Below are 57,263 nucleotides of genomic sequence, written 5' to 3' on the forward strand. Positions count from 1 at the left end.
CCAGGCTCCAACCGGCTTTGTCCAGGCAGCGGCGGGTAGCCGAGACCGGGCCGATGCCCATGATCGCAGGGTCCACGCCGGCGTTAGCATAGCTGGCGATACGCGCCAGCACCGGCAGGCCGAGAGCCTTGGCTTTTTCGGCGCTCATCAACAAGACAACGGCGGCGCCGTCATTGAGGCTGGAGGCGTTGCCGGCGGTGACGCTACCCTCTTTCTTGAACGCGGGCTTGAGCTTGGCCAGCGACTCGGCTGTGGTGCCGGCGCGCGGTTGCTCATCCACGGCGAAGGACAACGGATCACCCTTGCGCTGTGGAATCAGGATCGGAGTGATCTCATCGACAAACCGGCCGGCTTCGATAGCGGCGGCGGCTTTCTGCTGGGAGGCGGCGGCGAAGGCGTCCTGGGCTTCACGGCTGATGCCGTACTTGTCCACCAGGTTCTCGGCGGTGATGCCCATGTGGTAGTCGTTGAACGCATCCCACAGGCCGTCAGTGATCATGCTGTCGAGCATCTTGGCGTGGCCCATGCGCAAACCGGTGCGCGCAGCGGGTAATACGTACGGCGCCAGGCTCATGTTCTCCATGCCGCCGGCGATGATCACCTCAGCGTCACCACAACGGATGGCTTGGGCACCCAGGTGCAGGGCTTTGAGGCCCGAGCCGCAGACCTTGTTCAGGGTCAAAGCCGGCACCGCATGGGGCAGACCCGCCAGAATAGAGGCCTGGCGCGCCGGGTTCTGGCCGCTGCCTGCGGTCAGTACCTGGCCGAGGATCACTTCATCGACCTGAGCCGGGTCCAGACCGGTCTGCTCCAGCAGGCGACGGATCACGGCCGCGCCCAACTCCGGTGCCGGAATGCTGGCCAGCGCTCCTTGAAAGCTGCCCACGGCGGTGCGGGTGGCAGCAACAATCACGACGTCTTGCATGGAATCTGTCCTCACTGGAAGTGCATTTCTGGAACGTGGTCCGGGACGATCAGTTTACCGGCGGTCTTGCTCACAATCTCTTCAACGCTGACGCCAGGTGCGCGTTCCTTGAGGACAAAAGCGCCATTTTCGATTTCCAGGTACGCAAGGTCTGTCAGCACGCGCTTGATGCACTTGGCGCCGGTCAGCGGCAGGCTGCATTGGCTGAGCAGTTTGGACTCCCCGTCCTTGGACGCGTGGGTCATGATCACGATGATGTTTTCTGCACCGGCCACCAGGTCCATGGCGCCGCCCATGCCCTTGACCAGCTTGCCGGGGATCATCCACGACGCGATGTTGCCTTGCACGTCCACTTCAAATGCGCCGAGCACGGTGAGGTCGACATGCCCGCCGCGAATCATTGCGAAGGACTCGGCAGAGGAGAAGATCGAGGCGCCGATGCGTGCGGTCACAGTTTGTTTGCCGGCGTTGATCATGTCGGCATCGATGGTTTCTTCGGTCGGAAACGGGCCCATGCCGAGCAGGCCGTTTTCCGATTGCAGCATCACTTCCATGCCTTCGGGGATGTAGTTGGCCACCAGGGTCGGGATGCCGATGCCGAGGTTGACGTAGAAACCGTCCTGCATTTCGCGGGCGACGCGTTGAGCCATTTGTTCGCGGGTAAGAGCCATGTGTTGTCTCCTTATTATTTGGGCTGGCGGATTATTTGCGGACGGTGCGCTGTTCGATGCGCTTCTCGAAGGTGCCGCAAATGACTCGGTCGACGTAAATCCCTGGGGTGTGGATATGCGCCGGGTCCAGCTCGCCCGGTTCGACGATTTCTTCAACTTCGACCACGGTGATCTTGCCCGCAGTAGCCGCCAGCGGGTTGAAGTTCTGCGCGGTATGGCGGTAGATGACGTTGCCGAAGTGGTCGGCTTTCCAGCCTTTGACAATGGCGAAGTCGCCGGTGATGGACTCTTCCATCAAGTACGGGCGACCGTTGAACTCGCGGGTCTCCTTGCCTTCGGCCACCGGAGTGCCGACGCCGGTGGCGGTGAAGAAGGCCGGGATGCCGGCGCCGCCTGCGCGCATTTTTTCGGCCAGGGTGCCTTGGGGCGTGAGCACCACTTCGATTTCGCCGCTGAGCAGTTGCTTCTCGAACAGCGCGTTTTCACCGACGTAGGAGGCGATTACCTTGCTGATCTGCTTTTCTTCCAGCAGTACGCCCAGGCCAAACCCGTCAACGCCGCAGTTGTTGGAAACCACGGTCAGGTCGCGGGTGCCTTTGCGCTTGATCTCGGCGATGAGGTTTTCTGGAATGCCGCACAGGCCAAAACCACCGGAGAGCACGGTCATGCCGTCTTCCAGGCCTGCCAGTGCTTCTTCATAGGACGCCACGCGTTTATCGAAACCTGCCATATGCACCTCTTTTATTGTTTGTGGGCCAGCCAATGAACTGAGTGTTGCGCCGACGGATTGATTTGTTAAGTTGTTTTTTAAGGTTGATTGATTTAGAAAACAGCATAGTCCAATCGCCGCCCGGAGCAGCCTCATGACCGTCAAACAGATGCGCGCCTTTCTCGCCGTGGCCCAAAGCCTGAGTTTTGCCGCCGCCTGCGAGCGCCTGCACCTTTCCCAGTCGGCGCTGAGCCTGACCATCAAGGGCTTGGAGGAGGGCCTGGGTGGCCGCCTGTTCAGCCGCAATACCCGCAACGTCGCACTGACACCCGAAGGTGAATCGCTGCTGCCGTTGGCGCGCCGGTTGATTGCCGACTGGGACAATGCCGAAGACGAACTGCGTCAACGTTTCACCCTGCAGCGTGGCCGCGTCACCGTGGCGGCGATGCCTTCGTTTGCGGGCAACCTGCTGCCACCGATTCTTAAGATATTCCGCGCACGTTACCCGCAGGTGAATGTGACGGTGCATGACCTGATCAATGAACAGGTGCTGGAAATGGTCCGCGATCGCCAAGTGGAGCTGGGCGTGGCGTTCGAGCCATCCGAAGGTTCGTCCCTGGCATTCACGCCTTTATACCTGGACCGGTTTATTGCGGTGGTGCCCGGTGATTCGCCCTTGGCGCAATGTACCGAAGTCGACTGGAAAACCCTGTTGGAACACCCGTTCATCACCCTGCAACGGCCCTCGACGGTGCGCGTGATGCTGGAGGAGCACCTTGGGGCCTTGCAGATGAAATTGCCGGTGGCGTTGGAAAGCCATCAATTGGCCACGGTCGGCAAGATGGTTGCCAGTGGCCTGGGTGTCAGCGCCGTGCCTGCGCTATGCGCGCGCCAGATGGAGGAGGCGGGCGCCCATTGCATCACCTTGAGCGATCCGGTGATCGAGCGGCCGATTGGCGTGCTCACCAAGCCCGGTCATGAACTGTCGGCGGCGGCGCAGGTGTTGTTTGATATTTTTCGCGACGAAGCGGCGAAGGGACGTTTCCCGAAGTTTTGAGCGTGCCACAAAACAAATGTGGGAGCTGGCTTGTCTGCGATAGCCAGTTAACATTCAACAAAAGTGTTGGCAGTTAAACCGTTATCGCCGGCAAGCCAGCTCCCACAGTGGGCAAGTTTTACTTAGTAGTAGCGGTCGATCACTTTAACTTGCGAGTTATCCTTGAAAGATGCCCAGGCATTGTTAAGTGTGTCGAATACTTGCTCAATGAAGTTTCGATCGGCCGCCGCTTTCTTGCCGACATAACCCTGGCCGCGGCGGTACATCTTCAGGCGCGCCGCGAGTTCACGGTGAGTGCGGTCAAACTCGGCTTCTTCGGTGTGGGGCGCCAGGCAGTCAATTTTGACTTCGCCCGACTTGCCAACCCACAGGATATGGTCGTCGAGTTTGTCTTTTTGCGCTGCGAACATCTCAGCCAATTCATCGATAGTTGGTTGGTTGTTCAGATTCATGTGTAAGCCCCTTGACCAGTTGGCGATCTATCAGTTGGTTCGTTAAAACTGCTTAGTTGTCTCCGGTTGCGAAAACCGGGCGTCAGTAACGGTCTGCCGAATACGGGCAGGGTCTTGAACCTGATGCATGTAGTCTTGCTGATGAGCGGCTACGTAATGGTTTCATCACGAAGACAAGCAGCGTTTGAGCTCCTTGTACCGATCCTTGCGGGCCGGTCAGCTTCATCAATCTGCCTTGTGGGCAGTGCACATCCGGAAAAAACAGCTCGGCGGTCAGACGAGCTTGTTCAAAACGCGTGTTACCAACGCTCCCGATCCGGGAGACGTCTCGATAATGCAAGGACAAAAAGGTTACGTCAACGATTATGTAGTGATTATTTTTAGTCACTACATAAATTGCTGTGGGGACGGGAGAATGCGGGAAAACGTGACTTGGCCGTCATTTTTTGTGCGGTGGGTCGTGGTGGGCAGGTAGCCAATCCAACGCGCAATCCCTGTGGGAGCTGGCTTGCCTGCGATCGCGGTGTGTCAGCCAAAGAGTTGTTAACTGATACACCGCTATCACAGGCAAGCCAGCTCCCACAGTTGGATTTTCGGTGGTTTTGCTAACTCAGTCGTTCGGCCAGCAGAGGCAACAACCGCTCGCATGACGCCTCGATTTTCACCTGCAACAGCTCATCCCCACGGGTCTTGCCCAGGTTGATGGCTATTACCGGCTTGCCTTGCTCCACCATCGCTTTGCACAGGCGAAACGCCGAATAGGCCATCAGTGAAGAACCCACCACCAGCAGCCCGTCTGCATGCCCCACGGCGGCCATGGCCCTGGCTGCCGTAGCCGGTGCCACGTTCTCGCCAAAAAACACAACGTCTGGCTTCAAGCGCTCGCCATTGCAATGGGGGCAGCGAGGAACCTGGAAGCGTTCTTCAAAGGTCGGATCGAGCAGGGTGTCACCGTCGGGCGCCTGCACTGCGTGGACCTGCACCAGGTAAGGATTGTCGATTTCCATCTGCCGCTGAATCACATCGCGGGTACTGCGCTGCTGGCAGTCCAGGCACAGCACACGATGCAGGCTGCCATGCAGTTCGATCACATCATGGCTGCCGGCCTGATCATGCAGGGTGTCGACGTTTTGCGTGATTAGCCCGCTGATACGGCCACGCTGCTGCAGCGTGGCCAGCGCCAGATGAGCCTGGTTCGGCTGCGCAATACGCACCCGTGGCCAACCCAGCATGGCGCGTGCCCAATAGCGGCGGCGCGCTTGAGCGGTGGCGAGGAATTCCTGGTACATCATCGGCGCCTTGCCACGGCGCACGCCTTCGCTGTCGCGATAATCCGGGATGCCCGATGACGTGCTGATACCTGCACCGGTCAAGACCAAAAAGCGTCGTTCAGCCATGGCCCGGTACAGGGTGTCGAGGTGATTTTCTTGATGGTCCAGCGTATCGAGCATGGGGTCCCCTATTCGCCGCGGATGTACTGCTCCAGCTGTTTGATCAAGTCGGTCTGTTCGGCAATGGCCTCTTTTACCAAGTCACCGATGGACAGCAGGCCCTTCAGTTCGCCGTCTTCGACCACTGGGAGGTGGCGCAAGTGACTGTCGGTCATGATGTTCATGCATTCTTCGACACTTTTATGGGTATCCACGGTGATGACCGGTGAACTCATCACCTCATGGACCTTTGTGGTAACCGAAGAGAGTCCCTTGAGGATGAGTTTGCGGGCGTAATCACGTTCGCTGATGATTCCGACAACCGCGCCGTCTTTGACCACCGGCAAGGCCCCGACGTTTTTCTCTGACATCCGCACCAGCGCCTCAAAGACCGTGTGGTCCCATTGAATGGTATGGACGTCCTGGTTCTTCTGGTCCTTGGCTTTGAGCAGTTGTGCAACGGTTTTCATGGCGGCCACTCCGGTGTTGTTATTAGGAAGTCAGCGAGTCCCTTACAGAATCCTAGACGGGCTACAGCGCCGCAAGGCCCAAAGCGGCGTTAAACCCGTCGAAAAACGTCATTCGCCGGATTATTTCGCTATTCAGCCGGCACTGTTCGGCTTTTTCGCCCGCTTTGGAGCGCCTGTCGTCTTGCGCGGTGCAGCCTTGCGCTTGTTTTTCCACGGCGTAGCACCTCGGCCTGCCGGGCTGGCTGGGCCGGTGATGGTCATGCGCATGCCATTGCAGCGTGCCACTTGTTTGCTCATCCAGGCCGCCTGCTTGGCGACGAATTCTTCCAGGCTCATTTCACCGCTTTGCACCATGTCCAGCGCCTGCTCCCAGATCGCGGTGGTGCCTGGGTCGGCAATCGCCCGAGGCACCGCGTCGATCAGGCTGAACGCCGCCGGAGTGGCTGACAGTGCCTTGCCGTTTTTGACCAGATAACCCCGGTCGAGCAAACCCTGGATAATCCCCGCGCGGGTGGCTTCGGTGCCGATGCCGGTGGTGTCCTTGAGCTTTTGCTTGAGCAGCGGGTCTTCCACCAGTTTGGCGACGTTTTTCATCGCCTTGATCAGGTCGCCCTCGGTGAAGGGCTTGGGCGGCTGGGTCCACAGGTCTTTGAGGTTGACCTTGGCCACCGCGTAATCCTGGCCTTGCACCAAGGTCGGCAAGGCCTGTGGTGCAGGAGCTTCACGGCCTTTGGCAGGCGCCAGCGCCTCGGGCAGGGCGCGTTTCCAGCCTGGCTCGATGATGACTTTGCCTACCGCGCGCAAGGCTTGGCCGGCGCAGTCGAAATCCGCCTGGGTGCGATCGTATTCATGGTTGGGCAGGAACTGCGCCAGGTAACGCGCGCGAATCAGCGTGTAGACCGCACGGTGTTTGCCGGCCAGTTGCGCGACGTCCTTACCGGCACCCGTAGGAATGATGCCGTGGTGCGCGCTGACCTTGGCGTCGTTCCAGGCCCGCGAGCGGCGTTGCGGGTCGATATGCGGCATCAACTCATTCACCGCCGCATCCGCGCGGGCCAGCGCGGCCAAGATCTTCGGCGCATCACTGTGTTGGCTGAGCGGCAGGTAGCCGCAATCACTGCGAGGGTAGGTGATGACTTTGTGGGTTTCGTAAAGGGACTGCGCGATGTCCAGGGTTTCCTGGGCGCCGAGGCCGAGCTTCTTGGAACAGATTTCCTGCAACGTGCCGAGGTCGAAGGGCAGGGGCGCCACCTCGCGCACGCGTTCGGTACGCAGTTTGACCAACCTGGCGCTGGCGGCGTTGGTCATCGCATCGGCAGCATCGCGAGCCAGTTGTGGGTTAAGACAGCGGCCTTGATCGTCGCAGGCATCCTCAGCGGCCCGCCATTGAGCCGTAAAGGTCATGCGCTCATGCCGCAAGTCGACATCAATGGCCCAGTAAGCCACCGGCACAAAGTCGGCGATGCTGCGGTCGCGGTCCACCACCAGGCGCAAGGTCGGGGTTTGCACGCGGCCCACCGGCAATACGCCTTGATACCCGGATTGACGCCCGAGCAAGGTAAACAAGCGACTCATGTTCATGCCGATCAACCAGTCGGCGCGTGAGCGGCCGAGGGCCGAGTGATACAGGCTGAAGGTTTCGGCGCCGGGTTTGAGGGCGGCGAGGGCTTTGCGAATGGAGGCGTCATCCAGCGCCGACAGCCACAAACGCTGGATCGGCCCGCGATAGCGGCAATGCTCCACCAACTCACGGGCGATCATTTCGCCTTCGCGGTCGGCGTCGGTGGCGATCACCAGTTCCTGGGCTTCCCCGAGCAAACGCTTGACGGCCTTGAACTGGCTGGCGGTCTTGGGCTTGACCAACATCTTCCATTTTTCCGGCACGATTGGCAGGTCGGCCAGCACCCAGCGCTTGTATTTGGCGTCGTAGGCGTCGGGTGGGGCGGTTTCCAACAGGTGACCGATGCACCAGGTGACTGTGACCCCGTTACCCAGCCAGCACCCGTCGCCACGCCGACTGGCGCCGAGCACGGCCGCGATATCCTTGGCCTGGGAGGGTTTTTCACAGAGGTACAGCCGCATGGTCATCACATCAGATCGGGTCGATGCCTTGCAGGATGCTCAGTCAAAGGCAATTGAGCAACTGTTATCTGTATGGATGTACAGCAATTTGTGTGGTCAGCACTCAGAAAAATGTGGGCACTAGCCTGCCTGCGATACGGACAACTCGGCACATCTGACACTCCGAGGTGATGCAATCGCAGGCAAGCCAGCTCCCACAGGGGGCTTCAGCGTTTTGAAGATCAGTTGTTATTGATATCCACGTTCTTGGTTTCTTTCAGGCAGAACAACCCCACAATCAAGCTCACGCCGGTTACCACCACCGGGTACCACAAGCCGTAGAAGATATCGCCGGTGTACACCACCAAGGCAAACGACACGGTCGGCAGGAACCCGCCAAACCAGCCGTTACCGATGTGGTAGGGCAGCGACATCGAGGTGTAGCGGATGCGCGTCGGGAACAGTTCCACCATCAGTGCTGCCAACGGGCCGTAGCACATGGCGGCGATCAGGATCAGCACCACGATCAGCACCACCACCATCACTTTGTTGACCTGGGCCACATCCGCCGAAGTCGGGTAGCCGGCCAGGGTTACCGCGCCGCGCAGGGCCGCTTCATCGTAACCGTCGATACGCACATCACCCACGCTCACCTGTACCGGGCTGCCGGCTGGCGCGGCGGCGCTGCTGTATGGCAGACCTTGCTTGACCAGGAAGGTCTTGACCTTGTCACACGGGCTGTCAAAACGCGCCTTGCCCACCGGGTCGAACTGGAAGGTGCAGGTGGCCGGGTCGGCCAATACGGTAATCGGCGCCTGGTGGCTGGCCTGGTCCATCGCCGGGTTGGTGTAATGCGCCAGCCCTTTGAAGATCGGAAAGTACAGTGCGGTGGCCAACAGCAAGCCGAGCATCAGCACCGGTTTGCGCCCAACCTTGTCCGACAGCCAGCCAAACAGGATGAAGAACGGCGCGCCGATCACTACGCTGATAATCAACAGCATATTGGCCAGGGCCGGGTCCATCTTCAGGAACTGCGTGAGGAAGAACAGCACATAGAACTGCGCCGCATAGAAGGTCACTGCCTGCCCGCCGTTGATACTGAACAGCGCAATCAGCACCACCTTGAGGTTTTCCCATTTACCGAAGGATTCGCGGATCGGCGACTTGCTGGCCTTGCCTTCCTCTTTCATCTTCAGGAATGCCGGCGACTCATGCAGGCTCATGCGGATCCAGGTGGAAATACCCAGCAGCACAATCGAAAACAGGAACGGAATGCGCCAGCCCCACACCTCGAACTGGTCACCGGTGAAGTAACGGCAAGCCAGCACCACCAGCAGCGACAGCAGCAAGCCAAGGGTGGCCGTGGATTGAATCCAGCTGGTGTGCAGGCCGCGTTTGCCGGCCGGTGCGTGCTCGGCCACATAGGTGGCTGCGCCGCCATATTCACCGCCCAACGCCAGGCCTTGCAGCATGCGCAGCACGATCAGAATGATCGGCGCCGCAATGCCGATGCTGGCATAGGTCGGCAATAGCCCGACACAGAAGGTCGCGACACCCATCAGGATGATGGTGACCAAAAACGTGTACTTGCGCCCGATCATGTCGCCCAGGCGGCCGAACACCAACGCGCCGAACGGCCGCACCACAAAGCCTGCGGCAAAGGCCATCAAGGCGAAGATGAACGCCGTGGTGTCGTTGACCCCGGCAAAAAATTGCTTGCTGATCACCGCCGCCAGGGCGCCGTAGAGGAAAAAGTCGTACCACTCGAACACCGTCCCTAAAGACGAGGCGAAGATGACTTTCCTTGATTCGCTGCCGGTGCTCGCCTTGACGGCCGAGCCCAGGGGTTGAGCATGTTCTGACATCGGGTATCCCTCACAGTGATTATTTATTGTTGTTCCACTGTCGGCGCCGGGTGCGGCGCCGCTATTCAGATTGCATGAACCGTTTCTCTCTGCGGGGCGAGACTCCTTGTGTTCGGCGAAAGCATCAGCTGCGCTGCCTTTTCCGCAATCATCAGTGTAGGTGAGCAGGTGTTGCCGGATGTAATGCGTGGCATCACCGAGGCATCGGCAATACGCAGGCCCGGCACGCCATGTACGCGCAGTTGCGCATCGACCACTGCATCTTGGTCATCGCCCATGCGGCAAGTGCCCACCGGGTGGAAAATCGTCGTGCCGATACGCGCGGCGGCTTCATGCAGTTGTTCTTCGGTTTGCAGCGCGTCGCCCGGCAGGTATTCCACCGGCTTGAACTGGCTCAAGGCCGGTGCGGCGACGATGCGGCGGGTCAGGCGGATCGCGTCGGCGGCCACGCGCAAATCTTCGGGATGGCTGAGGTAGTTGGGCCGTATCAGGGGTGCATCCGCCGGGTTGGCGGAGCGAATATCAATGCGGCCACGGCTTTGCGGGCGCAGGTCGCACACCGACGCGGTGAATGCCGGGAAGGCATGCAACGGCTCGCCAAAACGCTCCAGTGACAGCGGCTGCACATGGTATTCAAGATTGGCCGACGTCTGTTCCGGGCCGGAGCGGGCGAAGGCGCCGAGCTGGCTGGGCGCCATCGACAATGGGCCGCTGCGGTCATACAGGTAGCGCAGGCCCATGCCCATTTTGCCCAACAGGGTGCCGGCGATCTGGTTCAAGGTGCGTGCGTTTTCCAGCTTGTAGATCAGCCGCAGTTGCAGGTGATCCTGCAGGTTGCCACCGACACCCGGCAGTTCATGCAGTACGTTGATGCCCAATGGCTTGAGCACAGTGGACGGGCCAATCCCTGAGCGTTGCAGGATGCCCGGCGAGCCGACAGAACCGGCGCACAGGACGATTTCCTTGCGTGCCTTCCAGCTCAGTTGTTGCCCATGTTGACGCCCGACCACGGCCGAAGCACGACCGTTTTCCAGCACTACACGGTCGACTTCCACTTCGGTCAGCACGGTGAGGTTGGGGCGCTGGCGGATCGGCTTGAGAAACGCCTTTGCCGCGTTCCAGCGCACCCCGGCCTTTTGGTTGACCTGGAAGTAGCCGCAACCTTCATTGTCGCCCTGGTTGAAATCGCTGATCGGCGCGATACCACTCTGCGCCGCCGCATCGCGAAAGGCATCGAGGATCGGCCAGTGCAGTCGCTGTTGCTCCACGCGCCATTCACCGCCGTCGCTGTGAAATTCCGAGCCGCCGGCAAAATGGTTTTCGCTCTGTTTGAACAGTGGCAGCACGTCTTTCCAGGCCCAGCCGGGGTTGCCTGCGGCGGCCCAGCCGTCGTAATCCTGGGCTTGGCCGCGCATATAGATCATGCCGTTGATGGACGAGCAGCCGCCCAGCACTTTGCCGCGTGGGTAACTCAGTGCACGGCCTTGCAGGCCTTCCTGGGCTTCGGTCTTGAAGCACCAGTCGGTGCGCGGGTTGCCGATGCAGAACAAGTAACCGACGGGGATGTGGATCCAGGGGTAGTTGTCGCGGCCACCCGCTTCGAGCAGCAGCACGCGGTGGGCGGGGTTGGCGGACAATCGATTAGCCAGCAGGCAGCCTGCGGGGCCGGCGCCTACGACGATGTAATCGTATTCAGCAGTTGCAATGGGCATCTGAGGTCTCGCTTGTTTTTCTTATTGGCCCCATCCTAGTTGTTAGTTTTCGTCTTAAAAATGTTAGTTTTTACCCAGCTGCTGTGCGTTTTTAAACAGCGGCACTTAAACCTCGAAGCAACGTTATGCCTGTGGCGAGCGAGCTTGCCACAGTAAGCGCCAGCCACAGGTGCCGGGCCAGGCATTAGAAGGTACATTTGTCCAAGGGAGGCGACATGTTCGACTGGAATGACCTGCGGTTTTTTCTTGAGTTGCAACGCAGCGGCCGCCTGCTCACCGCTGCACAGCGGCTGAAAACCACGCACGCTACCGTGGCCCGGCATATCGAGGCCATCGAGAAAAGCCTCGGCACCGCGCTGTTCGTGCAGCATGCCCAGGGTTACGAACTGACGCCTTCCGGTGAAGCCCTGCTCAAGCACGCCGAGGCCATGGAAAACGTCGCGTTGCTGGCCGAAGACGAACTCACCCATTCCGCTGCGCCGCTGGGCAAGATCCGCCTTGGCGTGGCTGAGGGGTTGGGCGTGATGTTCCTCGCCAGCCGCATGGGCGGGCTGTTCGAGCGTTATCCAGGGCTGGAAGTGGAACTGGTGGCGGTGCCGCGCTTTGTGAGCATTCTCAACCGCGAAGCGGAAATCAGCATCCACCTCGAACGCCCCAGCGTTGACCAACTCGTCACGCGCAAACTCACCGACTACCGCCTGGCGCTCTACGCCAGCCGGGCTTATCTTGAGCGCAACCCGCCGATTGAAAAACGTGAAGACCTCGCCGCCCATGCATGGATCGATTACGTGGATGACCTGCTGTTCAGCCAGGAACTCAAGTTCCTCAGCAGCTTTTGCCGCAACCCGAAAGTGGTGTTCCACAGCACCAGCGTGATTGCTCAACACCAGGCGGCGCGTTCGGGATTGGGCATTGCGGTGCTGCCGTGCTTTATGGCTGCTGGCGACCCGGACCTGGTGCCTTTGCTGCCGGCAGAAAGCATCCAGCGCAGCTACTGGATCAGCTCGCGCCGGGAGCTGCACAAGTCAGTGCGGTTGCGGGTGTTGTGGGATTATGTGGTGGAGTTGTGTGCGCGGGAGCAAAGCTTGCTGTTAGGCGAAACCCACTGATGAAACCGGATAAAAAATGTGGGAGCTGGCTTGCCTGCGATGAGTCCCTGTCAGTCAACTTATTTGTTGAATGACACACTGCAATCGCAGGCAAGCCAGCTCCCACATTGGGTTTGTGTTGTGTCAGTGAGGGGTTAGAGCTTCACCACCTGATGCACCTGTTCAGCACACGCCCGCGCCTCGTCAATCATCTTGCCAAACGCTTCACTGGCGACTTCTGCATGGGGCAGCCAGCGTATCTTTTGGCTCAGGCGATAGTGATACTGCAGGCCGTTATCCGTGCGCTTGCCATCCAGATCCAGATCATACCAGGGCGAGCGCACCTGGCAGCCGGGGATGGCTTTTTCCATCTGCCCACCGGTCAGCGTGAAACGGTAGTCGTAGGTTTCGGGGTTGCCCAGGTAAAGGTCGGCTTGTTGATCATGGCGACGGTAGTTGATGAAACCATCCCAACGGCCTTTGAGTGACTCGTCGGTGTAGACGTAGTCGTTCGCGAGCTTTTCCAGCGCGCGCTGGTCGTTCATGCTGGCGTTGACGGTGTAGCCGTCGTGCACCACGAAGGCGGTGGGTTGGCGGGTGATTTTACAGTCGCTGATTTCGTTGCCAAAGTTGCCGCAGATGTTCTGGTCGGTGGCGGTGGTGCCTTGCTGGCGGTCGGCGACGCTCATTTGCATCAGCGGCAGGCGGCTGAAGGTGATGGTGGCCTGGGTGGCGCCATTGCCTTGCTTGTCGAAGTGCACTTTTTTGTCCAGGCGCAGGGTGGTTTCCGGGCGTTCCAGCGGGATCTGTTCTTCGCGTACCTGGCCCTGAGCATCATTGACCAGCACCCAGCGGTCTTGAATGTCGGGCATGGTCTGGCCGGGTGCGAACACCGGATTGGTCGGGTCGAGCCACCAGACCTGGCCATCGACTTCGGCACGCACGATGGCGTGGTTCGCTGCATTGGTGCCGGGGATCAACAATGAGAACGCCACGTCGCCACGGCTGACCCAGGCGGTTTCGGCCTTGATGCCGCTGGCCTTGAGCATTGCGGTCAGCAGGATCGCCAGGTCTTTGCAGTCGCCATAACCATGCTGCTCGATTTCCGCCAGGTTGAACGGCACATAGCCGCGCTCGGTGGCGCGCCAGTCGCCCAGGTAGCGGTAGTGATCGTTGATGTGCTGCATCAGCGCTTCGACCTGTTGTGCCGGCGCCAGGTTGCGTGCGGCAGCTACGGCCGCGGCCGCTTGCGCCGGCAGGTTGGCGCCGAGGATCTGGTTGTAACGCTGGGCGAAATCACCGAAATACGCCTGGCGCTCCAGGGCGCTGCCCACTTCCAGGCGCGGGATGCGTTGCAGCGCGGCGCTGGAGGATTCGTTGATGTAATTGAGATAGGTCGGTTTTTTTTGCACCACGTCCAGGGTTTTGCCGTTGGCAGATGCCGTTACTTTGAAACCGTCGAACAACTCACTGCGCCACTGGATCGGGCGCTCGGCGGTAAAGCGCGCCTTGACGTGGTCGCGCCGGAATGCGCTGGGGCCAAACATGATTGCGTAGTGAAACTGGGTCACCAACGGTTTGGCGGCGCGACGTTCGCGCACGGTGTAGCGAATTTGCGTGCCTACGCGCAGGTTCGGGAAGGCCAGCGAGGTTTGCTTGTAGCGGCTGAAGCCCTGGTCCGGGTTGGGCGCGGTGCGCGTGTCGATTTGCGCGGCGTCCAGCGCGACCGGCTTGGCGCCTGGTTGGGTGGATTGCGCGCTGATCACTTCAAAGGTGTCCCCTTCGGAGTAATCGAAGTCGATGCGCGAGAGCATTTCGCGGCCGTTGGGCTTGAGGATGGTGTAGTGCTGGGTGGTGGTGCAGTCGGTGCTGGCGTCGCGGTTGAAGTGGCAGTGCAGCTCGGTGTCGCTGGCCAGCGGGGCTTCGGCCATGGGTTGCAGGGCGGCACTGACACCGTGGGAAACCAGCCCCAGGCTCAGGGCAAGCAAGGGGCAGTGAAACGAAAAACGATACAAACGGTGCGAACGGTACATTGGCGCCTCGGGTGACACAGTGGAACAACTACCCGATGGGTAGTGAGAAGGCGCCGGATGATAATGGATCGCAACAACAAAAGCCAGGATTGTCTGACAATTAATGTGTCTGAAAGGCCCGTTCTAGAGCCTTTTGGTTGATTTTTGTCAGGGTTTTAGCAGTTCAAATTCGGCACTGGCGAGCTTTTCGCCGTTCACCAGCACATGCACCCAGTGCTTGCCTGCGTAATGCTTGCGCGTGGTCAACTCGCGAATATGTTGTTCGCGGCGGATGCTCTGATGTTCGCCCGCGCCCAGGGTAAATGCCTTGAGCTTGAACACTTTGGCCGCGCTATGGCCGGCACTTTTTACGTAGTCGATGGCGTAGTCGACCACCAGCTTCTGCGCGGCGGTGGCGGTGGATTCCAGACTGAACGACAGGTTGATCCGCTCGCCCAGGTTGATCACCGCCGGTGTGACTTTCAGGTGGTGAATGTTTACCTCGGCCTTGGCGCCGGCGCCCATGATCGTGAGTGCGCGGGTATTGCCTTGCTTGATCAGGCTGCGCAAGGCGTGCCGGGCGATCCAGGCCGTGTGCGGGTTGTCCAGGTTCCAGCCTTCGATCAGGCTGAGCACCCAGTCCGGGTGGTCCTTGGTGATGTCGTTGAGGTGGTTGGCCACCGACTTGCGCACATACAGGCTGCTGTCGGCCTTGAGGTTATCCAGGATCGAGGCGCACAGCTGCGGGTTGGCCTGCACCGCCGCCAAGCGAAAGGACCAGGGCAGGCGAGGGCGCGAGCCTTCACTGGCAAGGCGCCGCACATGTTCGTTGGCGTCCAGCGACCACTGCTGCATCGCGGCCAGGGTACGCTCGAAGTCGTTCAACAAGAACGGGCGAATGGCGAACTCGGCCGAGCCAAACACGGTGAAGTATTTGAGCGCGGCCATGGAGCGCTTGAAGTCACTTTGCCCGTAACTGGCCACGTAGTGCGGCAGAAACAGGCACACAAATGAACTGTTCAGTCGCGGAGCCAGCGCATGCAGCAGCTTGAGGGTTTGCGCGTAATCCAGTGGGATTACCGCATGCAGGCTCTCACTGACCCGCGCCATGCGCTGCATCACCGACAACTCGGCCAGCCCGGCTTTGGCGTGCTTTAGAAACCCTTTTGCATCAAAGGCCGGGTACACCGCTGTCATTTCACTGGCGATGTGTTGCAGGCGTTCAACGTTGAAGATTTCCTTGAGGGCCGGGGCGCTTTGGTCGGTCATCGGTGATTCCATGGCTAGAGAAACCAGCGGTATTCCCGCGCGTTGATCTCTTGTTGAAAGGCCAAGTGGTCCTGGCGTTTGTTTTCGCAGTACACGTCGATAAATTCGGCGCCCAGCTTATCGCGCAATACCGCTTGATGCTGCATGGCGCGCACGGCATCGAGCATTTCCAGGGGGAAGTCGGCGCCGCTGTTACGGTCCTCATTCAGCGGGGCGATGGGTTCTTGCCTGGCTTCAAGGCCATGCTCCAACCCTGCCAGGATCGCTGCCAGCACCAGGTAGGGGTTGGCATCGGCACTGGCCAGGCGGTGTTCGATGCGCAGGTTGCGCGGGTCGGAATCGGGAATACGCACGCACGCGTCGCGGTCTTCAAAGCCCCAGCTGGCACGCGTTGCCGCGTTCACGGTGCCACCCAAGCGGCGGAAGGCGTTGTGGTTGGGCGAGAAAATCGGCATGCAGTGCGGCAACAATTCCAGGCAACCGGCCACCGCGTGGCGCAGCGGTTGCTGCTGGTGCGCCGCGAGTAAATTATTGCCCGCGCCGTCATACAGGCTGACATGCACATGCATGCCGCTGCCGGGAAATTGCAGGTAAGGCTTGGCCATAAAGCTGGCGCGGTAGCCATGCTTGAGTGCCACGCCACGCGTGCTGCGGCAGAACAGCGCGGCCCAGTCGGCGGCGCGCAGGCCGTCGTCGCAGTGGCCGAAGTTGATCTCGAACTGGCCAGGGCCGAGTTCGGCGGTGATCACCGTGATGTCGATGCCTTGGGCCTGGGCGGTTTGCGCCATGTCGTCGAGCACTTCGCTGAAGCGCGACAACCGCTCGATGTGCAGGTTGGGCTGGTCGTCAGCGTCATCACTGAGCGGGTCGCGGGCAAATTGCGGCAGGCCGTCGTCAAGTTTTTTATCGAGCAGGTAAAACTCCAGCTCAAACGCCACCACCGGGTGAATGCCCTTGTGCTGCAGGCGCTCCAGCACCTTGGCCAGGACTTCACGTGGTTCAAACTCGATGGGCGCTTCAGTGCCATCCGAGGTGATCAGCATCTGCCCCAGCGGTTGCGCTTCCCAGCTCACCGGCTTGAGCGTGCCCGGCACCAGGCGGCGGTTGGCATCCGGGTCGCCGTCGTGGAAGCAATAGTCACCAATTTTGAACAGCCCGCCCTGGGCGCCCAGCAGCACGGCATTTTGCGGCAGCTTCAGCGGGCTGCCGGCGGCGACTTTTTCGAGCATCTCCACCGGGTAGCGCTTGCCGTAGAAATGGCCGGGAATGTCCAGGGCGATCAGGTCGACGTAACGCACCTCGGGGTGGTTCTGGCGAAAGGTCCGTACTTCGGCCAGCAACGTGGAGGATTGGCTTTTCACGGGTGTTGCTCCTAGTTGTAAACCCACAATACGCGGGCGGGCAGATCAGTCAGGTTGGCGTAGCGGCAATGGGCAAAACTGGCCAGGTGGAAGCTGTCGCCTTGGCCGAGGGTGACCGAATCGGCTTCACCTTCCACCCATAGCGTCAGCTCGCCCTCCAGTACAAAACCGGCCTGTTCGGCGCGATCGCTCATGGTGTGCTCGCCACTGTTGGCGCCGGGCGCCAACAGGCTGTCGAGCATCGAAAAGGCGCCGTGCATGCTTGGCGAAACCAGAATGTCGGTGATGCCATTGGCGTAATACACCGTGCGCCGCTCGTTGGGGCGTGTGACCCAGTCGACGGCCTTGGGTTTGGGCAGGCTGTAGAAGTAGGTGGTGGGCACATCCAGGGCGTGGCTGATGGCAGTCAGGTCGGCCACAGTAGGGCGTGACAGGCCGCGTTCGACTTGAGACAAAAAGCCCACCGAGCGCTCGATTTTTTGCGCGAGTTGGGCAAGGGTGAGTTTCTTGTGCTTGCGCAGATCGTGGATGAGCACAGCCAGGGCGTCGAGTTCTTGTTGTTGGTTCATGAAATTTATGTCGAGAAATTTCATGAAAAATTACACGGATTATTTCACGGTGGCAATGGGTGTGGCATAGCTTTTGTGGCGAGGGAGCTTGCTCCCGCTGGGCAGCGAAGCGGCCCCAATCGATCCACTGCGTTGGTTCAGGTGTTACTCGGCCAGCCTTTTTGGGGCTGCTGCGCAGCCCAGCGGGAGCAAGCTCCCTCGCCACAGTGGGGGGCGTGACATAGTGGGAAACTGAATGGTCCAGGCCAGTGGTGGAGGGTGTTTTATCAGCGCACACCTGCTGCCTAGGCTTTTGTGGCGAGGGAGCTTGCTCCCGCTGGGCAGCGAAGCGGCCCCAATCGACCCACAGCGTTGGTTCAGGCGTTACTCGGCCAGCCTTTTTGGGGCTGCTGCGCAGCCCAGCGGGAGCAAGCTCCCTCGCCACAGTGGAGGGGCGTGACATATTGGGAAACTGAATTGAACGGAGGTATTGCTGTGGCTTGCTAGGGTGAATGGATCATTCATTCAATCGGAGAGCAAAGGATTGCTTCAGAAACCCAATTCTCACCTATTGCGACGTGGCCGTTATTCAGAGGCGGGTCGGGCTTACTTGGTAACTGCTGTGGTCTATCAGCGCCGCCCGGTGTTTGCCAATTTTCGCTTGGGGCGGTTGTTGGTGGCAGAGTTCAAACAGGCTCATGACCTTGAGATGGTTAACTCTTTGGCTTGGGTCATCATGCCAGACCATTTCCATTGGCTATTTGAACTCAGAGCCGCATCGTTGCCGCAAGTGATGAAAAGGGTGAAGTCGCGCAGCACATTGACCATCAATCGAGCCTGTCATGCACGGGGCGCGTTCTGGCAGTGCGGGTACCATGATCGCGCAGCGCGCGCTGAGGAGGATCTTATAAAGATCGCACGCTACATAATTGGCAACCCATTGCGCGCTGGGTTGGCTGAACATATCGGCGATTATCCGCTCTGGGACGCAGCCTGGTTATAGACCCGGCGCCCTTGTGGCGAGGGAGCAAGCTCCCTTGCCACAGGAAGGGTGCAAACTTGAATGATTCCATGCGCCTGCGGTCGGAACCTGGGTACGCATCATTCATTGAAGGAGCACCCATGAAGTCCAAGACCCTAGCCGCTTGCCTGCTGCTCACCGCTGGCCTGTCCACCGTCAGCTTTGTCGTGCAGGCCGGTGATACACCCCAGGAAACCGTGCAGCCTTCCAGCATCAATACGCGGGATCTGAAAGAAGGTGATCGCGCCCCGGATATCCTGATGCGCAAGGAATCGGCGGTCAGCGACTGGAAAAAACGCGGCCTCAAGCAGCCTGAGGCAGACAGCCAATGGGCGCGGGTGGGTGACAAGTTTGTGCTGCTCAAAACCACCAACGGCACCATTCTTGAGATCACCCCCGTCAAGCGGTGATCGGTCTGTTTTCCTCGCTCTTGCGTTAAGGTAACCGGCCACACCGGTCGTGTTACCTCACCCATCACTTCGGCCTCGGCGTCACCCAGGTCGACCTGGAGATCAGCCTGCCTTCATTTTCATTGGGCCGTCGTTGAAGGCAGATCATCCAGTGTGAGCTTGCCGACGTTGTTGCTTTGCAGTTCGTAGCGCAACTCTTCAACCATCTTGGCCACTTCTTGCGCGGTTTGCAGCCGGTTGGTGCTGATGCCTGTCACCACCAGATCAACACGGCCGGTTTCGGCGTCGTAGACCTTGAGGGTCAGGGACGCGTCCCGGCACAGGGTGAACTCGCAGGTCAGCGGTGATAAACCTTCTTCGATGCAGTTGCGCAATTGAGAGAGGGTAAACATGGGCCTCTGCCTCCTCAACGACGACGCAGCAACAGGCCCACAAGCAGGCCGATACCGGCGACGACAGCCACGGTAGCCAGGGGTTTGTTTTTGGCGAAATCACTGACAGTGTCCAGCGCGTCGCCGTACGTTTGCTGCAGTTGACCTGCGGCCTGACGCGCCACACCTTCAGCGTGCAATTGTTCATCACCGGTGAGGTCGCCGATAAAGCCCTGGGCCTTGCCGGCAACCTTCTCTACGGCGCCTTTGACTTGTTCGCTTTTCATCGTGCTTTCCTTGGAAGAGATCAAACCATTACGGCACGGGACCAAAGGCCCTGTGCCCACCCTTCAAGGTTAAGCAGCGTACGCCAGCGCAATAAGGCGAATTTGCACTGGTCGCACTAGTGCATTTGCACTCTATGGTTTGCTTTTGACGCGCAGTTCGCCGGCAAACAAGCCGCGCTCCCTGGCCCATACAATGGCCGCGCTGCGGCTGTGCACACCGAGTTTGGAGTACACCGTGGCCACATGATTACGCACCGTGTTGGGCGCAAGCTTCAGGCGCGAGGCAATTTCCTTGTCGGCCAGGCCTTCGCAGATCAAACCCAGCACATCACGCTCACGGGCGGTAAGGTCGGTGAAGGCTACGTTCGGCAGGTTGGGGCTGTTGACGCTCTTGGCGTTGGCCAGTTTCTCGATCAGGGTCTGGCTGAACCAGGAGGCGTCTTGCATCACCTCCTCAATGGCCGCCACCAGCTCCAGCTCCGAACGTTTGCGTTCGGTGATGTTCATCAGCACCAACAGGTAGCAGGGCACGTCCTCGATAATCACGGTGTCGGCGGAGACCACGCAGTCGATCACCTCGTTGCCTTTCTTGCGCACCTTGAGGTCTTGGCCTTCGAGGTTGCCGGCTTTTTCCAGGGTGGCGAACAACTGCGCTCCAGCAGAGGCGCTGTCGATGAAGTTGATGTCCTCAACGTTCTTGCCGATCAGCTCTTCGCTGATGTAACCGGTGATGGTCATGAACGCTTCGTTGATGTCCACCACTTGCCGGTTGGCGGCGTTGCACACCAGGGTCGGCACCGGCGTCAGGCGAAAGGATTTGGCGAACCGTTCTTCGCTCTGGCGCAGGGCGATTTCTGCTTTGCGCCTTGGCTCCAGGTCGGTAAAGGAAAACAGCATGCAGTCTTCCTCGTTCATGTCCAACGGCTGGCCGGCGACAATCACCAGTTTGCTGCCGCCTTCGGGCAGGCGCAGTTCAGCCTGCATCTGCGGGATGGTCGCACCTTCGCTCAGGCGCTGAATGGCCAGGTCCTTGCGATCGGCGTGTTCCAGTACATCCAGTTCATAGACGGATTTGCCGATGACCTGATCGCGGTTGTAACCGGTCATCTCCAGGAAACCCTGGTTAACCTTGATGTAGCGCAGGTCGCTGAGGCGGCAGATCACCGCGGGTGCCGGGTTGGCGTTGAAGGTTTTTTCGAAGCGCTGCTCGGCGCTGGCCCATTCGGTGGCGTCGCTGAGGATCAGCACCAGCAGTTCCGGTTCACCGTGGGCGTCCGTCAGCACCAGGCTGCGCAAGCGATGCACCCAACTGCGGTCCTCGTCGTCAACGGGGGTGACTTCCACCACCACATCGCTGAATTCTTCACCGGCTGCGATTCGGCTGAGCGGGTAGCTGTCCAGCGGCAAGGGGTGGTTGTTGCGATAGCGCAAGGCAAAGCGCTTGGCGTATTGCTCGGTATTGGCGCCGAGCTGCTCGACCTCACTGACCCCGTGCATGGCCAGCGCGGCTTCGTTGGCCCACAGAATGGTCTGGTCGACTTCGGCCAGGATCACACCGTCCGATAACCCGGAGATGATCTGCTGCAATTGGCGGCGGTTGGTTTCTTTGGCAAGAACGTCCTGGGTCATGGTCTCTCCGGGGATGGGCGCATGAAGGGTACGACACCCAGGCATCAGGATAGTGCACACAGAGTGCCCGTTGCGGGGTGCGAATGCACCAGATGCTCTGGTGCATTTGAGCGGGGACGACCGGCAGCGGTCTCGCCAGACTGATACGGTCAACCACTCAAAGGATTAATCATGACAACTGTCTATGAAACCAACCGTTCACCGTTTCGCGTGTCCTGGAGCTCTGTGCTGGCCGGTAGTGCAATTGCCCTGGTGACCTACCTGGTACTCAGCGTGCTCGGCACGGCCATCGGCGCCAGTGCCGTCAACCCGATGGAAGCGGGCAACCCCCTGAGCGGCTTCGGCACCGGCGCCGGGATCTGGCTGTTTGTCTCAACCCTGGTGGCTGTCGGCCTCGGCGCCTTTGTGGCCGGGCGCACTGCACCGGACCGTGGCGGCTTGCACGGCGTATTGACCTGGACCTTCACCACCTTGCTCACCACCTGGCTGCTGGCTGGCCTGGCCGCCAGCGTGGTCGGCACCGCCGGTAACGTAGTAGGCAAAGGCTTGTCCGCCGCCGGCAGTGGTATCGCCGCTGCTGCGCCTGGGATCGGCAACAGCATCAAGCAGCAGTTGAACGAGCAGGGTATCCAACTGGACTGGAACAGCCTGCAAGGCCAACTCGACACCTTGCTCAAGCAAAGCGGCAAGCCTGAGCTGGACCCTGCCAACGTCGAGCAGAAAACCGACCAGGCCGCCGCCGACGGCAAGCAATCGGCCAAGGACGCCGCGACCAACCCTGCCCAGGCCGGTGATGAGTTGACGCAGTGGTTCGAACGCGTCAAAGCCTCCGGCGAGCCTGCGTTGAATGCTGCGGACAAAGACGCGCTGGTCAACATCGTGGCCGCCCGTACCGGCAAGAGCAAAGCCGAAGCCACGCAGATCGTCGACAACTATGCCCAGGCTTATCAGCAAGCCATGCAGAAGGTCGATGAGCTGAAACAGCAAGCCGAACAGAAAGCCCGTGAAGCCGGTGAAGTAGCGGCTAAGCAGCTGTCCCGCGCTGCATGGAGCACCTTGGCCATGTTGCTGCTGGGTGCAGCCTTGAGCTTCTTTGTGGGTCGTACCGCGCTGACCACGCGTCGCGTGCCGTTGGCTTAAGCTGAGCATGTGCGGCATGGATGCCGCCTGTGGAAGCTGGTTATGGAGTGAACTCGCTACCCCCTGCGCTCGAATGAATGCGTAAAATACCGGCCTTTTACGTGTATCACGCAAAGGTGCCCCTTGAGCGCAGGCAAAGCTGTCGGACTGTTATTACTCACCTCCCTGTTGGCGGCGTGCGGTACTTCGCCGCCACGCACGCCAAACGACATCTGCGGCATCTTCCGTGAAAAAGATGACTGGTACGACGCCGCCAAGGTCACGCAAAAGCGCTGGGGCGTGCCGATCCAGGTGCCGTTCGCGATCATGTATCAAGAGTCGGGCTTCCGCCAGGATGCCAAGACACCACGCAAATACCTGCTATGGATCATCCCCTGGGGGCGCGTGTCCACCGCCGAAGGCTATTCCCAGGCCAAGGATGAAGTGTGGAACGACTACCGCAAGAGCACCGGCCGCAGCGGTGCGAGCCGTCAGGATTTCGATGACTCCATCGACTTTGTGGGGTGGTACATGGACAAGACCTACACCATCAACGGCGTGTACAAATACGACGCCTACGGCCAATACCTGAACTACCACGAAGGCTGGGGCGGCTATCGCCAACGTACCTATGCGGCCAAAGCCTGGCTGCCGCCGGTGGCGAGCAAGGTGCAGGCGCGCTCGCAGATGTACGCGGCGCAATATGCGCGCTGTAAGGATGATTTGGGCCGGGGTTTCTGGAGCCGGTTCTGGCATTGGTTGTAAGGAACGATCGGCATAAGGGTGTGGCGAGGGCGCACTTGCCAAGCTCATTTTATTCTGGGAAAACCCCAGTCTTAACTCATCCAACGAGAGCCCCATGAGCAACGATGAACTCCAGATCACCGACACCCGCCTGGGCACCGGCAAAGCCGTGGTCAAGGGGGCGCTGATCACCACCCAATACACCGGCATCCTCGAAGACGGCACCGTGTTCGATTCGTCCTGGGAGCGCGGCAAGCCGTTCCAGTGCGTGATCGGCACCGGGCGCGTAATCAAGGGCTGGGACCAGGGCTTGATGGGCATGCAGGTGGGTGGCGTGCGCACACTGTTTGTGCCGGCGCACCTGGCCTATGGCGAGCGTTCGATGGGCGCGCATATCACGCCCAACAGCAATCTGCGCTTTGAAATCGAGTTGCTGGAAGTGCTGACGCGCGACGATTGAAGGGGAAGTAAACATGGAGGTTGATTGCGCACTCGAAGGTATTCGAGTGGTTGAACTGCACGACGGCGACGCGGCCGAACTGCAGTGTTTTTTTGACCAGGCACCCGAGTATTTCATCGCGGTCAATGGTGAGCCGGCCACACCGACCGAAGCGCACGAAGAGTTACAGGGTCAGTTGCCGGCAGGTTGGCGTTGCAGCCGGATGTACTGGCTGGGTTATCGCGATACGCAGGACCAACTGGCCGCCGTCGTGAACATCGCGGCCGACTTGCTGGCCGTCGGCGTGTGGCATATCGGTTTGCTGCTGGTGCATACGCGCCTGCATGGCACCGGGTTCGCGCGACAATTGCATGCCGATCTTGAAGCGTGGACGGTGAGCAACGGTGCCCAGTGGCTGCGGTTGACGGTGGTGGTCGGCAATACCAAGGCCGAGCGCTTCTGGCCCAAGCTTGGGTATGTGCAGGTGCGCACGCGTGAAGGCATCAGGATGGGACGGCAGGTCAACAGGGTGTCTATTCAGGTCAAGCCGCTGGCAGGTGGGCAGATGGACGAGTACTTGAAACGGGTTGAGCGGGATCGGCCCGATATGCCGTAATAGCGGACGTGCACACTCCTTGTGGGAGCTGGCTTGCCTGCGATGACGCAGTGTCAGGTAATAAACCTCCAGCAGACAGACCGCCATCGCAGGCAAGCCAGCTCCCACAGTTGATCTTCGGCGTGACCCAAAAAACAGTTGCTGAACTCACCCTGAACAATCCACCTAAACCCCTATGGTAAATTCTCCTACGGTTTACTCCCTCGAAAACGCGGCGTAAACTCCGCGCGTTTTCATCAATAGCGGAGACCCTCAGTGGGTACTTGTTCGAGCGACAGTCGTCGGCCGGTTTCGGTAACTGGCACATACTTGGCAAGGTAACGCGCATTTTTCCTGATGCCGTTGTCTCGCCTCAAAAAGCGAGAAGCGGCATTCCGGCAGCGGCCAGTCCTGGCACCTGCCTGCATCCCTCTCATCGACGCTGACCAGCACCTCAAATCACTTGGGATGCTACGGACGCGCCTGCCTTTTACGGCGGGCGGGCCAAGCTGACTGTGCCTTTAAACGGGGACGGTGCAGTCGGTCGTACCTGCACTAAGGTTTCTGGCATGCGCAGCAGTCATGGAGAATTTTTATGCAGGCAATCAACAACATCAACCTCAACTCGTTGGTCGATACCGTGGTCAGCCTTACCGCGGCGTTTATCCTCGGTGGCTTGATCGGTTTCGAACGCCAGTACCGCCAGCGCACGGCGGGCTTGCGCACTAATGTGCTGGTGGCAGTGGGCGCGGCGATCTTCGTCGACATGGCCAACCGCCTGGGTGGCGCGGAAGGCGCGGTGCGGGTGGTTGCGTACGTGGTCTCGGGCATCGGCTTTTTGGGCGCTGGCGTGATCATGCGTGAGGAAGGCAACGTGCGTGGGCTCAACACTGCTGCGACGTTGTGGGCTTCGGCAGCGGTGGGGGCGTGTGCGGGGGCTGACCTGATCCTCGAAGCACTGTTGGGCACGCTATTTGTGCTGGCGGCCAACACCTTGCTGCGGCCAATCGTCAATAACATCAACCGTCAGCCTTTGGACGTGGTGTCGGCGGAGGTCACCAACATCCTCTATGTCATCGCCCAGCGCAGCCAGCAGCAGGCAGTGATGGTGCTGCTGGAGGCCGAACTGGCGCGGTGCAACTACCCGGCCAGCGACGTCGATGTGCGGCCGTTCGGCAGCGAAGAAGTGGAGATCGAGGCCACCCTGGCCGCGACCTCGGTAGACGGCGACGAACTGGACGCGCTGGTGGCGCGAATTTCCACCTCGACACTGGTGGTGCAAGCGTTCTGGAGCCCGAGTACCACTGACTGACACGCGCTCAACGGCTACTTTTGCGAAGAAAAATCCTACATCTGATTGGGATTGCCCCTTCGGTCAATACGTCATTTCGTTGTTAAGGTTGCGCACTTGCAGCTAGCCGGTGGTCACGGTTTGGCTATACGTGCTCGATGTGACTTCGATAGAAGCGGACCACCTGAGTGACGGCAGTACCGCTGGTCGAAACTGTCATTTCTCACAGGTAGTGGTGTCCCGTGTGATGTGTAAGGGTACTTATTCTTTTCAGGGTAGTGATATGAGCAAAGCGCTAAGTAGTGGGACCGTGTTAGTTGTGGACGATCATCCGTTTATACGGGCAACCGTCAAGCATTTGCTCAAGTGCGAAGGCTTCACTGACATCGAGGAAGCCGGTACGGGGGCGGACGCGCTTCAGAAGGTTAGAGAGAAGCGTCCAGTCTTGATTATTCTCGATCTGGCCATTCCAAAACTGGGTGGGCTGGAGGTGATCAGCCGGGTCAAGGCGCTGGGTGTGCCGTGCAAAATTCTGGTACTGACGTCGTATCTGCCGGAGTTTTTTTCCACGCGGTGCATGCGTGCAGGCGCCATGGGGTTTGTCGCCAAGACCGGAGAGCTGGAGGAGCTGCAAAAAGCCATTAAGGCGGTGATGTCCAACTACAACTGCTTCCCCAGTCTGCCGAGCAGTTCGGTGCGTCGTGATGATTTGCAGACCACCGAGCACGAGCTGGTGCACTCGCTTTCAGACCGCGAGCTGGCAGTGCTGAGGATGTTGGCGTTGGGTTTTACCAACAACAAAATTGCTGCAGATATGCTGCTGAGCCACAAGACCATCAGCACCTACAAGACCCGGCTCAAGGAGAAGCTGCGGATGACGTCTGTGGTGCACATGGCCAAGTTTGCCCAGCGTAATCATCTGATCTGAATCGACATGATCCTTGCCCAGGTCCGACGGTTGATCATGCTGGTGTTGATGAGCCTGCTGCCGTTGCTCGCTGCGGCCCTTGATGAGCCCCACACCTTGCGGTTGCTGGGGCATTCCAGCCTCGACGAGAATGGCCCGCCCGTGGTGCTGGGGGACGCTGACTGGCACTGGCTGCGTGAGCGCCGCACGCTGTGGATGGGGGTTTCCGCGCCCGATTACGGGCCTTTCGAACTGACCAACAATAACGATGAACTGGAAGGCGTCACCGCCGACTATGCCAAGTTGCTTGCCCAGGCGCTCAACGTCAGCGTTGAAGTGCGCCGCTATGACACCCGTGATGAAGTGATTGAGGCGCTCAAGCAGGGCTCTATCGATTTCTTGGGGTCGGCCAACGGGTTTGAAGCGGGGGACCCGCAACTCGTCCTTTCGCGCTCCTATGCCAATGATCAGCCCATCCTGGTCACCCGTACCGGAGACACCCAGTCCCTGAGTGTCGACCTGGCCGGCAAGCGTGTGGCGATGCTTTATCACTATATGCCGCCCGATGTGGTCGAGGCGTTTTACCCCAAGGCCCATGTGGAACTGTTTGCGTCGGTCTTCGAAGCCATCGGCGCCGTGGCTTTTGGCCGTGCCGATGTCTACCTCGGAGACGCCATCACCGCCCACTACCAGATCAACCGCAACCACCTCAACAATGTACAGCTGGCGGACTTTTCCACTTTGGAGTCCAACGCCTTTGCGTTCGCGCTGGCCCGGGACAATATTCGCTTGCTGCGCATCATCAACAGCGCGCTGAGGTCGATTCCGGCTAACCAGCAGCTGGATATTTTGCGCCGTTGGAGTGCTGGCAATCTTGGTGTTCTGGGGACCGAGCGCCTGCGCTTAAGCACCAGCGAGCAACGCTGGCTGGAAAAACACCCACGGGTGAGGGTGGTAGCGTCCGACCAGATGTTGCCGTTGGCATCCTTCACGGCACAAGGGCAATCAGAGGGCTTGAGTGCAGACGTTCTATCCCGGATCAGCTTGCGCACCGGCTTGAAGTTCGATGTGGTCCCGGGCGGCTCAATGCCTCAGCAAATAGAGGCGGTCCGTTCCGGCCGGGCGGACATGATGGCGGTGGTCACGCCCAGCCTCGAAGGCTCTGACCAGGTGCGTTTTACGCGGCCCTACTTGACCAATCCACTGGTGCTGGTCACCCGTACCGACACGCCTGGCACCATGACACTGGAAAATATGCTGGGTAAACGCCTGGTAATACCCAGCGGCAATGCGCTGCGTGACGTCATCAATCGCGACTATCCCGGTATCCAGTTTGTGGAGGCGAAAAATCCTACGGATGCCATGGCTCTGGTGGCCAATGGCAGCGCCGAGGGTGCCGTCAGTTCACTGATCTATGCGCGTTACCTGATCGCCTTTGAGTACCGCGATCGCTTGCACGTGACCAGCACCGTCGGCTCTGAACCTGTGCGTATGACGTTCGGGGTCAACCGGGGGCAGTTGGAGCTGTACTCGATACTGGACAAGGCGTTGCTGAGCATCCCGCCTCAGGAAATGGATGAACTGATCAGCCAATGGCGCACCGATGTCATCATCGAAGACCATTGGCTACGCCATCGCCGCACGATTATCCAAGGATTCGGCCTGGCAGCGGTATTGCTGCTGATCACCCTGGGATGGGCGATTTACCTGCGCAGCCTGATACGCAAGCGTGCTCAGGCCGAACGCGCGTTAAGTGACCAGATGCGCTTTATGGGCGTGCTGATCGACGGTACGCCCCACCCGATCTACGTGCGTGATCGCCAGGGGCGGCTGATGGCCTGCAACAGTGCCTACCTGGACGTGTTTGGCTTCAAGCTTGAAGCGGTGATCGGCAAGACGGTGATCGAGACCGACACCGGCAACCCGCCGCAGGCCCAGTCATTCCATGAGGACTATCTGCGGTTGATGGAGCGGGGCGAACCGCAGATTCATGATCGGGTGCTCAGGTTGCCTGCGGGCAAGGTGTTGACCATTTACCACTGGATGCTGCCGTACCGTGATGGCGACGAAAATGTCGTGGGCATGATTGCCGGTTGGGTCGATGTGAGCGAGCGCCAGCGTCTGCTGGGCCAGTTGCAGGAAGCCAAGGAGGACGCTGACGCCGCCAACCGTGCCAAGACCACGTTCCTGGCGACCATGAGCCACGAAATTCGCACCCCCATGAACGCGGTGATCGGCATGATCGAGCTGGCGCTGGCCAACGCTGAACAAGGGCGCGCCGACCGTGACGCCCTGGAAGTCGCTTCGGTGGCCTCCCACGGCATGCTGGACCTGATCGGCGACATTTTGGATATTGCCCGAATTGAGTCCGGCCATTTGTCTTTGTCCCTTGAACCGGCCAACCTGCATGAGCTATTGAAGTCGGTGGCGCGGGTATTCGAAGGGTTGGCGCGCGCGAAAGGCCTGGCGCTGCAAGTAGAGCTTGATCCGCAGATGGATTGCGCGGTGTTGATCGACCCGTTGCGATTCAAGCAGGTGGTGTCCAACCTGCTGAGCAATGCCATCAAGTTTACCGACCACGGCCGGGTGCGCTTGGGCGGCCGCTGTGGGTTGGCATCGGACCCCGGCCAATTGAACCTCACCTTGTGGGTAGAAGACACCGGCATAGGCATCAGTGCCGAGGACCAGCAGCGGCTGTTCAACCCGTTTATCCAGGGCAGCAATACCGAGCAGTCGGCGCGCAGCGGCTCGGGCCTGGGGTTGGTGATCAGCCGCACGCTATGCGAAATGATGGCGGGGAAACTGCAGTTGAGCAGTACGCTGGGGCAGGGGACACGGGTGGACGTAGCACTCACGTTGGCCACCACAGCAGCAATAGCGGCCGAGGTTTCGGCTACGCCGGAACCTACCCGTCCCGTGCGTGTTTTGGACATTCTGGTGGTGGATGACTACCCGGCCAATCGCCTGCTGCTGGCCCGGCAGCTGAGCTTTCTGGGGCATCGCATCAGCACCGCCGAAGATGGCGTCCAGGGCTTGGAACGCTGGCAAACCCAGCGGCCGGATGTGGTAATCACCGATTGCAACATGCCCCTCAAGGATGGCTATGCCTTGGCGCGTGAAATCCGTGCGCAAGAGCGTGAGCATGGCTTGCCCGCCTGCCTGCTGCTGGGGTTTACCGCCAATGCCCAGCCGGAAGAAACCGAGCGCTGCCGGCAGGCGGGCATGGATGGTTGCCTGTTCAAGCCTGCCGGGCTTGAGGACTTGCGCTCTGCGCTGAGCGTCTATGCGCTCGGCCCTGAGTCACCCGACGCTGGTCCAGGGTTTGATTTAAAGGCTTTGAAGGTCGTCACGGGAGACGATCACGCCGCGCTCAATGAGCTTTTGAGCGCCTTGCTCGACAGTTTGGAGGCAGACCGCGCGATGCTGGCGTTGCTGGCGCGTCAGCATAGTTTTAGTGGGCTGCATGACCTCGCACACCGCGTCAAAGGTGGGGCGCGAATGGTCAAGGCCGAGCCATTGATAGCCAGTTGCGAAATGCTGGAGGCGGTGTGTGAGCGACAGGAGCGCAGCACATTAGGCGCGGCTGTTGCAACAATTGACACGGCAATTGCTGATTTGCACCAGCGCATGGGTGACTATTGCAAGCAGGCCTGACTGCAGTTGAGGGGCATTCGGTGAATTTGGGAGAACTCCTACATGAAGGGGGAACATGCCTGATTTTGTCTTCGGTATATGTCTGGAGAATGGGGCACGCTCACTGACGAGCGCTGCCAGCCCAGGGGTTCGCCATGCCGAACAAAGCACTGACCATCCTGATTGCCGATGAACAACACCTGCAACGACTGTACATAGAAAAAATGCTCAATCAGTTGGGTTACCACCGCATTGTGCCGGTGCAAACCTACCAGGAAGTCCAGATACTCACCGCGATCCCTGCCGAGCCCTTCGACGTATTGATCATTAATGCGGGGCTGGCGCTGCAGGCTTGCGGGCCGCAGCCTCAGGTGCGGCATGTGCTGCTCTATGACCATCAGGAACTGGGCGAACCGGCTGATACTCAGCCTGCGGTGCTGGTGCGGTTGCCGGGTGTGCCGGACAGCGTCAACCTCGAACACTTCATGGACATCATCGACCCACCCGCAGCCACGGCGGGCCTGCGGGTGTTGCCATGGCTGCGGGAATTATCGCGCAAACCGCTGGCCGGGGTTTAGTCCCACTTCGGCGCAATGCCTTTGGGGCTGGTTAAACGGTGGCCACGCTCCAGGGTTGCAATCTGCGCCATGTCGGCAGCGCTCAAGGTCAGGTGCAGGGCCTCGAGATTGCTTTGCAGGTTGACGCGTTTGGTCGACGACGGGATCACCGCGTAACCCAATTGCATGGCCCAGGCCAGCGTGACCTGCGCCGGTGTGGCTTGATGGCGCTCGGCGATCTGCTGGATCACCGGGTCTTTGAGCACTTCGCCATAGGCCAGGGTCATGTACGAGGTGATCTGGATACCCTGGGCGGTGGCAAAATCCACAACCTTCTGGTTTTGCAGGTAGGGGTGCAACTCGATCTGGTTGGTGGCGATGTTCTCGGCACCCACCGCAGCGATTGCCTGCTTCATCAAGTCAATGGTGAAGTTGGAAATGCCGATCTGGCGTGTCAGTCCCAAGCGCTTGGCTTCCAGCAACTGGCCCATGAATTCGGCGACCGGCACCTGGTCTTCCGGCGATGGCCAGTGGATCAGCGTCAGGTCGAGATAATCGGTTTTGAGTTTGCGCAGGCTTTCGCGCAGGCTCGCAATCAACTGGCCTTCGGCGAAATTGGCGATCCAGATCTTGCTGGTGATAAACAGCTCATCACGCGCTACGCCGCTGTCGGCAATGGCTTGGCCGACATCGGCTTCGTTCTCGTAGATCTGCGCAGTGTCGATGACGCGGTAGCCCAGTTCCAGGCCGGTGCTCACCGAGTCGATCACCACCTGGCCTTGCAGGCGGAAGGTGCCGAGGCCGAAGGCGGGGACGTTTGGGGTTGGGGTAGACATCAGTAACTCCAGAAGGGGTGTGAACAATGGAGTCGAGTATCCGCCCGTCGTTCACTCGGAAAAACCGCCCATTGCGAAAAGGACTCTTAACCACAAGTCACGAATACCCGCGGCCTTGTCAGGGTGAGCAGGCTGTGCCCAGCACGCTGATTCACAACAGCACGGGTTCGCATGACCGCTGGTCAACTTTGTCACCCGATGCTTACCGGCTTCACTTGCCAGCCATGGGTGTGGCGCGGTATTCCAGAATGCTTTATGCCAGCCTTGGAAAGACCATGACCCAACACCTCACCGAATACGCCGACGCCAGCCCTGAAGTGCGTGCGGTTTACGACGACATCATGCAAACACGCAAGGTCGACCAGGTGAACAACTTCTGGAAATGCCTGGCCGCCCACCCGCCGACGTTGCGCCGCACCTGGGAAAGCCTCAAGGAAATCATGGCACCAGGAGCTCTCGACCCGCTGACCAAGGAGTTGCTGTATGTGGCGGTCAGCGTGACCAACAATTGCCCGTATTGCATCGCCTCCCACACCGCCGCCGCACGCAAGGCCGGCATGACCGACGAGATGTTTGGCGAGTTGCAGGCCGTGGTCGGCATGGCCAACGAGACCAACCGCCTGGCGACCGGCTACCGTGTACCAGTGGACGATATGTTCAAGTGGCCGTGATACCCAGCTTCATGCGCAGATGCGCGAGGCTTCTGCCGGGCGCGCAGGGCGGTGGTGATAGAACTGCCCCTGCTGCGCCTTTCGGCTTCTGCGGGACTGGGAACGGGTCCATGTGGTGAAGTCAAAGCGAGTGGCCGACACGACGTTTTCCTGAACCAGCAGGATCGGCCTGGGGCGGTTTATAGGGGCGTGGTAAGTGTGGAGCGTGACCTCCAATGTGTCCTTGTCCCGGTACCCGCTGAGTATGGGCACCAGGCTGAACCCCTGACCAATGCCTTCGGACTCCGTGGGGGTGCCTGCGAATACTACAATCCCGACATAGACCTTCCTGTTGCTCAAACTGAACATGCACGGCACACACTTGACGATGGACTCTCTCAATAAAAGCTTGAATGGCGTGCCCTCAAGAACACCCAGCGAAAGCACATGGTAGAGCTGCGTGTCGGTTTCCAGCTTCAGCATTTTCTTCTTCGCGCGTACATATAGCCTTGCCCAGAAAAAAGGAATCGCCAGAGTGGTCATACCCGCCTGCAACATGAAAACCCATAGCGTGCAGTTTTTCTCATTGGCAATGTCGAGTTGTACCAATAGCGTACCCAGTTTTTGGCTGTAGTCCGCCGCAACTTCATGCCCGGCGATAAAGGCTGCTTGTTTTGATAACGTCAGCAGGGCAGCACTCAAAAACGTGGCAACGATTAGGCAGAGCATTCCGAGCCTTGCTACCTGCAGGTAAAGCAACTGTCCCTGGAATCGGTGCAATCGCAAGTAGAAAAACGGGTGCCTGAGGCAGACCAGATAGCCACTGACCAGTAACGGCACAATGATCAGCAGGCCCATGAGTCGTCTGACTCCATTTTTTGCACTTGGCGCAGAGCGTCCTTGTAACCCTCTGACGCGATAACCTCATCGATGTCCAGGCCGATGCCTCCACGTACGACCTTCCAGGTTTTACGGGATTTGACATCCCTTACTCGATCCCAATCGTCCTGAGTCGGTTTCCCAAACAACAAATGCAATAAAGACATGGCGACAACCTCGAAAAGAAGTAGCCATTTTTATAGCAAGCGACTGGGTGCCTCACCACTGATGGCAAGCCGCGCCACTGTCGCCAGTTCCCGTAGGAAACGTCTGCATTTGCTACAGCGGCCTAAAATGTCGGGGGTGTAATCACCCAGATCACCACTGTATCCACCTTGCCCGGGTTGCCATACCGGTGCGGCTCGCTGCTGGCAAAGCTGAAACTGTCGCCTTCAGCCAACAGAAAATGCCGCTCACCGACCCACAGCTCAAAGGTGCCGCTCAACACATAGCCCGCTTCTTCGCCTTCATGGCTGTAGCTTTGCTGGCTGTAGGTGCCGGGTGGGAAGCATGAGTGCAGGATCTCCAGTTGGTGGTTGGGCAATGGCGTCAGCAGTTGGTCGACGATGCCATCTTCATAACGGATGCTTTGACGATTGTTTTTACGTACCACATAGCCTTCATCCGCTGGGGCAGGGGCGGCCTCGCTGGCAAAAAACCACTGGATAGTCACGCCCAGGCTGCGGGCGATATTGAACAGCGCCGGGATCGATGGGTACGCCAGGTTGCGCTCCAACTGGCTGAGATAGCCGGCGGTCAGTTCACTCAGTTGCGCCAGTTCGGTCAGCGTCAGGCCGCGTGCCTTGCGCAGGCCGCGAATGCGCGTACCGAGAAACAGTGGCTGCGGTTCGTCGTTCAGAGTTTCCACGCTACCTTGAGTCCTTCGTAGATCGCCTCTTCGGCGGTGCGCGGCGCCAGGCAGTCGCCGATGCGTTCAAACGGCACCAGCCCGGCAAGCGCCGTGCCCAGAGTGTCCACTGGCTGATGGCCCTGGCACAACACCAGGCTGTCGACGTTCTCCAACAGCATCGGTTCGCCGCTGGCGCTGTGTTGCAAGTAAACCGTGCTGTCGTCGCAGCCGTAGAGGCGGGCATAAGGGATGATGGGGATGCCCAGGCGGTGCAGCTCGCCCGCCAGTTGATCGCGCACATAGAGCGGCAGGTTTTCCCCGCAGTGCGTGCCATTGACCGCCAGTTGCACCTGATGGCCGGCGCGCACCAGACGCTCGGCGATGCCGGGGCCGATCCAGTCGCAGCGCCAGTCGACCACCACCACCGAGCGCCCCAAGGTGACCTGATTGCGCAACACCTGCCAGGCATCGACTACTTGCAGCTCGCCGCCTCGCTCGAATGCCGGCCAATAGGGTTCGGCGCCGGTGGCGATGATCACGTGATCAGGTCGCTGTTGTTCCACCAGGGCGCGGTCGACGCGGGTATTGCGCAGCACACGCACGCCTGCCAGCGTCATCTCTCGTTGCAGGTTGGTACTGGCGCCGCCGAATTCGCTGCGCCGTGGCAGCAACTGCGCCAACAGCACTTGCCCGCCCAATTGCCCGCTGGCTTCAAACAAGGTCACGTCGTGGCCGCGTTGCGCGGCCACAGCGGCTGCTTTCATGCCGGCCGGGCCACCGCCGACCACCATGATGCGGCGGCGTTTCAACGTCGGTTGCAGGTTACCGAAGTGCAGCTCGCGCCCCGTCTCGGGGTGCTGGATGCAGGAGATTGGCAAGCCCTTGTGAAAGTGCCCGATACAGGCCTGATTGCAGGCGATGCACGCACGCACATCCTCGGCGCGGCCGTCGAGGGTTTTGGCCGGCATCAGCGGGTCGCAGATCAGTGCGCGGGTCATGCCGCACACATCGGCCTGGCCGCGCGCCAGGATCAGCTCGGCCTCCTGCGGCTGGTTAATCCGCCCGGTGACAAACAGGGGTATCGACAGGCTGGCTTTGAACGTCGCGGCCGCATCGGCCAGGTACGCGGCGGCGATGGCCATGGGCGGCACGATATGCACTGCGCCGCCCGTGGACGCCGAGGTGCCGGCGACGATATGCACATAATCCAGCTGCGTTTGCAGGTGTTGCACGGCCTCCAGGGATTCGCTTTCGGTAAGGCCTTCGCTGTCGTGCTCATCGGCAGAAATGCGCAGGCCGATGATGAACTGCGCGTCGGTCGCGGCCCGCACTGCGGCAATAATTTCCCGCAGGAATCTCAGGCGCTGTTCAAGCACGCCGTTGTAGTCATCGGTGCGCCGGTTAACCCGTGGGTTGAGAAACTGCGCGGGCAGGTAGCCGTGGCTGGCGACCACTTCCACGCCATCAATTCCCGCCTGATGCAAGCGCCTGGCCGCCGCTGCGTAACCGCTGACGATCTCATCGATCATCGCCTGGTCGAGCGCCCGTGGCATCACCCGAAACCGCTCATTAGGCACTCCCGACGCCGAGTACGCCACCGCCAGCAACCCGTCTGCCGACTCCATGATCTCGCGGCCCGGGTGGAATATTTGCGACAGCACCACAGTGCCCTGAGCGTGGCAAATATCGGCCAACTCGCGATAGCCGTCGATGCATTCGTCGTCGGTGGCCATCAGCACATGGGAGGTGTACCGCGCACTGTCATGCACGCCCGCCACCTGCAGCACAATCAGCCCCACACCGCCTTCGGCGCGCGCACGGTGATAGGCGATCAATTGCGCATTGACCCGGTTATCCGTCGGCATCGAGGTGTCATGCCCGCTGGACATGATGCGGTTCTTCAGACGTTTGCCGCGCAGTACCAAGGGTTCGAACAGATGCGGGAAGGCAGCGTGCGACATGGTGCGGATACTCCAGGCGCTGTTATTGTTATTTTTCTAGTAAGAGGCGAGCGCCAGTAAAAAATCAACTTGTTTTTTTACTGACGGCTGGCTTAGCGTCGCCTTTACCAACCCCGTGCCTGGAGAATAAAAATGACTCACTCCACCGAGCAGCAACTGCGCGAAGAGCTCGCGGCCTGCTATCGATTGATCGCGCACTACCGCATGAGCGACCTGATCTTCACGCATATTTCGGTGCGTATTCCCGGGCCGGAACATCACTTTCTGATCAATCCTTATGGGCTGATGTTCGATGAAATCACCGCCTCCAACCTGGTCAAGATCGGCCTGGACGGGCAGGCGGTCGAACCTTCTGCTTATGCCGTAAACCCGGCTGGTTTTGTCATTCACAGCGCCATTCATGGCGCTCGCGAAGACGCCCAGTGCGTGCTGCATACCCACACCCGTGCCGGCTGTGCGGTGGCGGCGCTGGAGTGCGGTTTGTTGCCGGTCAATCAGATCTCGATGGAGTTCTACGGCAAGGTTGCCTACCACGACTATGAAGGCGTCGCCCTGGACATGCACGAGCAACGCCGGCTGGTGCAGGACCTTGGCGACAAGCCGGTGCTGATGCTGCGCAACCATGGTTTGTTGACGGTGGGCGAGACGGTTGGTGAGGCGTTTCTGCGCATGTATTACCTGGACAAGGCCTGCGATATCCAGATCGCCGCGCAGGCCTGCGGCAAGCTGATCCTGCCGCCGGCTGAGGTTTGCGCTTACACCGAGCAGCAATTCAATAACCCCAACCGAGCGCTGGAGGAGGGCGAGCTGACCGATGTGAATGCCATGCAGCTGGCATGGGCGGCGTTGCTGCGGATGCTGGATCGGGTGTCGCCCGGTTACCGCGACTGAGGTAGAGTCGTGCAGCCGACTCAACCGAAGGACACCGCCCCATGACTCAGGAATCGCGTTTCTCCCGCATGGAGCCGCAATTGCGCAAGGCCAACCTGGTTCAGGCGACGCTGACGTGCCTCAAGCGCGATGGCTTCCAGGGCGCTTCGATCCGCAAGATCAGCGCTGAGGCCGGGGTGTCGGTAGGGCTGATCAGCCATCACTATTCGGGCAAGGATGAGTTGGTGGCCGAGGCCTATCGCACCATCACCGCCCAAGTCATGAGCCTGTTGCGCGAGACCATGGCCAAGGCGCCGCCGCAGCCGCGTGAGCGTTTATCGGCGCTGTTCCGTGGCTCCTTTTCAGCTGAACTGCTCGACCCACAGTTGCTGGACGCCTGGCTGGTGTTCTGGGGCGCGGTCAAGACCGCGCCGGCGATCAACCAGGCCCACGAGCATTCCTATGGCGAGTACCGCACCATCATGCGTTCGGCGTTGGCGGACATGGCCAGGGAGGAAGGCTGGGAGCAATTCGACGCTGATTTGGCCGCCATCGGCTTGAGCGCGTTGCTCGATGGCTTGTGGCTGGAGTCGGGGCTCAACCCCGGCACGTTCACGCCGCAGCAGGGCATCCAGATCTGCGAAGCCTGGGTGGACGGCCTGCAAGGCGGCGGTCGCGCGCGCTACCAGCTCAAAGCCTGAACCTTCCCTTCAGCGCCTGAACGCTCTATTCGGGCGTTTTTTTTCGCCCTGAAAATATTTGCAGTTTGCCGATTGCCTCCTTACTGAACACTCGTTTAGTATCTCGCCATGTCGCACCCCTCACGCCAACTAAAATAATTCGAGGAAGCCATGACTACCGATTCGCCCGTGCTCACTCAGGTGCAAGCTGGCGTTGCCTGGATCACGCTCAACCGTGGCCCGCAGCGCAATGCACTCGACATCCCGACCCTCAACTACCTGCATGCGGTGCTCGACGCGTTCAACACCGACCCCAGCGTGCGGGTGGTGGTGCTCACCGGCAGCGGCCGTAGTTTCTGCGCCGGTGCCGACCTGGCTGAGTGGGCCGACGCCGAGTCCCGTGGCGCCCTGGAAACCTACGGCTGGACCGAAACCGCTCACGCCCTGATGACCCGCCTGCATACCCTCGACAAACCTACGATTGCTGCGATCAACGGCACCGCCGTCGGCGCGGGCATGGACCTGACCCTGTGCTGCGACCTGCGCATCGCCGCCCAATCGGCGCGCTTCAGGGCCGGCTACACCAGCATGGCGTATTCGCCGGACGCTGGCGCCAGTTGGCACTTGCCGCGCTTGATCGGCAGCGAGCAGGCCAAGCGCCTGCTGTTCCTCGATGAGCTGTGGAGCGCCGAGCGCGCACTGGCCGCCGGGCTGGTGGGCGAAGTGGTCGCCGATGAGCAGTTGCATGCCCACGCAAGCGAGCTGGCCACGCGCCTGGCCAACGGCCCCACCTTCGCCTTCGCCCAGACCAAAACCCTGATCCGCGAAGGCGCCGGGCGCAGCCTGCCTGAACAGCTTGAGGCCGAACTGGCCGCCGGGCTGCTGTGCGGGCGCAGCGACGACGGCGCCGAAGCGCTGCGTGCCTCGATGGAAAAACGCCTGCCGGTTTTCTCCGGTCGCTAAGCCCACACAGGAAGCCCACATAGGTAGCGCCATGAATTTCCAACTCAGCCAAGAACAAGACATGTTGGTGGACGCGGTACGCAGCTTTGTTGCCAAGGAATTGTTGCCCCATGAGGACGCGGTGGACCGTGCCGACGCGGTTTCGCCCGAGCTGGCCGCGCAGATTCGCGACAAGGCTGTCGCTGCCGGCTTCTATGCTTTCAACATGCCCGAAGAGGTGGGCGGTGGTGGCCTGGATTACCTGTCCCAGGCGTTGATCGAACGCGAGTTGTCCAAAGTCTCGTGGGCGCTGCATGTGTTTGTCGCGCGCCCGTCCAAGATTCTCATGGCTTGCACTGGCGCGCAGGTCGAGGACTACCTGTTGCCGTGCGTGCAAGGCAAGAAAGTTGACTGTTTCGCGCTGACCGAACCCGGCGCCGGCTCCGACGCCAATGCGATCAAGACCCGCGCCGTGCGCAGCGGCGATGACTTCGTGATCAACGGCAGCAAGCACTTCATCAGCCACGCCGGCCATGCCGATTTTGCCATCGTGTTTGCCGTCACCGACACCTACGAACACAACGGCCGCCAGCGCAATGCGGTGACTGCATTCCTGGTCGATCGCGGCACGCCCGGCATGACCATCCGCCGTGGCCCCAAGTGTGTGAGCAACCGCGGTTATCACACCTATGAAATGTTCTTCGACGACTGCCGCGTGCCCGCCTACAAAGTGCTGGGCGAAGTCGGCAAGGGGTGGGAGGTCGCCAACGCCTGGCTCACCGCTGGCCGGGTGATGGTCGCTGCCAACTGCGTCGGCCAGGCCCAGCGTGCGCTGGAGGTGTCGCTGCAATGGGCGGCGGACCGCAAGCAGTTCGGCCAGCCCATCGGCACCTACCAGGGCGTGAGTTTCAAGCTGGCCGACATGGCCACGCAGATTCGCGCCGCCGAGCTTCTGACCCTGCACACCGCCTGGAAGATGGACCAGGGCAGCATGACCGATGGCGAGGCCGGCATGGCCAAGCTGTTTGCCAGTGAAACCCTGGGCAAGGTAGCCGATGAAGCCGTGCAGATCTTTGGCGGCATGGGCTTGATGGATGAAGGGCCGGTGGAGCGCATCTGGCGTAACGCGCGGATCGAACGGATCTGGGAAGGCACGTCGGAAATCCAGCGGCACATTATTGCCCGTGAACTGTTGCGGCCGTTGTTGCGCTGATCGGCGCGGAGAACGCTTATGTCCCAGGCTATTCGCGACAACCTCAAGCGCCTGCTGGCGCCCCGGCACCTGGCTTTTGTCGGCGGGCGCAGCATGGCCCGCGCCCTCAAGCGCTGCGCCGACGGCGGTTTTACCGGGCCGATGTGGCTGGTCAACCCGCAGCATGACAGCCTCGACGGCATCCCGTGTGTGCGTCGGGTTGCCGATTTGCCTTACGGCCCGGATGCGGTGTTTATCGCGACTAACCGTGAGCTGACCTTGGCCTGTGTGGCCGAACTCGCCGCCATCGGCACCGGCGGCGCCATTTGCTACGCCTCCGGGTTTGCCGAAACGGGCGTCAGTGGTGCGGCCTTGCAACAGCAGCTTGTTTCAGCGGCGGGCGACATGGCCTTGCTCGGCCCCAACTGCTACGGCTTGTTGGACTATTTGCACAGCGCCGCGCTGTGGCCGGTGGCCCACGGCGGCAAGGCGGTAGAGAAGGGCGTGGCGGTGCTCACCCAGAGCGGCAACTTTGCCTACAACCTGTCGATGAGCGACCGCTCGCTGCCCATTGCTTATATGGCGTCGGTGGGCAACCAGGCGCAGTTGGGGGTTGCCGAGTTGATGGACGTGCTGCTCGATCAGCCGCGCGTGACCGCCATCGGCCTGCACCTGGAAGGCTTGAAGAATGTGCCGGGGTTTGCCCGCGCGGCGCACAAGGCGCTGGAAAAAGGCATCCCGATTATCGCGCTGAAAACCGGCGTGTCGCAGATCGGCGCCGAGTTGGCCCTGAGTCACACCAGTTCGCTGTCTGGTTCCGATGCGCTGTACGACAGCCTGTTTGCGCGCCTTGGCGTGATCCGCGTGAGTGGGCCGGTGAGTTTTGTCGAAACCTTGAAAGCGGCGGCCTGCGGCAATCTACCTGGCGGCAATTGCCTGATCGCACTGGCCTGTTCCGGTGGCGACGCGGGGCTGATTGCCGACTACGCCGAGCGCAACCAACTGGCCTTGCCGAAGCTCGACGCAGGCCAGCGCGCCGAACTGGCGCAGGTGCTGCCCAGCTATGCCAACCTGGTCAACCCATTGGACTTCACCACCGCCATCTGGGGCGACCGCGAGGCGCTCGAACGCATGCTCGAAACGGCCCTGCGCACCGATGCCGATGCGGCGATGCTGGTGCTGGATTACCCGGCCGAATTCACTGGCGAGCGAAAGGAATGCGACCTGTTGTTGGCGCTGTTTTGCGCCGCGCTCAGTCGTCATGGCAAAACCGGATTCGTCACCTCGGCCTTTCCCGAATTACTGCCGGCCCATGCCCGCGAACGCCTGCATGCCCACGGCATTGCCGCGCTGCAGGGGGTGGAAGATGCACTCGCTGCCTGGGGGCGGATTGCCGACTATCAAAACCATCGCCGTGTGTTGTTGGAACGCGGCGAGTCGATCCTTGCACCGCTGTGCCCTCAGCCTCTTGCGGGCCAAGGCCTGGCGCTGGATGAATGGGCGTCCAAACAAGCCTTGCGCGCCTTTGGCTTGAGCACGCCAGCGGCGGTGCTGAGCACGCCAGGGCGCGCCATCGCAGACGCCAAACTCTTGGGCTATCCGTTGGTGCTCAAGGCCGTCAGCACCGACCTGCCACACAAAACCGAAGCCGGTGCAGTGGCGCTCAACCTGAAAGACGGTGTCGCACTGACCGCCGCGCTGGAGCAGATGCGCGAGCAAATCGGCGCTTATGCGCCGGGCATTGTCTTTGATCAATTGCTGTTGGAAAGCATGGCTACAAAGCCCTTGGCCGAGTTGATCGTGGGCATCAAGCGGGAAAATGACTTTGGCCTGGCCCTGGTGATTGGCGCTGGCGGGATCCTCGTGGAATTGCTCAAAGACAGCCGCAGCCTGCTGCTGCCGACCACCGATGAGGCGATTCGCAACGCCGTGCTCAGCCTGCGCAGCGCGGCCTTGCTGCAAGGTTTTCGCGGGCGTGAAGTGGCGGATATGGATGCGTTGGTGGCGGCCATTCGCGCGGTGGCCGACTACGCCTGCGCCAACGCCGGGCGGTTGCTGGAACTGGATGTGAACCCATTGTTGGTCAATGCCCACGGCACGCTGGCGGTGGATGCGTTGATTCGCCTAGGAGATGAACATGCAAGATAAGACCCTGACCGGCGGCCAGGCCCTGGTGCGGTTGCTGGCTAATTATGGCGTCGACACCGTGTTCGGCATTCCCGGCGTGCACACCCTGGAACTGTATCGAGGTTTGCCCGGCAGCGGCATTCGCCACGTGCTGACACGCCACGAGCAGGGCGCCGGTTTTATGGCCGACGGCTATGCGCGGGTCAGCGGCAAACCGGGCGTGTGCTTTGTGATCACCGGGCCTGGCGTGACCAACGCCGCCACCGCCATCGGCCAGGCTTACGCCGACTCGATTCCGATGTTGGTGATCTCCAGCGTCAACCACACCGCCAGCCTCGGCAAAGGCTGGGGCAGCCTGCACGAAACCCAGGACCAGCGCGCCATCACCGCGCCGATCACCGCGTTTTCGGCGGTGGCCTTGAGTGCCGAGGATTTGCCCGAATTGATCGCCCGCGCCTATGCGGTGTTCGACAGCGAGCGGCCACGGCCGGTGCATATTTCAGTGCCGCTGGATGTGCTGGCAGCGCCGATCAAACGCGACTGGAGCCATGAAGTCGTGCGGCGCCCGGGACGCGGCCTGCCATCGGCCGAGGCGCTGGAGCTGGCCGTAGCCAAGCTCGCGGCGGCCAAGCAACCCATGATCATTGCCGGTGGCGGCGCGCTGGCGGCGGGTGATGCGTTGCAGCGCTTGAGCACGTTGTTGGCGGCGCCGTTTTTCAGCAGTGTGGCCGGCAAGGGTTTACTGCCGGTCAATGACCCGCTGAATGCCGGTGCCACCCTGTGCGTGGAACCCGGCTGGCAACTGATCAGCCAGGCGGATGTGGTGCTGGCCGTCGGCACGGAAATGGCCGACACCGATTACTGGCGCGAGCGCTTGCCCATCACCGGCGAACTGCTGCGCATCGATATCGACCCGCGCAAGTTCAACGATTTCTACCCTTGCGCCGTGGCGCTCAAAGGCGATGCCCAACAGACCTTGCTGGCCTTGCTCGAACGTCTGCCGCCTGCGCCGCGTAACGCCGATGCGGCAAGCCAACAGGTCGCGACATTGCTTGAGGCGGTCGAGCTGGGGCACGGCCCTTTGCAGGCCATTCACCAAGGCATTCTTGAGCGTATCGAGGCCGAGCTGCCCGCCAACGCATTTATCAGCAGCGACATGACCCAGTTGGCCTACACCGGCAACTACGCCTACCGCAGCCGCGCCCCGCGCAGTTGGCTGCACCCTACCGGCTACGGCACCTTGGGCTATGGCTTGCCTGCCGGCATTGGCGCCAAGTTCGGCGCGCCGCTGCGTCCGGGCCTGGTGTTGGTGGGCGATGGTGGCTTCCTCTACACCGCCCAGGAACTGGCGACCGCGGTCGAGGAACTGCACAGCCCGTTGGTGGTGCTGCTGTGGAACAACGACGCCCTCGGCCAGATCCGCGACGACATGCTCAGCCTGGACATCGAGCCCATCGGCGTGCTGCCACGCAACCCGGACTTTGCGCTGTTCGCCCAGGCGTTCGGCTGCACCGTGAACCAACCCAAAAACCTGGATGAGTTGCAGACGGACTTGCGCAACGGTTTCAAACGCAATGGCGTGACCTTGATCGAGCTCAAACATGCCTGTGCCTGTTGACCTTTAGAGGAGCAAGACCATGAGCGAAAACAACAACAAAATGACTCAAGCGATGCACCGAAGGGACTTTCTCAAACACAGCGCCGTGGCGGGTGCGGTGGCGGCAGCGTTTTCCATGGGCCTGCCGTTGCACGCGTTTGCCGAAGAGGCGACACCCAAAGCCGGCGGTGTGCTGCGCCTGGGCCTGGCCGGCGGCAGCACCACCGATTCGCGGGACCCCGGCTCCTGGGTCGACACCTTCACGTTCGTCGGCTTCTCGGCGGTGTACAACACGCTGACTGAAATCGCCGTCGACGGCAGCGCGATCCCCGAGCTGGCCGAGCGTTTTGAATCCACCCCGGATGCGCGGGTGTGGACCTTTCACTTGCGTCAGGGCGTGACCTTCCACAACGGCAAAAGCCTCAGCGCCGACGATGTGGTGGCGTCGATCAATCACCACCTGAGCAAAGACTCCACGTCGGCGGCCAAAACCGTACTGGGCGACGTCGCCAGTGTCAGCGCCAAGGGCAATGATACGGTGGTATTCGAGCTGCATTCCGGCAATGCCGACTTTGCTTATGTAGTTGCCGATTACCATTTGGTGATCATGCCCGCCAAAGACGGCGCCGCCGATTGGCAGGCCGGTGTGGGCACCAGCGGTTACCGCTTGAAAAGCTTTGAACCCGGCGTGCGCATGGACTTGGAACGCAACCCCGATTACTGGAAGCCCGGCCGCGCGCACTTCGCCAGCGCCGAACTACTGGCCATCGCCGACGGCGCGGCGCGGGTCAATGCACTGGTCACCGGGCAAGTGGATGTGATCAACAAGGTCGACCTCAAAACCGTGGCCTTGCTCAAGCGCAATCCAAATCTTGTGATCGAGGAAACCAAGGGCGCCCAGCACTACACCTTCCCGATGCTGTGCGACAGCAACGAGTTCAAGAACAACGACATCCGCCTGGCGATGAAGCACGCGATCAACCGCGAAACCTTGCTGGCTTCGGTATTGCACGGCTACGGCCTGGTGGGCAATGACCATCCGATCCAGCCCGGCAGCCGCTTTATCAACGCCGCGCTGGAGCAGCGCACTTACGACCCGGACAAGTCACGCTTTTACCTGCGCAAAGCCGGTGTGGACTCGCTCAAGGTACGGCTGCAAGCCTCCGACGCCGCCTACACCGGCGCGGTGGACGCCTCGGTGCTGTTCAAGGAGCAGGCGCGCCAGGCCGGTATCGACATTGACGTGGTGCGCGAACCCGCTGACGGGTTCTTCTCCAATGTGTGGATGAAACAGCCATTCACCACCTCGTTCTGGTACAGCAGCCTGACCGCCGACCGCATGTTCAGTATCGGCTATGCCAAAGGTGCAGCCTGGAACGAAACCCACTGGGACAACCCACGCTTCAACCAACTGCTCACCGCCGCCCGTGGCGAGATGAACGCGCCGCTGCGCCAAGAGATGTACAACGAAATGCAGGCCCTGTGCCGCGATGACGGCGGCGCGATTGTGCCGCTGTTCGCCAGCTCCGTGGCAGCGCGTTCGAACCGCGTGAGTCATGGGCCGCTGACGGCGCCCTATGGTGAGCTGGATGGGTTGCGGTTGATTGAGCGGTGGTGGCAGGCATAGAAACCCTCCAAACAATGAAGATTCAATGTGGGAGCTGGCTTGCCTGCGATGGCGGTGTGTCAGGCTAAAAATCTATCGCTGATGTACCGCTATCGCAGGCAAGCCAGCTCCCACACTGGATTTGTGGTGGCTTAGGAGTCAACACACACATGAATAGTCTGTTGAAACTGGTCCTCCAGAGATTGGCCCTCGGCGTATTGTCGCTGTTCGCCGTCTCGGTGATCATCTTCCTCGCCGTCGGCCTGCTGCCTGGCGATATTGCCCAGGCCATGCTCGGCCAGTCGGCCACGCCGGAAACCATCGCCGCTTTCCGCGCGCAGTTGGGCCTGGATCTGCCGCCGCTGACGCGCTTTGCGCACTGGCTGTTGCGGCTGTTACAGGGTGATCTGGGTGCGTCGCTGGCCAACCAGCGGCCCATCGCCGAGTTGATCGGTGCGCGGCTGGGTAACACCTTGAGCCTGGCCGCCCTGGCGGCATTGGTGTCGGTGCCTACCGCGCTGGTACTGGGCATGCTTGCGGCGCTGTACCGCAACAGCTGGTTCGATCGCCTGCTCAATACCACGGCGTTGAGCGCAGTGTCGTTCCCGGAGTTCTTTGTCGCGTACCTGCTGATCCTGGTGTTCTCGGTGAAGCTGGGCTGGTTTCCCAGCCTGTCCAACCTGGCGCCGGATGCCACGTTCGGCACGCTCCTGGAGCGCTCGGTGCTGCCGGTTGCCACCCTGAGTCTGGTGGTGATCGCGCAGATGATGCGCATGACCCGCGCGTCCCTGATCAACCTGTTGGCCAGCCCGTATATCGAGATGGCCCGGCTCAAGGGCATCAGCCAATCGCGGATTATCTGGAAGCACGCGTTGCCCAATGCACTGGCGCCGATCGTCAACGTGGTGGCGCTGAACCTGGCGTACCTGGTGGTGGGTGTGGTGGTGGTCGAGGTGGTGTTTGTCTATCCAGGGCTCGGCCAGTTGCTGGTGGACTCGGTGTCCAAGCGTGACATCCCGGTGGTGCAGGCGTGCAGCCTGATTTTTGCCGCCACCTACATCCTGCTCAATACCGGGGCGGATGTGCTGTCCATCGCCAGCAACCCACGCCTGATGCATCCCAAGGGGTAAGCCATGAGCCTGTTGAGCCAAGTGGCCCGGGCGCCGTTGAGCGCCAAGTTCGGCCTGCTGATTATTCTGTTATACGTCGCGCTGGCGCTGTTGGCGCCGCTGCTGGCGCCCTATGGCGAAACCCAGGTGGTGGGTGAAGGCTTCGCGCCGTGGAGCGGCCAGTTTTTGCTGGGCACCGATAACCTGGGGCGCGACATGTTCAGCCGCCTGATGTACGGCGCGCGCAATACCTTGGGCATTGCCTTCCTGACGACGACGCTGGCGTTTCTGCTCGGTGGTTTGAGCGGTTTGGTCGCGGCGATCAAGGGCGGTTGGGTCGACCAGGGGTTGTCGCGGGTGGTGGATATCCTCATGGCGATCCCGCAGCTGATTTTTGCCTTGTTGATTCTCAGCGTGGTCGGCACCAATGCCACCTCGCTGGTGCTGGTGATTGCGCTGCTGGATTCGACGCGGGTGTTTCGCTTGGCCCGCGCGGTGGCGATGACGGTGGTGGTGCAGGATTTTGTCGAAGCCGCGCGCCTGCGCGGTGAAGGCTTGTGGTGGCTGGTCACCCGCGAAGTGCTGCCCAACGCCGCGGCGCCGCTGATCGCCGAGTTCGGCCTGCGTTTTTGCTTTGTGTTCCTGTTTATCAGCGCGCTGTCGTTCCTCGGCCTGGGCATCCAACCGCCCACCGCCGACTGGGGCAGCATGGTGCGCGACAACGCGGTGTTGATTACCTTCGGCGATATCAGCCCATTGTTGCCCGCGTTGGCGGTGGCGTTGATCACCGTCAGTGTGAATTTTGTCGTCGACTGGATGCTGCACAAATCCAGCGGCCTGAAGGAGGGTTGAGGATGGACAGGCCATTGCTGGAAATCCGCAACCTGCAGGTGGAAGGGCATTACGAGGATGCCTGGCACCCGTTGATCAAGGGCATTGATCTGACCTTGCAGCGCGGTGAAGTGTTGGGGCTGATCGGTGAGTCCGGGGCGGGTAAATCCACCCTCGGGCTGGCAGCGATGGGCTATGCGCGCGACGGTTGCCGCATCATCGGCGGCTCGGTGTGTTTTGATGGCATTGAGTTGCTGCAGGCCAACCCCGAAGCCTTGCGCAAGCTGCGCGGCTTGCGCATCGCGTATGTGGCGCAGAGCGCGGCGGCGTCCTTCAACCCGGCGCACCGCCTGATCGACCAGCATGTGGAAACGGCGGTGATCAACGGCGGCATCAGCCGCGCCCAGGCCGAGCGCGAGGCGGTGGAGCTGTACCGCGTACTGCGTTTGCCCAACCCCGAGACCATTGGCCAACGCTACCCGCATCAAGTCTCGGGCGGGCAGTTGCAGCGGGTGATGACGGCCATGGCCATGGCCTGCCATCCGGACCTGATTATCTTCGACGAACCCACCACCGCCCTCGACGTCACCACCCAGATCGAAGTGCTGGCGGCGATCCGTGACGCGGTGAAAACCTTCGGCAGCGCCGCCTTGTACATCAGCCACGATCTCGCCGTGGTCGCGCAGATGGCCGACCGCATCATGGTGCTGCGCCACGGCAAGTTGGTGGAGGAGGCCGACACTCGCAGCATGCTCAGCCAGCCGCAGCAGGACTACACCAAATCGTTGTGGGCAGTGCGCAGCTTTCGCACCGAGCCCAAGGCATGCCCGGTGGCGCAGGTGCCGTTGCTGGAAGTGCGTCAGGCCTGCGCCAGCTATGGGCAGCAGCCGGTACTGCATGAGGTGTCGATGCAGCTGTATCGCGGCCAGACCCTGGCGGTGATCGGCGAGTCCGGCAGTGGCAAAAGCTCCACCGCGCGCTTGATTACCGGGCTGCTGCCGGCCACGGCGGGGCAGGTGCTGTATGACGGCGAGGCGCTGCCGGTGGATTTTCGGCGGCGCAGCAAGGAGCAATTGCGGCGCATCCAGATGATCTACCAGATCCCCGACACGGCGCTGAACCCGCGTCAGCGCATCGTCGACATCATCGGCCGGCCACTCACGTTTTACCTGGGCCTCAAAGGCAAGGCGATGCGCGCGCGGGTCGCCGAGTTGCTGGAGATGATTGAACTGGACCCGGCGGTGTTCATGGAGCGCCAGCCCCGTGAATTATCGGGCGGGCAAAAGCAACGTATCTGTATCGCCCGCGCGCTGGCGGCCGACCCGCAACTGATCATCTGCGATGAAGTCACCTCGGCCCTTGATCAACTGGTGGCCGAGGGCGTGCTGAAACTGCTCAACCGCCTGCAGCAACAACTGGGCGTGGCCTACCTGTTTATCACCCACGACGTGGCCACCGTGCGGGCGATTGCCGACGAGGTGCTGGTGATGCAGCGGGGCAGGGTAGTGGACCAAGGCAGCCGCAATGCGATTTTTACTCCGCCGTACCAGGCTTACACCGGCCTGTTGTTTTCATCGGAGCCGGAAATGGACCCGGACTGGCTCGACCATTTGCTGGCCCAACGGGCGGCGCCCACTGTTTGAGGAATGCACATGAAGGTGTTGATTGTTCACGCTCACCCTGAGCCTCAGTCGTTTACCGCGGCGTTGCGCGACCAGGCGCTGGCTACGTTACAAGGCCAGGGCCATGAAGTGCAGGTGAGTGACTTGTATGCCATGCAATGGAACCCTGTGGCGTCTGCCGCTGACTTTGCCACGCGGGAGAATCCGGATTATCTGGTGTATGCCCTGGAGCAGCGCCTGGGCGTAAAAAATCAGTCGATCGCGGCGGACATCCAGGGCGAACTGGACAAGCTGCTGTGGGCCGACCTGCTGATCCTCAACTTCCCGATCTTCTGGTTCTCGGCACCGGCCATGCTCAAGGGCTGGATCGACCGGGTGCTGGTGTCCGGCGTGTGTTACGGCGGCAAGCGTTTTTACGATCAGGGCGGGCTTGCAGGTAAGCGCGCGCTGGTCGCCGTGACCCTGGGCGGGCGTGAGCATATGTTTGGTGAGGGCACGATCCACGGGCCGTTGGAGGAGATGCTGCGGCCGATTCTGCGCGGCACCCTGGCGTATGTCGGGTATGACGTGCTGGCTCCATTTGTGGCCTGGCATGTGCCGTATATCAGTGCCGAGGCGCGGCAGGATTTTCTGCTGGGGTATGAACAGCGGCTGCAAGGGCTTGCGGATGAGCAGCCCTTGGTGTTTCCGAAGCTGGCGCAGTTTGATGAGGCGTTGTATCCACTGTTCTGAACGCAACGATATTCAAATGTGGGAGCTGGCTTGCCTGCGATAGCATCAACTCGGTGTACCTGACACACCGAGGTGTCTGTATCGCAGGCAAGCCAGCTCCCACATTTTGATCTGCATGGATCAGTTGGCTGTGTGTTGCTGGCGGAGGCGCTCAGCCGCACTGCGCAGCAATTGCTCGGTGCCGTTCCAGCCCAGGCAACCATCGGTCACCGACACCCCGTACTTCATCGACGCGCTCAACGGTTGGCAGCCTTCGAACAGGTGGCTTTCGAGCATCATGCCGATCAGCGACGTGTCACCCTGCAGGCGCTGCTCGAGCACGTCGTTGAACACCGCCGGTTGACGCAGCGGGTCTTTGCCGCTGTTGGCGTGGCTGCAATCGACCATGATGCGCGCCGCGACCTTGGACTTGGCCAGGTCGTGTTTCACCTGCGCCACGCTTTGCGCATCGTAGTTCGGCCCACGATGACCGCCGCGCAGTACCAGGTGCGTATCGGGGTTGCCCGGTGTCTGGATAATCGCCGGATGGCCTTGGCTGTCCACCCCGAAGTGACGGTGCGGGTGAGACGCCGAGCGCATCGCATCACAGGCAATCGCGACGCCGCCGTCGGTGCCATTCTTGAAGCCGACCGGCATGCCCAGGCCGCTGGCCATTTCGCGGTGGATCTGCGATTCGGTGGTGCGTGCGCCGATGGCGACCCAACTGAGCAGGTCATCGAAGTAGCCGGCGGCCATGGGTTGCAGCAGCTCGGTGGCGACCGGCAAACCCAGGCGCAGCATCTCGCGCATCAGTTCGCGCGACAGGGTCAAGCCTGCGGCCATGTCGTCGCTGCCATCCAGGTGCGGGTCGTAGGCCAGGCCTTTCCAGCCGATGGTGGTGCGCGGTTTTTCGACGTAGGCACGGATCACCAGCAGCATCTGGTCGCTGACTTCCAGCGCGAGCTTCTTGAGGTTGCGCGCGTATTCCATGGCCGACTCGGGGTCGTGGATCGAACACGGGCCGACAATCACCAGCAAACGCGAGTCTTCGCCATTGAGGATGGCGCGCACGGCTTGGCGATGGGCGTGGATCTGTTCGTTGAGGAACGGGCTGAGGGGCAACTGGTGCTTGAGTTCAAGGGAACTGGGCAGGCGCTGGGTCAGGGCTTCATTGGCGCTGGACAGGTTGGCAACAGGCAAGGCGGCAGTGGCAGAGTTCATATTCAAGGCTTCCTGGGCAAGCGGCGGGCTGTTCCCGCACGCTCTGCCCTACTGGGGTGTTCGACAATTGGCCGTATTGGCTACGTGTGTTGGCTTGCCACCAATAGGTGACCGATCGGAGGCGGCAGGCTGTCCCGAACGGAGCTTGCTAAATCGCCATGCAGTCGAAGTGTCGTAACGGTAATAGGTGGCGTAGTTCATGTCGTGAGTCCTTTTAGTGTTCGGTGTGAAGCAGAATTATTGGGGCCTTAAAAAACAAAACCCCCGGTCGGGGAGCCGACCGGGGGTTAGATTTCTCTGGTAGGCGACCCCTTGAGTAGTGGGCGCCGATTTCAGGTATCAGGCGCGCCAGTGGCTAAACCAATACCCAAAATAAAAGCTGACCAGTGCGCTCAAACCGCTCACACGGGTAGCCGACACCGAGCGCTGGGCGCTGGCAGCAGGGCAAACCTGAGTATGGGTGAGTTGCAACATGGTGTGTCTCCAAATGATGGGGGGGAGCTTACTAGAGGCACGCGGGTGGATTCAATCAGTAATTTCTATCGCGTGACCTACTTACGGCTATGGGGTAAGTGCCGATATGCTGGTAACACGTTAATAATGATTGCCAGGACGCGACCATGACTGCCTTGACCCTCGCCGCAGCTCAAACCACTTCCATCGCCGGCGACGTGCCGGGCAACATCCAGGGGCACCTGAGGTTCATGCAGGCGGCGGCGGAGCAGGGCGTGCAATTGTTGGTGTTTCCGGAATTGTCGTTGACCGGCTATGAACCCGCTTTGGCCGCCCAACTGGCAATTACGCCCGAGGACGTGCTGCTGGCGCCGCTACGTGAGATGGCGCAAGAGCTGCGAATGACCGCAGTGGTGGGCATGCCGATTCGCTTGGCACCCGGGACCGGTGTGTTTATTGGCGCCCTGGTGTTGGGCGCAGATGGCTCGCTGGCGGTCTACACCAAGCAGCATTTGCACCCGGGCGAAGAGGTGGCGTTTGTCGCAGGGCAGGGCGGTGCAGCACTCGAATGGGCGAATGAGCGGATTGCACTGGCGGTCTGTGCGGACTTTTCCCACGCCAGCCATCCGCGTCTGGCAGCAGAGGCTGGCGCTACGGTGTACGCCGCCGGTGTGCTGATCAGCGAAGGCGGGTACGCGACCGACAGCGCGCTGCTTCAGGGGTATGCCGCAGAGCATCGCATGCTGGTACTGATGGCCAACCATGGTGGCCCGTCCGGCGGTTATACCTGTGCGGGGCGCAGCGCTATCTGGAGCGCTGATGGAACCCTGCTTGCCGACGTACCGGGCATTGGCGAGGCCTTGGTGATTGCTCGCCGCAACGGTGAGCAATGGACTGGCCAAGTGGTAGCCTTCTGAAATGGCTTTTCACCTGCGCGCGGCGACGGACCGCGACCTGCCATTCGCACGAACGCTGACCCATGAAGCCATGAACCGCTATTACCTGCAGTACGATTTGTTGTGGTCTGACCATGGCTTTGACGTCGCCTGGGCTTCGCGTGAAAACTGGCTGATTTGCCAGAATGAAACCGTGATGGGGTTTATCAGCGTGAATCGTGACAGCCAGGCACTCTATATTCGCGAATTACACCTGCTCGAGCGCTGCCGCAAACAGGGCGCTGGCAGTTGGGTGTTACAGCAGATGGTGCTTAAGACGTGTGCGCAGGGCTTGGGCCTTTTACGCTTGACTGTGTTCAAGACCAACCCGGCGAGACGCCTGTATCAGCGCCAAGGGTTGAGTATTGTCGGGGAGGAGGACTGCTTTTGGCGCATGGAGCGCGAGTGTCGGGCGGCTGTCGTGGACTAAATCAGGCACGCTGTAGGAATAAGCGCATACTGCGCTCAGGACACACTGCTTGGATTAAGGTGTTGAGCGACGCGTTCATCCACGATAATCCCTTCTTTCATGCCCAGCAGCACCGCTACTTTATGGGCTTCCCCACGCCGTCCCTTTTTACGCCCAGCAAGCACTTGATACGTGGTGGCCGGATCAACGCCATGTTCACGTGCGAACGCTTGAACTGACTTTCCTTGATATTCCAGCCAGGCCTTGGCTTGTGCAGCGGTACGGATTCCGGGCATAGTTCAAAACCGTTCAAGTTTGTGTAATACGAGATGAATGTGTCACCTCTTGGGGTGTGCCAGATAGGATCATACATCCAAATGAGTGGAATCGGTTCGCGTTTGCGGCAAGAAAGAGAGCGACTTGGCTTGTCGCAAAAAGCATTTGGTGAAATTGGAGGGGTTGAGGCCAATGCCCAGGGTAAATATGAAAATGGGGGCCGGGCGCCTAAAGCCGACTACCTGTCACGGGTAGCCGAAAAAGGTGTGGACATCCTGTATGTGTTAACCGGCAACGCCACCCCGATTCAATTGGAAAACCTCAGCCAGATAGAAGAAAAGGTCCTCGGTGATTACCGCGCCATGTTCAAGGAAGACCAGGATGCAATCCGCCGCCTGACGTCTACCCTGGCCGAACATTCGGCTGCGTCGAATGGGAAAAGCAAACCGCAACCCCAGGATTCCTGACCTTTTACCCAGGAAATAGCGCTGCTTGTCATCCGACGGGCCGCCGCATCGCGTTGAAACTCTATATATATGACGCTAGCAGCTAGGTCTGCGCCTTGGTTTTTTGCTAAGGTGTTCAGCAACCTATAAGACCATATCGCGAGGTGTCTGCTTGATTAGGGTGCTAGTAGTCGATGACCATGATCTCGTTCGTACGGGCATTACACGAATGCTGGCTGACATCGATGGCCTGCAAGTAGTCGGCCAGGCTGAATCGGGGGAGGAATCCCTGATCAAGGCTCGGGAGTTGAAACCCGATGTGGTTTTGATGGACGTCAAGATGCCTGGGATTGGCGGTCTTGGTGCCACCACCAAATTGTTGCGCAGCCATCCGGACATCAAGGTCGTGGTGGTCACTGTGTGCGAGGAAGATCCGTTTCCTACACGGCTTCTGCAAGCTGGGGCAGCCGGTTACCTGACCAAGGGCGCAGGCCTGGCCGAGATGGTGCAAGCCATACGCCTGGTATTTGCCGGCCAGCGCTATATCAGCCCGCAGATTGCCCAGCAGTTGGCGATCAAATCGTTCCAGCCTACCAGCGACTCGCCGTTTGATGCGCTGTCGGAGCGGGAAATCCAGATCGCCTTGATGATCGTCGGCTGCCAGAAAGTACAGACGATCTCCGACAAGCTGTGCCTGTCGCCCAAAACCGTCAACACCTACCGCTATCGTATTTTCGAGAAGCTCGCCATCAGCAGTGATGTTGAGTTGACCCTGCTCGCGGTACGCCACGGCATGGTGGACGCCAGCGCCTGACATGACCACACCGTTTGATCCAAGTGCCTTTCTCTCAACCTGCAGTGGCCGCCCTGGCGTGTACCGCATGTTCGACAGCGAGGCACGCCTGCTTTATGTGGGCAAAGCCAAGAACCTGAAGAACCGCCTGGCGAGCTACTTTCGCAAGGCCGGGCTGGCGCCGAAAACCGCCGCGCTGGTGGCGCGTATCGCCCAGGTTGAAACCACCATCACCGCCAATGAAACCGAGGCGCTGCTGCTGGAGCAGACGCTGATCAAGGAGTGGCGGCCGCCCTACAACATCCTGCTGCGTGACGACAAATCCTACCCCTATGTGTATTTGTCCGACGGCAACTTCCCGCGCCTGAGCATTCACCGAGGCGCAAAGAAGGCCAAAGGCAAGTATTTTGGCCCGTACCCGAGCGCCGGTGCGATCCGCGAAAGCCTGAGCCTGCTGCAAAAGACCTTTTTTGTGCGCCAGTGCGAAGACAGCTTCTACAAAAACCGCACGCGGCCGTGCCTGCAATACCAGATCAAACGTTGCAAGGCACCCTGTGTCGGCTTGGTTGAACCTGCTGAGTACGCCGAAGACGTGCGCCATTCGGTGATGTTCCTCGAAGGACGCAGCAATGCCCTCACCGATGAACTCTCCGGCGCCATGGAGCAGGCCGCCAGCACCCTGGATTTCGAACGGGCCGCTGAGTTGCGCGACCAGATTTCGCTGTTGCGCCGCGTGCAGGACCAGCAAAGCATGGAGGGTGGCAACGGCGACGTCGATGTGATCGCTGCATTCGTCAACCCGGGCGGCGCCTGTGTGCACCTGATCAGCGTGCGTGGCGGGCGAGTGTTGGGCAGCAAGAACTTCTTCCCGCAGACTGGTATCGACGAGGAAGTGGCCGAAGTCATGGCCGCCTTCCTTGGCCAGTACTACGTCAGTAGCCCCGAGCGCGACTTGCCGTCCGAACTGATCGTCAACGTGGTGCATGAGGACTTCCCCACGCTGATCGAGGCGATCCACGAGCTGCGCGGGCGCGAGCTGGACATCAGCCACCGTGTACGCGGTACCCGCGCGCGCTGGCAGCAACTGGCGGTGACCAACGCCGAACAGGCCCTGGGCGCGCGTCTGGCCAATCGTCAGCACGTTGCCGCACGTTTCGATGCCCTGGCCGAGGTCCTCAACCTCGACGAGCCGCCCCAGCGCCTGGAGTGCTACGACATCAGCCACTCCAGCGGCGAAGCCACCGTGGCCTCCTGCGTGGTATTCGGGCCGGAAGGGCCGATCAAGTCCGATTACCGGCGCTACAACATCGAAGGCGTCACCGCCGGCGATGACTACGCCGCCATGCACCAGGCGCTCACGCGGCGCTTCAGCAAACTCAAGGACGGCGAGGGCAAGCTCCCCGATATCCTGCTGGTAGACGGCGGCAAGGGCCAGTTGTCCATGGCCCGCGACGTGCTCAACGAACTGGCCGTGCCCGACCTGATCCTGCTCGGCGTGGCCAAGGGCGCCACGCGCAAGGCCGGTTTCGAGACGTTGTACTTGAATGATGCCGCCCATGAGTTCACTTTGAAGGGCGACTCACCCGCATTGCACCTGATCCAACAGATTCGTGACGAAGCCCACCGTTTTGCCATTACCGGCCACCGCGCCCGCCGTGGCAAAACCCGGCGAACCTCAACCCTGGAAGGGGTGGCGGGCGTTGGCCCGACGCGCCGTCGCGACTTGCTTAAACATTTTGGTGGCTTGCAGGAGCTATCCCGTGCCAGCATTGACGAAATAGCCAAAGCCCCCGGTATCAGTAAAAAGCTCGCAGAATTGATTTATGCAAGTCTGCACAGCGAATAGAATGCCTTCTCACCTCGTAGCCAGTTGTGCCGATGAATATCCCTAATCTGATCACCGTTCTACGCGTCCTGCTTATCCCGATTTTCATTTTGTTGTTCTATTTGCCCTACGAATGGAGCTACGCCGCCTCCAGTTCGGTGTTTGCCTTCGCTGCCGCAACCGACTGGCTCGACGGCTACCTGGCGCGCCGCCTGGAGCAGAGCACGCCATTCGGCGCGTTCCTTGACCCTGTGGCCGACAAACTCATGGTCGCCGTCGCCCTGGTCCTGCTGGTGCAGGAACATGGCAACCTGTGGCTGACCCTGCCGGCCGCCGTGATCATCGGCCGCGAGATCGTTGTCTCGGCCCTGCGCGAGTGGATGGCCGAAATCGGCGCCCGCGCCCACGTGGCCGTCTCCAACATGGGCAAATGGAAAACCGCCGCGCAAATGCTTGCGCTGGTGATTTTGCTGGCCAACCCATCGGACTTCTCGATTTGGGTTCTTATCGGTTACGCCTTGCTGCTCATCGCCGCCGGCCTGACCCTGTGGTCCATGCTTCAGTATTTGCGCGCCGCCTGGCCGCATCTGCGTACCACCGTTGAAAAGAAATAAAACTTTTTTGAATCAAGGGGTTGACGGGGGTTCTGGATTCTATAGAATGCACACCACCAAGACGCGGGAATAGCTCAGTTGGTAGAGCACGACCTTGCCAAGGTCGGGGTCGCGAGTTCGAGTCTCGTTTCCCGCTCCAAAATTTGATCCACAGATGTCCACTGTACGCTGGGATCCACGAAATAGACGCTTAGGCGTCTTTTTTCGTTTCTGCGGAAAACCACTGGAATCCAGGGCAATCCGGTACGTTTAAGTATCGTTTTAAGTACTGTCTAACCGACAGACTCGAATTCGTATTGTTGCTGGATCCCCTCAGGTCGCCAAACCACCCTCTCGCAAATCCTCAGGGTCTTCAAAAAAGACATTTTGCCGACCCTCGCTGAACGTCCTATCAAAAGCATCACCCGCCATGACCTGCTGGCCATTCTCAATACCATCGAACAACGCAAAGCCTTCATCATGGCTGAAAAATGCCGAACCTGGTTCAACCAGCTGTTTCACTATGCCCTGGTAAAGGTCGAAGGTATGGAACTCAATCCCCGGTGACGAACACCCCTATCTACTGATGGAGCATTCTTCCTGATTTGGTTTGCGAGCTGCGTCGAGCTGTTGGCTTCCTAGAGACGATATGGTGCCTCAAAACCTAGACAAATACCCCCATGGCCGAATCGTTATAAACATGTGTTTTCACACAGCCTGGCCAGAAGCAGGCGATGACATCAGGCATAAACCGACCGGGAGTGGAGGGTCACTTCAGAAAAAACAAGAGGGTTCCCTTTGTCGGTCGGAGAAGGCCTGAGCTGAGTTTATGGGGATAGTTTGGCAATCACCTTGATCTCGAAGTCGAAGCCGGACAACCAGGTCACGCCGATAGCGGTCGCCGTCGGGTAGGGAGCTTCGCCCCAGTACTCGGCCGCTACTTCCCAGATTGTTTCGAATGTTGAGTCGGGGTCGACCATGAAGATGGTCGTGTCCACCACATCCTCGAAACTACTGCCGGCCTCGGCCAGGATCGCGTTGAGGTTGGCGAAGGCCAGGCGAACCTGTGCCGCGAGGTCTGGCTCGGCCGAGCCATCCTTGCGGCTGCCGACCTGACCGGATACGAACAGAAAACCGTTGGAGCGAATCGCCGGTGAGTAGCGGTGGAGCTCGTACAGTGCATGGCGGTCAGGCGGGAAAACGACATCACGTTTGC

At 60.4% G+C, this 57,263-nt stretch carries 53 protein-coding genes, 1 tRNA gene and 1 pseudogene (2 of these 55 cut by a window edge); 32 read left to right on the forward strand and 23 right to left on the reverse strand.

Translation table 11 applies throughout. The features are described 5' to 3' along the window. The 3 genes in view from HU759_RS11225 to HU759_RS11235 are tightly spaced (at most 31 nt apart) and all read right to left on the reverse strand, a layout consistent with a single transcriptional unit that may run on beyond the window. On the reverse strand, positions 1-925 hold the 5' portion of the coding sequence (locus tag HU759_RS11225) for an acetyl-CoA C-acetyltransferase (protein WP_138454037.1). 257 nt of this gene lie to the left of the window's left edge; only the first 925 of its 1,182 coding nucleotides appear in the window; the start codon lies at positions 923-925; its stop codon lies beyond the left edge, outside the window. 11 nt (positions 926-936) lie between these two features. Beyond that, positions 937-1,596: a CoA transferase subunit B gene (locus HU759_RS11230; RefSeq protein ID WP_017135011.1), complete on the reverse strand. Its 660-nt coding sequence runs from the start codon at positions 1,594-1,596 to the stop codon at positions 937-939. Positions 1,597-1,627: 31 nt separating this feature from the next. Then, a complete protein-coding gene (locus HU759_RS11235) occupies positions 1,628-2,326 on the reverse strand; it encodes a CoA transferase subunit A (RefSeq protein ID WP_017135012.1) in 699 nt (232 codons plus the stop codon). Positions 2,327-2,459: 133 nt separating this feature from the next. Here HU759_RS11235 and HU759_RS11240 point away from each other — a divergent pair, with 133 nt between their 5' ends. Continuing rightward, the gene (locus tag HU759_RS11240; protein WP_186617357.1) at positions 2,460-3,362 is read left to right on the forward strand and encodes a LysR family transcriptional regulator; all 903 of its coding nucleotides are present in this window, start codon (positions 2,460-2,462) and stop codon (positions 3,360-3,362) included. Positions 3,363-3,484: 122 nt separating this feature from the next. Here the strand turns inward: HU759_RS11240 and HU759_RS11245 are convergent, their stop codons facing one another. The 6 genes from HU759_RS11245 to HU759_RS11270 form a co-directional block, all read right to left on the reverse strand. Further along, the gene (locus HU759_RS11245) at positions 3,485-3,814 is read right to left on the reverse strand and encodes a hypothetical protein (RefSeq protein ID WP_017135014.1); all 330 of its coding nucleotides are present in this window, start codon (positions 3,812-3,814) and stop codon (positions 3,485-3,487) included. A gap of 605 nt (positions 3,815-4,419) precedes the next feature. After that, on the reverse strand, positions 4,420-5,265 hold the full coding sequence (locus tag HU759_RS11250; protein ID WP_186617358.1) for an NAD-dependent protein deacetylase: 846 nt from the start codon (positions 5,263-5,265) through the stop codon (positions 4,420-4,422). Positions 5,266-5,273: 8 nt separating this feature from the next. Next, complete coding sequence (locus HU759_RS11255; protein ID WP_017135016.1) at positions 5,274-5,714, reverse strand: CBS domain-containing protein; 441 nt, start codon at positions 5,712-5,714, stop codon at positions 5,274-5,276. Positions 5,715-5,846: 132 nt separating this feature from the next. Then, a complete protein-coding gene (locus HU759_RS11260; protein ID WP_026013519.1) occupies positions 5,847-7,796 on the reverse strand; it encodes a DNA topoisomerase III in 1,950 nt (649 codons plus the stop codon). A gap of 221 nt (positions 7,797-8,017) precedes the next feature. Then, positions 8,018-9,640 (reverse strand): MFS transporter, encoded by a 1,623-nt coding sequence (locus tag HU759_RS11265; RefSeq protein WP_017135018.1) that lies wholly within the window; start codon positions 9,638-9,640, stop codon positions 8,018-8,020. 65 nt (positions 9,641-9,705) lie between these two features. Beyond that, a complete protein-coding gene (locus HU759_RS11270) occupies positions 9,706-11,352 on the reverse strand; it encodes a GMC family oxidoreductase N-terminal domain-containing protein (protein WP_170038745.1) in 1,647 nt (548 codons plus the stop codon). Between the two features lie 215 nt (positions 11,353-11,567). Here HU759_RS11270 and HU759_RS11275 point away from each other — a divergent pair, with 215 nt between their 5' ends. Continuing rightward, positions 11,568-12,461, forward strand: coding sequence for a LysR family transcriptional regulator (locus HU759_RS11275; RefSeq protein ID WP_017135020.1), 894 nt, complete (start codon positions 11,568-11,570; stop codon positions 12,459-12,461). A gap of 134 nt (positions 12,462-12,595) precedes the next feature. Here the strand turns inward: HU759_RS11275 and HU759_RS11280 are convergent, their stop codons facing one another. From HU759_RS11280 to HU759_RS11295, 4 genes are all read right to left on the reverse strand, one after another. Further along, positions 12,596-14,455 (reverse strand): DUF3857 domain-containing transglutaminase family protein, encoded by a 1,860-nt coding sequence (locus HU759_RS11280; protein WP_186617440.1) that lies wholly within the window; start codon positions 14,453-14,455, stop codon positions 12,596-12,598. A 165-nt stretch (positions 14,456-14,620) separates the two neighbouring features. Then, the gene (locus tag HU759_RS11285) at positions 14,621-15,721 is read right to left on the reverse strand and encodes a DNA alkylation repair protein (protein ID WP_017135022.1); all 1,101 of its coding nucleotides are present in this window, start codon (positions 15,719-15,721) and stop codon (positions 14,621-14,623) included. Positions 15,722-15,735: 14 nt separating this feature from the next. Then, positions 15,736-17,082 carry a glutamine synthetase family protein gene (locus HU759_RS11290; RefSeq protein WP_169987074.1) on the reverse strand — a complete coding sequence of 449 codons (1,347 nt, stop codon included), beginning with the start codon at positions 17,080-17,082 and terminating at the stop codon, positions 15,736-15,738. Positions 17,083-17,093: 11 nt separating this feature from the next. Then, positions 17,094-17,651: an XRE family transcriptional regulator gene (locus HU759_RS11295; protein WP_017135024.1), complete on the reverse strand. Its 558-nt coding sequence runs from the start codon at positions 17,649-17,651 to the stop codon at positions 17,094-17,096. Positions 17,652-18,174: 523 nt separating this feature from the next. Here HU759_RS11295 and HU759_RS11300 point away from each other — a divergent pair. Both HU759_RS11300 and HU759_RS11305 read left to right on the forward strand, forming a co-directional pair. Further along, positions 18,175-18,633: a transposase gene (locus HU759_RS11300; RefSeq protein ID WP_099547842.1), complete on the forward strand. Its 459-nt coding sequence runs from the start codon at positions 18,175-18,177 to the stop codon at positions 18,631-18,633. Between the two features lie 119 nt (positions 18,634-18,752). Beyond that, positions 18,753-19,061, forward strand: a complete 309-nt coding sequence (locus tag HU759_RS11305; protein WP_017138987.1) for an RcnB family protein — start codon at positions 18,753-18,755, stop codon at positions 19,059-19,061. Positions 19,062-19,180: 119 nt separating this feature from the next. On the opposite strand, the gene HU759_RS11310 is transcribed toward HU759_RS11305, so the two are convergent. The 3 genes from HU759_RS11310 to HU759_RS11320 all read right to left on the reverse strand — a co-directional run bounded on the left by HU759_RS11310 (position 19,181) and on the right by HU759_RS11320 (position 21,348). After that, entirely contained in the window at positions 19,181-19,453 is a 273-nt protein-coding gene (locus HU759_RS11310) for a DUF1652 domain-containing protein (RefSeq protein ID WP_017138988.1), read from the reverse strand. Between the two features lie 14 nt (positions 19,454-19,467). Next, positions 19,468-19,719 carry a CsbD family protein gene (locus HU759_RS11315; RefSeq protein ID WP_017138989.1) on the reverse strand — a complete coding sequence of 84 codons (252 nt, stop codon included), beginning with the start codon at positions 19,717-19,719 and terminating at the stop codon, positions 19,468-19,470. 132 nt (positions 19,720-19,851) lie between these two features. Next, positions 19,852-21,348, reverse strand: coding sequence for a helix-turn-helix transcriptional regulator (locus tag HU759_RS11320; protein WP_186617360.1), 1,497 nt, complete (start codon positions 21,346-21,348; stop codon positions 19,852-19,854). A gap of 171 nt (positions 21,349-21,519) precedes the next feature. Between HU759_RS11320 and HU759_RS11325 the strand changes: the two genes are divergently transcribed. The 8 genes from HU759_RS11325 (at position 21,520) to HU759_RS11360 (ending at position 30,654) form a co-directional block, all read left to right on the forward strand. Continuing rightward, entirely contained in the window at positions 21,520-22,488 is a 969-nt protein-coding gene (locus tag HU759_RS11325) for a hypothetical protein (protein WP_186617362.1), read from the forward strand. A 123-nt stretch (positions 22,489-22,611) separates the two neighbouring features. Beyond that, positions 22,612-23,232, forward strand: coding sequence for a hypothetical protein (locus HU759_RS11330; protein ID WP_017138992.1), 621 nt, complete (start codon positions 22,612-22,614; stop codon positions 23,230-23,232). A 94-nt stretch (positions 23,233-23,326) separates the two neighbouring features. Then, positions 23,327-23,671, forward strand: a complete 345-nt coding sequence (locus HU759_RS11335) for an FKBP-type peptidyl-prolyl cis-trans isomerase (protein ID WP_186617364.1) — start codon at positions 23,327-23,329, stop codon at positions 23,669-23,671. Between the two features lie 13 nt (positions 23,672-23,684). Next, positions 23,685-24,266, forward strand: a complete 582-nt coding sequence (locus HU759_RS11340; RefSeq protein WP_186617366.1) for a GNAT family N-acetyltransferase — start codon at positions 23,685-23,687, stop codon at positions 24,264-24,266. A gap of 574 nt (positions 24,267-24,840) precedes the next feature. Then, complete coding sequence (locus tag HU759_RS11345; RefSeq protein ID WP_017138996.1) at positions 24,841-25,557, forward strand: MgtC/SapB family protein; 717 nt, start codon at positions 24,841-24,843, stop codon at positions 25,555-25,557. 262 nt (positions 25,558-25,819) lie between these two features. After that, positions 25,820-26,464, forward strand: a complete 645-nt coding sequence (locus HU759_RS11350; RefSeq protein ID WP_026013841.1) for a response regulator transcription factor — start codon at positions 25,820-25,822, stop codon at positions 26,462-26,464. A gap of 6 nt (positions 26,465-26,470) precedes the next feature. Next, positions 26,471-30,097 (forward strand): transporter substrate-binding domain-containing protein, encoded by a 3,627-nt coding sequence (locus tag HU759_RS11355; RefSeq protein ID WP_099547669.1) that lies wholly within the window; start codon positions 26,471-26,473, stop codon positions 30,095-30,097. A gap of 134 nt (positions 30,098-30,231) precedes the next feature. Next, entirely contained in the window at positions 30,232-30,654 is a 423-nt protein-coding gene (locus HU759_RS11360; protein WP_017138999.1) for a hypothetical protein, read from the forward strand. Here the strand turns inward: HU759_RS11360 and dkgB are convergent. Further along, entirely contained in the window at positions 30,651-31,469 is an 819-nt protein-coding gene (dkgB, locus tag HU759_RS11365) for a 2,5-didehydrogluconate reductase DkgB (RefSeq protein ID WP_186617368.1), read from the reverse strand. The two genes, HU759_RS11360 and dkgB, sit on opposite strands and share 4 nt — an antisense overlap. Positions 31,470-31,744: 275 nt before the next feature. On the opposite strand from dkgB, the gene HU759_RS11370 reads away from it, so the two are divergent. Then, positions 31,745-32,140, forward strand: coding sequence for a carboxymuconolactone decarboxylase family protein (locus HU759_RS11370; RefSeq protein ID WP_058420656.1), 396 nt, complete (start codon positions 31,745-31,747; stop codon positions 32,138-32,140). 9 nt (positions 32,141-32,149) lie between these two features. Here HU759_RS11370 and HU759_RS11375 read toward each other — a convergent pair whose 3' ends face one another. The 3 genes from HU759_RS11375 to HU759_RS11385 form a co-directional block, all read right to left on the reverse strand. Further along, the gene (locus HU759_RS11375) at positions 32,150-32,977 is read right to left on the reverse strand and encodes a hypothetical protein (RefSeq protein WP_170038737.1); all 828 of its coding nucleotides are present in this window, start codon (positions 32,975-32,977) and stop codon (positions 32,150-32,152) included. Positions 32,978-33,287: 310 nt separating this feature from the next. Next, the gene (locus tag HU759_RS11380) at positions 33,288-33,866 is read right to left on the reverse strand and encodes a cupin domain-containing protein (protein ID WP_017139004.1); all 579 of its coding nucleotides are present in this window, start codon (positions 33,864-33,866) and stop codon (positions 33,288-33,290) included. Further along, positions 33,854-35,809 carry an FAD-dependent oxidoreductase gene (locus tag HU759_RS11385; RefSeq protein ID WP_186617369.1) on the reverse strand — a complete coding sequence of 652 codons (1,956 nt, stop codon included), beginning with the start codon at positions 35,807-35,809 and terminating at the stop codon, positions 33,854-33,856. The genes HU759_RS11380 and HU759_RS11385 overlap by 13 nt, the downstream gene beginning before the upstream one ends. A gap of 132 nt (positions 35,810-35,941) precedes the next feature. On the opposite strand from HU759_RS11385, the gene HU759_RS11390 reads away from it, so the two are divergent. From HU759_RS11390 to HU759_RS11440, 11 genes are all read left to right on the forward strand, one after another. Next, the gene (locus HU759_RS11390) at positions 35,942-36,700 is read left to right on the forward strand and encodes a class II aldolase/adducin family protein (RefSeq protein ID WP_099547674.1); all 759 of its coding nucleotides are present in this window, start codon (positions 35,942-35,944) and stop codon (positions 36,698-36,700) included. A 41-nt stretch (positions 36,701-36,741) separates the two neighbouring features. Beyond that, the gene (locus HU759_RS11395) at positions 36,742-37,380 is read left to right on the forward strand and encodes a TetR family transcriptional regulator C-terminal domain-containing protein (protein WP_058420659.1); all 639 of its coding nucleotides are present in this window, start codon (positions 36,742-36,744) and stop codon (positions 37,378-37,380) included. A gap of 150 nt (positions 37,381-37,530) precedes the next feature. After that, complete coding sequence (locus tag HU759_RS11400) at positions 37,531-38,322, forward strand: enoyl-CoA hydratase-related protein (RefSeq protein ID WP_186617370.1); 792 nt, start codon at positions 37,531-37,533, stop codon at positions 38,320-38,322. Between the two features lie 31 nt (positions 38,323-38,353). Continuing rightward, positions 38,354-39,514, forward strand: a complete 1,161-nt coding sequence (locus tag HU759_RS11405; protein WP_186617371.1) for an acyl-CoA dehydrogenase family protein — start codon at positions 38,354-38,356, stop codon at positions 39,512-39,514. An 18-nt stretch (positions 39,515-39,532) separates the two neighbouring features. Beyond that, complete coding sequence (locus HU759_RS11410; protein WP_186617372.1) at positions 39,533-41,641, forward strand: acetate--CoA ligase family protein; 2,109 nt, start codon at positions 39,533-39,535, stop codon at positions 41,639-41,641. After that, positions 41,631-43,238, forward strand: a complete 1,608-nt coding sequence (locus HU759_RS11415; protein ID WP_186617373.1) for a 5-guanidino-2-oxopentanoate decarboxylase — start codon at positions 41,631-41,633, stop codon at positions 43,236-43,238. The genes HU759_RS11410 and HU759_RS11415 overlap by 11 nt, the downstream gene beginning before the upstream one ends. A gap of 19 nt (positions 43,239-43,257) precedes the next feature. Continuing rightward, entirely contained in the window at positions 43,258-44,844 is a 1,587-nt protein-coding gene (locus HU759_RS11420) for an ABC transporter substrate-binding protein (RefSeq protein ID WP_170038729.1), read from the forward strand. Between the two features lie 149 nt (positions 44,845-44,993). Further along, complete coding sequence (locus HU759_RS11425) at positions 44,994-45,953, forward strand: ABC transporter permease (protein WP_138453369.1); 960 nt, start codon at positions 44,994-44,996, stop codon at positions 45,951-45,953. 3 nt (positions 45,954-45,956) lie between these two features. Then, entirely contained in the window at positions 45,957-46,784 is an 828-nt protein-coding gene (locus tag HU759_RS11430) for an ABC transporter permease (RefSeq protein WP_099547681.1), read from the forward strand. Positions 46,785-46,786: 2 nt separating this feature from the next. Beyond that, on the forward strand, positions 46,787-48,406 hold the full coding sequence (locus HU759_RS11435; RefSeq protein WP_186617374.1) for an ABC transporter ATP-binding protein: 1,620 nt from the start codon (positions 46,787-46,789) through the stop codon (positions 48,404-48,406). 9 nt (positions 48,407-48,415) lie between these two features. After that, positions 48,416-49,117: an NAD(P)H-dependent oxidoreductase gene (locus HU759_RS11440; protein WP_186617375.1), complete on the forward strand. Its 702-nt coding sequence runs from the start codon at positions 48,416-48,418 to the stop codon at positions 49,115-49,117. Positions 49,118-49,237: 120 nt separating this feature from the next. Here HU759_RS11440 and HU759_RS11445 read toward each other — a convergent pair whose 3' ends face one another. Further along, on the reverse strand, positions 49,238-50,317 hold the full coding sequence (locus tag HU759_RS11445; protein ID WP_186617377.1) for a 3-deoxy-7-phosphoheptulonate synthase: 1,080 nt from the start codon (positions 50,315-50,317) through the stop codon (positions 49,238-49,240). 620 nt (positions 50,318-50,937) lie between these two features. Between HU759_RS11445 and HU759_RS11450 the strand changes: the two genes are divergently transcribed. Next, positions 50,938-51,687 (forward strand): carbon-nitrogen hydrolase family protein, encoded by a 750-nt coding sequence (locus HU759_RS11450; RefSeq protein WP_186617378.1) that lies wholly within the window; start codon positions 50,938-50,940, stop codon positions 51,685-51,687. 1 nt (position 51,688) lies between these two features. Then, the gene (locus tag HU759_RS11455) at positions 51,689-52,135 is read left to right on the forward strand and encodes a GNAT family N-acetyltransferase (protein WP_099547684.1); all 447 of its coding nucleotides are present in this window, start codon (positions 51,689-51,691) and stop codon (positions 52,133-52,135) included. Between the two features lie 35 nt (positions 52,136-52,170). Here HU759_RS11455 and HU759_RS11460 read toward each other — a convergent pair whose 3' ends face one another. Next, positions 52,171-52,410 (reverse strand): DNA-binding protein, encoded by a 240-nt coding sequence (locus tag HU759_RS11460; protein ID WP_017139021.1) that lies wholly within the window; start codon positions 52,408-52,410, stop codon positions 52,171-52,173. An 81-nt stretch (positions 52,411-52,491) separates the two neighbouring features. Here HU759_RS11460 and HU759_RS11465 point away from each other — a divergent pair, with 81 nt between their 5' ends. From HU759_RS11465 to HU759_RS29830, 6 genes and pseudogenes are all read left to right on the forward strand, one after another. Then, positions 52,492-52,857 (forward strand): helix-turn-helix transcriptional regulator, encoded by a 366-nt coding sequence (locus HU759_RS11465; protein ID WP_099547685.1) that lies wholly within the window; start codon positions 52,492-52,494, stop codon positions 52,855-52,857. 151 nt (positions 52,858-53,008) lie between these two features. Next, complete coding sequence (gene uvrY / locus HU759_RS11470) at positions 53,009-53,650, forward strand: UvrY/SirA/GacA family response regulator transcription factor (RefSeq protein ID WP_003190387.1); 642 nt, start codon at positions 53,009-53,011, stop codon at positions 53,648-53,650. 1 nt (position 53,651) lies between these two features. Continuing rightward, on the forward strand, positions 53,652-55,475 hold the full coding sequence (gene uvrC, locus HU759_RS11475; protein ID WP_017139022.1) for an excinuclease ABC subunit UvrC: 1,824 nt from the start codon (positions 53,652-53,654) through the stop codon (positions 55,473-55,475). Between the two features lie 32 nt (positions 55,476-55,507). Continuing rightward, positions 55,508-56,068, forward strand: coding sequence for a CDP-diacylglycerol--glycerol-3-phosphate 3-phosphatidyltransferase (gene pgsA, locus HU759_RS11480; RefSeq protein WP_099547687.1), 561 nt, complete (start codon positions 55,508-55,510; stop codon positions 56,066-56,068). Positions 56,069-56,131: 63 nt separating this feature from the next. Next, positions 56,132-56,207, forward strand: a tRNA-Gly gene (locus HU759_RS11485). Between the two features lie 176 nt (positions 56,208-56,383). Beyond that, a pseudogene (locus HU759_RS29830) lies at positions 56,384-56,608 on the forward strand (integrase); the annotation flags it as partial. A 266-nt stretch (positions 56,609-56,874) separates the two neighbouring features. Here HU759_RS29830 and HU759_RS11495 read toward each other — a convergent pair. Then, positions 56,875-57,263: the 3' portion of a RidA family protein gene (locus HU759_RS11495; RefSeq protein WP_017139024.1), read on the reverse strand. Its footprint extends 7 nt past the window's final position; 389 of the gene's 396 nt are visible here — the last part of the coding sequence; its start codon lies off the right edge, out of view — the gene reads right to left on this strand; its stop codon occupies positions 56,875-56,877.

It is taken from the genome of Pseudomonas sp. OE 28.3 (assembly GCF_014268205.2).
GTDB classification, from domain to species: domain Bacteria; phylum Pseudomonadota; class Gammaproteobacteria; order Pseudomonadales; family Pseudomonadaceae; genus Aquipseudomonas; species Aquipseudomonas edaphica.

Bases quoted from the DNA above. Each gene is read 5' to 3' on its own strand.
- HU759_RS11230 (WP_017135011.1), bottom strand. From the start codon at position 1,596: ATGGCTCTTACCCGCGAACAAATGGCTCAACGCGTCGCCCGCGAAATG.
- HU759_RS11235 (WP_017135012.1), bottom strand. From the start codon at position 2,326: ATGGCAGGTTTCGATAAACGCGTGGCGTCCTATGAAGAAGCACTGGCA.
- HU759_RS11240 (WP_186617357.1), top strand. From the start codon at position 2,460: ATGACCGTCAAACAGATGCGCGCCTTTCTCGCCGTGGCCCAAAGCCTG.
- HU759_RS11245 (WP_017135014.1), bottom strand. From the start codon at position 3,814: ATGAATCTGAACAACCAACCAACTATCGATGAATTGGCTGAGATGTTC.
- HU759_RS11250 (WP_186617358.1), bottom strand. From the start codon at position 5,265: ATGCTCGATACGCTGGACCATCAAGAAAATCACCTCGACACCCTGTAC.
- HU759_RS11255 (WP_017135016.1), bottom strand. From the start codon at position 5,714: ATGAAAACCGTTGCACAACTGCTCAAAGCCAAGGACCAGAAGAACCAG.
- HU759_RS11260 (WP_026013519.1), bottom strand. From the start codon at position 7,796: ATGCGGCTGTACCTCTGTGAAAAACCCTCCCAGGCCAAGGATATCGCG.
- HU759_RS11265 (WP_017135018.1), bottom strand. From the start codon at position 9,640: ATGTCAGAACATGCTCAACCCCTGGGCTCGGCCGTCAAGGCGAGCACC.
- HU759_RS11270 (WP_170038745.1), bottom strand. From the start codon at position 11,352: ATGCCCATTGCAACTGCTGAATACGATTACATCGTCGTAGGCGCCGGC.
- HU759_RS11275 (WP_017135020.1), top strand. From the start codon at position 11,568: ATGTTCGACTGGAATGACCTGCGGTTTTTTCTTGAGTTGCAACGCAGC.
- HU759_RS11285 (WP_017135022.1), bottom strand. From the start codon at position 15,721: ATGACCGACCAAAGCGCCCCGGCCCTCAAGGAAATCTTCAACGTTGAA.
- HU759_RS11295 (WP_017135024.1), bottom strand. From the start codon at position 17,651: ATGAACCAACAACAAGAACTCGACGCCCTGGCTGTGCTCATCCACGAT.
- HU759_RS11305 (WP_017138987.1), top strand. From the start codon at position 18,753: ATGAAGTCCAAGACCCTAGCCGCTTGCCTGCTGCTCACCGCTGGCCTG.
- HU759_RS11310 (WP_017138988.1), bottom strand. From the start codon at position 19,453: ATGTTTACCCTCTCTCAATTGCGCAACTGCATCGAAGAAGGTTTATCA.
- HU759_RS11315 (WP_017138989.1), bottom strand. From the start codon at position 19,719: ATGAAAAGCGAACAAGTCAAAGGCGCCGTAGAGAAGGTTGCCGGCAAG.
- HU759_RS11320 (WP_186617360.1), bottom strand. From the start codon at position 21,348: ATGACCCAGGACGTTCTTGCCAAAGAAACCAACCGCCGCCAATTGCAG.
- HU759_RS11325 (WP_186617362.1), top strand. From the start codon at position 21,520: ATGACAACTGTCTATGAAACCAACCGTTCACCGTTTCGCGTGTCCTGG.
- HU759_RS11335 (WP_186617364.1), top strand. From the start codon at position 23,327: ATGAGCAACGATGAACTCCAGATCACCGACACCCGCCTGGGCACCGGC.
- HU759_RS11340 (WP_186617366.1), top strand. From the start codon at position 23,685: ATGGAGGTTGATTGCGCACTCGAAGGTATTCGAGTGGTTGAACTGCAC.
- HU759_RS11345 (WP_017138996.1), top strand. From the start codon at position 24,841: ATGCAGGCAATCAACAACATCAACCTCAACTCGTTGGTCGATACCGTG.
- HU759_RS11350 (WP_026013841.1), top strand. From the start codon at position 25,820: ATGAGCAAAGCGCTAAGTAGTGGGACCGTGTTAGTTGTGGACGATCAT.
- HU759_RS11355 (WP_099547669.1), top strand. From the start codon at position 26,471: ATGATCCTTGCCCAGGTCCGACGGTTGATCATGCTGGTGTTGATGAGC.
- HU759_RS11360 (WP_017138999.1), top strand. From the start codon at position 30,232: ATGCCGAACAAAGCACTGACCATCCTGATTGCCGATGAACAACACCTG.
- dkgB (WP_186617368.1), bottom strand. From the start codon at position 31,469: ATGTCTACCCCAACCCCAAACGTCCCCGCCTTCGGCCTCGGCACCTTC.
- HU759_RS11370 (WP_058420656.1), top strand. From the start codon at position 31,745: ATGACCCAACACCTCACCGAATACGCCGACGCCAGCCCTGAAGTGCGT.
- HU759_RS11375 (WP_170038737.1), bottom strand. From the start codon at position 32,977: ATGGGCCTGCTGATCATTGTGCCGTTACTGGTCAGTGGCTATCTGGTC.
- HU759_RS11385 (WP_186617369.1), bottom strand. From the start codon at position 35,809: ATGTCGCACGCTGCCTTCCCGCATCTGTTCGAACCCTTGGTACTGCGC.
- HU759_RS11390 (WP_099547674.1), top strand. From the start codon at position 35,942: ATGACTCACTCCACCGAGCAGCAACTGCGCGAAGAGCTCGCGGCCTGC.
- HU759_RS11395 (WP_058420659.1), top strand. From the start codon at position 36,742: ATGACTCAGGAATCGCGTTTCTCCCGCATGGAGCCGCAATTGCGCAAG.
- HU759_RS11400 (WP_186617370.1), top strand. From the start codon at position 37,531: ATGACTACCGATTCGCCCGTGCTCACTCAGGTGCAAGCTGGCGTTGCC.
- HU759_RS11405 (WP_186617371.1), top strand. From the start codon at position 38,354: ATGAATTTCCAACTCAGCCAAGAACAAGACATGTTGGTGGACGCGGTA.
- HU759_RS11410 (WP_186617372.1), top strand. From the start codon at position 39,533: ATGTCCCAGGCTATTCGCGACAACCTCAAGCGCCTGCTGGCGCCCCGG.
- HU759_RS11415 (WP_186617373.1), top strand. From the start codon at position 41,631: ATGCAAGATAAGACCCTGACCGGCGGCCAGGCCCTGGTGCGGTTGCTG.
- HU759_RS11420 (WP_170038729.1), top strand. From the start codon at position 43,258: ATGAGCGAAAACAACAACAAAATGACTCAAGCGATGCACCGAAGGGAC.
- HU759_RS11425 (WP_138453369.1), top strand. From the start codon at position 44,994: ATGAATAGTCTGTTGAAACTGGTCCTCCAGAGATTGGCCCTCGGCGTA.
- HU759_RS11430 (WP_099547681.1), top strand. From the start codon at position 45,957: ATGAGCCTGTTGAGCCAAGTGGCCCGGGCGCCGTTGAGCGCCAAGTTC.
- HU759_RS11435 (WP_186617374.1), top strand. From the start codon at position 46,787: ATGGACAGGCCATTGCTGGAAATCCGCAACCTGCAGGTGGAAGGGCAT.
- HU759_RS11440 (WP_186617375.1), top strand. From the start codon at position 48,416: ATGAAGGTGTTGATTGTTCACGCTCACCCTGAGCCTCAGTCGTTTACC.
- HU759_RS11445 (WP_186617377.1), bottom strand. From the start codon at position 50,317: ATGAACTCTGCCACTGCCGCCTTGCCTGTTGCCAACCTGTCCAGCGCC.
- HU759_RS11450 (WP_186617378.1), top strand. From the start codon at position 50,938: ATGACTGCCTTGACCCTCGCCGCAGCTCAAACCACTTCCATCGCCGGC.
- HU759_RS11455 (WP_099547684.1), top strand. From the start codon at position 51,689: ATGGCTTTTCACCTGCGCGCGGCGACGGACCGCGACCTGCCATTCGCA.
- HU759_RS11460 (WP_017139021.1), bottom strand. From the start codon at position 52,410: ATGCCCGGAATCCGTACCGCTGCACAAGCCAAGGCCTGGCTGGAATAT.
- HU759_RS11465 (WP_099547685.1), top strand. From the start codon at position 52,492: ATGAGTGGAATCGGTTCGCGTTTGCGGCAAGAAAGAGAGCGACTTGGC.
- uvrC (WP_017139022.1), top strand. From the start codon at position 53,652: ATGACCACACCGTTTGATCCAAGTGCCTTTCTCTCAACCTGCAGTGGC.
- pgsA (WP_099547687.1), top strand. From the start codon at position 55,508: ATGAATATCCCTAATCTGATCACCGTTCTACGCGTCCTGCTTATCCCG.